The sequence below is a fragment of the Tomitella cavernea genome, from assembly GCF_016599145.1.
Taxonomy (GTDB): Bacteria; Actinomycetota; Actinomycetes; order Mycobacteriales; family Mycobacteriaceae; genus Tomitella; species Tomitella cavernae.
This window is the reverse complement of record NZ_JAENKO010000039.1, coordinates 1-43715: the sequence shown is the minus strand read 5'-3', so window position 1 is coordinate 43715 and position 43715 is coordinate 1. Positions and strand designations below refer to the sequence as shown.

44 protein-coding genes and 2 pseudogenes are annotated in these 43715 nt (G+C 70.3%); 28 read left to right on the top strand and 18 right to left on the bottom strand.

Going from position 1 to position 43715, the window contains the following annotated elements; genetic code table 11:
- Window positions 1-140: pseudogene (locus JJ683_RS19155) on the top strand (2,3-dihydroxybiphenyl 1,2-dioxygenase); the annotation flags it as partial.
- 106 nt (window positions 141-246) lie between these two features.
- On the opposite strand, the gene JJ683_RS13565 reads toward JJ683_RS19155, so the two are convergent.
- Entirely contained in the window at window positions 247-1032 is a 786-nt protein-coding gene (locus tag JJ683_RS13565) for an IclR family transcriptional regulator (RefSeq protein ID WP_200174873.1), read from the bottom strand.
- A 188-nt stretch (window positions 1033-1220) separates the two neighbouring features.
- Here JJ683_RS13565 and JJ683_RS13560 point away from each other — a divergent pair, with 188 nt between their 5' ends.
- Genes JJ683_RS13560 through JJ683_RS13545 form a run of 4 tightly spaced genes read left to right on the top strand, consistent with a single transcriptional unit; the run spans window position 1221 to window position 4173 of the window.
- Window positions 1221-2420 carry a 3-ketosteroid-9-alpha-monooxygenase, oxygenase component gene (locus tag JJ683_RS13560; protein ID WP_200174871.1) on the top strand — a complete coding sequence of 400 codons (1200 nt, stop codon included), beginning with the start codon at window positions 1221-1223 and terminating at the stop codon, window positions 2418-2420.
- 9 nt (window positions 2421-2429) lie between these two features.
- Window positions 2430-2696 carry a hypothetical protein gene (locus tag JJ683_RS13555; protein ID WP_200174869.1) on the top strand — a complete coding sequence of 89 codons (267 nt, stop codon included), beginning with the start codon at window positions 2430-2432 and terminating at the stop codon, window positions 2694-2696.
- Complete coding sequence (locus JJ683_RS13550) at window positions 2693-3229, top strand: flavin reductase family protein (protein ID WP_200174867.1); 537 nt, start codon at window positions 2693-2695, stop codon at window positions 3227-3229. Before JJ683_RS13555 ends, JJ683_RS13550 begins: the two co-directional genes overlap by 4 nt.
- A complete protein-coding gene (locus tag JJ683_RS13545) occupies window positions 3226-4173 on the top strand; it encodes an alpha/beta hydrolase (protein ID WP_200174865.1) in 948 nt (315 codons plus the stop codon). Before JJ683_RS13550 ends, JJ683_RS13545 begins: the two co-directional genes overlap by 4 nt.
- Window positions 4174-4234: 61 nt before the next feature.
- Here JJ683_RS13545 and JJ683_RS13540 read toward each other — a convergent pair whose 3' ends face one another.
- From JJ683_RS13540 to JJ683_RS13525, 4 genes are all read right to left on the bottom strand, one after another.
- Window positions 4235-5836: an AMP-binding protein gene (locus JJ683_RS13540; protein WP_200174863.1), complete on the bottom strand. Its 1602-nt coding sequence runs from the start codon at window positions 5834-5836 to the stop codon at window positions 4235-4237.
- A gap of 136 nt (window positions 5837-5972) precedes the next feature.
- Window positions 5973-6347: a RidA family protein gene (locus tag JJ683_RS13535; protein WP_200174861.1), complete on the bottom strand. Its 375-nt coding sequence runs from the start codon at window positions 6345-6347 to the stop codon at window positions 5973-5975.
- Window positions 6348-6396: 49 nt separating this feature from the next.
- Window positions 6397-7332, bottom strand: a complete 936-nt coding sequence (locus tag JJ683_RS13530) for an aldo/keto reductase (RefSeq protein WP_200174859.1) — start codon at window positions 7330-7332, stop codon at window positions 6397-6399.
- 49 nt (window positions 7333-7381) lie between these two features.
- Entirely contained in the window at window positions 7382-8203 is an 822-nt protein-coding gene (locus JJ683_RS13525) for an SDR family NAD(P)-dependent oxidoreductase (protein ID WP_200174858.1), read from the bottom strand.
- A 172-nt stretch (window positions 8204-8375) separates the two neighbouring features.
- Between JJ683_RS13525 and JJ683_RS13520 the strand changes: the two genes are divergently transcribed.
- The 5 genes from JJ683_RS13520 (at window position 8376) to JJ683_RS13500 (ending at window position 12890) form a co-directional block, all read left to right on the top strand.
- Window positions 8376-9191 (top strand): mycofactocin-coupled SDR family oxidoreductase, encoded by an 816-nt coding sequence (locus tag JJ683_RS13520; protein ID WP_200174878.1) that lies wholly within the window; start codon window positions 8376-8378, stop codon window positions 9189-9191.
- On the top strand, window positions 9191-10036 hold the full coding sequence (locus JJ683_RS13515) for a mycofactocin-coupled SDR family oxidoreductase (RefSeq protein WP_200174857.1): 846 nt from the start codon (window positions 9191-9193) through the stop codon (window positions 10034-10036). Before JJ683_RS13520 ends, JJ683_RS13515 begins: the two co-directional genes overlap by 1 nt.
- Window positions 10037-10162: 126 nt before the next feature.
- Window positions 10163-11074: an NAD-dependent epimerase/dehydratase family protein gene (locus tag JJ683_RS13510; RefSeq protein ID WP_200174856.1), complete on the top strand. Its 912-nt coding sequence runs from the start codon at window positions 10163-10165 to the stop codon at window positions 11072-11074.
- Window positions 11071-11877 (top strand): SDR family NAD(P)-dependent oxidoreductase, encoded by an 807-nt coding sequence (locus JJ683_RS13505; protein ID WP_200174855.1) that lies wholly within the window; start codon window positions 11071-11073, stop codon window positions 11875-11877. The genes JJ683_RS13510 and JJ683_RS13505 overlap by 4 nt, the downstream gene beginning before the upstream one ends.
- A gap of 152 nt (window positions 11878-12029) precedes the next feature.
- Window positions 12030-12890 carry an alpha/beta fold hydrolase gene (locus JJ683_RS13500; RefSeq protein ID WP_200174854.1) on the top strand — a complete coding sequence of 287 codons (861 nt, stop codon included), beginning with the start codon at window positions 12030-12032 and terminating at the stop codon, window positions 12888-12890.
- A gap of 228 nt (window positions 12891-13118) precedes the next feature.
- Here JJ683_RS13500 and JJ683_RS13495 read toward each other — a convergent pair whose 3' ends face one another.
- Window positions 13119-13616, bottom strand: coding sequence for a nuclear transport factor 2 family protein (locus JJ683_RS13495; protein WP_200174852.1), 498 nt, complete (start codon window positions 13614-13616; stop codon window positions 13119-13121).
- A 97-nt stretch (window positions 13617-13713) separates the two neighbouring features.
- On the opposite strand from JJ683_RS13495, the gene JJ683_RS19675 reads away from it, so the two are divergent.
- From JJ683_RS19675 to JJ683_RS19665, 4 genes are read left to right on the top strand one after another with little or no spacing between them, the layout of a single operon-like run.
- The gene (locus JJ683_RS19675; protein WP_307810925.1) at window positions 13714-14085 is read left to right on the top strand and encodes an FAD-dependent oxidoreductase; all 372 of its coding nucleotides are present in this window, start codon (window positions 13714-13716) and stop codon (window positions 14083-14085) included.
- Window positions 14040-14540, top strand: coding sequence for an FAD-binding protein (locus JJ683_RS19670; protein WP_307810923.1), 501 nt, complete (start codon window positions 14040-14042; stop codon window positions 14538-14540). The genes JJ683_RS19675 and JJ683_RS19670 overlap by 46 nt, the downstream gene beginning before the upstream one ends.
- Window positions 14537-14965: a nuclear transport factor 2 family protein gene (locus JJ683_RS13485; RefSeq protein WP_200174850.1), complete on the top strand. Its 429-nt coding sequence runs from the start codon at window positions 14537-14539 to the stop codon at window positions 14963-14965. The genes JJ683_RS19670 and JJ683_RS13485 overlap by 4 nt, the downstream gene beginning before the upstream one ends.
- A 58-nt stretch (window positions 14966-15023) precedes the next feature.
- Complete coding sequence (locus JJ683_RS19665) at window positions 15024-15953, top strand: nuclear transport factor 2 family protein (protein WP_307810922.1); 930 nt, start codon at window positions 15024-15026, stop codon at window positions 15951-15953.
- Here JJ683_RS19665 and JJ683_RS13475 read toward each other — a convergent pair.
- Both JJ683_RS13475 and JJ683_RS13470 read right to left on the bottom strand, forming a co-directional pair.
- Window positions 15929-16588, bottom strand: a complete 660-nt coding sequence (locus JJ683_RS13475) for a Dabb family protein (RefSeq protein ID WP_242474702.1) — start codon at window positions 16586-16588, stop codon at window positions 15929-15931. The genes JJ683_RS19665 and JJ683_RS13475 overlap by 25 nt on opposite strands.
- A complete protein-coding gene (locus JJ683_RS13470) occupies window positions 16585-16929 on the bottom strand; it encodes a hypothetical protein (protein WP_200174848.1) in 345 nt (114 codons plus the stop codon). The genes JJ683_RS13475 and JJ683_RS13470 overlap by 4 nt, the downstream gene beginning before the upstream one ends.
- A 140-nt stretch (window positions 16930-17069) precedes the next feature.
- Here JJ683_RS13470 and JJ683_RS13465 point away from each other — a divergent pair, with 140 nt between their 5' ends.
- Window positions 17070-17888 (top strand): mycofactocin-coupled SDR family oxidoreductase, encoded by an 819-nt coding sequence (locus tag JJ683_RS13465; protein ID WP_200174846.1) that lies wholly within the window; start codon window positions 17070-17072, stop codon window positions 17886-17888.
- 69 nt (window positions 17889-17957) lie between these two features.
- Here JJ683_RS13465 and JJ683_RS13460 read toward each other — a convergent pair whose 3' ends face one another.
- Window positions 17958-19661, bottom strand: a complete 1704-nt coding sequence (locus tag JJ683_RS13460) for a 3-ketosteroid-delta-1-dehydrogenase (protein WP_200174844.1) — start codon at window positions 19659-19661, stop codon at window positions 17958-17960.
- A gap of 169 nt (window positions 19662-19830) precedes the next feature.
- Here JJ683_RS13460 and JJ683_RS13455 point away from each other — a divergent pair, with 169 nt between their 5' ends.
- Window positions 19831-20499 (top strand): PadR family transcriptional regulator, encoded by a 669-nt coding sequence (locus tag JJ683_RS13455; protein WP_307810920.1) that lies wholly within the window; start codon window positions 19831-19833, stop codon window positions 20497-20499.
- Between the two features lie 138 nt (window positions 20500-20637).
- On the top strand, window positions 20638-21435 hold the full coding sequence (locus JJ683_RS13450) for an IclR family transcriptional regulator domain-containing protein (RefSeq protein WP_200174842.1): 798 nt from the start codon (window positions 20638-20640) through the stop codon (window positions 21433-21435).
- A gap of 13 nt (window positions 21436-21448) precedes the next feature.
- Here JJ683_RS13450 and JJ683_RS13445 read toward each other — a convergent pair whose 3' ends face one another.
- On the bottom strand, window positions 21449-22681 hold the full coding sequence (locus tag JJ683_RS13445; RefSeq protein WP_200174840.1) for a metal-dependent hydrolase family protein: 1233 nt from the start codon (window positions 22679-22681) through the stop codon (window positions 21449-21451).
- A 389-nt stretch (window positions 22682-23070) separates the two neighbouring features.
- Here JJ683_RS13445 and JJ683_RS13440 point away from each other — a divergent pair, with 389 nt between their 5' ends.
- A complete protein-coding gene (locus JJ683_RS13440; protein WP_200174839.1) occupies window positions 23071-24096 on the top strand; it encodes a linear amide C-N hydrolase in 1026 nt (341 codons plus the stop codon).
- Here JJ683_RS13440 and JJ683_RS13435 read toward each other — a convergent pair.
- A complete protein-coding gene (locus tag JJ683_RS13435) occupies window positions 24089-25735 on the bottom strand; it encodes a flavin-containing monooxygenase (RefSeq protein WP_200174838.1) in 1647 nt (548 codons plus the stop codon). The two genes, JJ683_RS13440 and JJ683_RS13435, sit on opposite strands and share 8 nt — an antisense overlap.
- A gap of 133 nt (window positions 25736-25868) precedes the next feature.
- On the opposite strand from JJ683_RS13435, the gene JJ683_RS13430 reads away from it, so the two are divergent.
- From JJ683_RS13430 to JJ683_RS13420, 3 genes are all read left to right on the top strand, one after another.
- Complete coding sequence (locus JJ683_RS13430) at window positions 25869-26387, top strand: LpqN/LpqT family lipoprotein (protein WP_200174837.1); 519 nt, start codon at window positions 25869-25871, stop codon at window positions 26385-26387.
- Window positions 26388-26544: 157 nt separating this feature from the next.
- Window positions 26545-26748 (top strand): helix-turn-helix domain-containing protein, encoded by a 204-nt coding sequence (locus JJ683_RS13425; RefSeq protein ID WP_242474705.1) that lies wholly within the window; start codon window positions 26545-26547, stop codon window positions 26746-26748.
- Entirely contained in the window at window positions 26748-27995 is a 1248-nt protein-coding gene (locus JJ683_RS13420) for a type II toxin-antitoxin system HipA family toxin (protein WP_200174835.1), read from the top strand. The genes JJ683_RS13425 and JJ683_RS13420 overlap by 1 nt, the downstream gene beginning before the upstream one ends.
- Here JJ683_RS13420 and JJ683_RS13415 read toward each other — a convergent pair.
- The gene (locus tag JJ683_RS13415; RefSeq protein WP_242474701.1) at window positions 27955-28704 is read right to left on the bottom strand and encodes an MFS transporter; all 750 of its coding nucleotides are present in this window, start codon (window positions 28702-28704) and stop codon (window positions 27955-27957) included. The genes JJ683_RS13420 and JJ683_RS13415 overlap by 41 nt on opposite strands.
- Before the next feature lie 345 nt (window positions 28705-29049).
- Between JJ683_RS13415 and JJ683_RS13410 the strand changes: the two genes are divergently transcribed.
- The 6 genes from JJ683_RS13410 to JJ683_RS13385 all read left to right on the top strand — a co-directional run bounded on the left by JJ683_RS13410 (window position 29050) and on the right by JJ683_RS13385 (window position 36839).
- Window positions 29050-32289: a proline dehydrogenase family protein gene (locus JJ683_RS13410; protein WP_200174833.1), complete on the top strand. Its 3240-nt coding sequence runs from the start codon at window positions 29050-29052 to the stop codon at window positions 32287-32289.
- Window positions 32286-32990 carry a DsbA family oxidoreductase gene (locus tag JJ683_RS13405; RefSeq protein ID WP_200174831.1) on the top strand — a complete coding sequence of 235 codons (705 nt, stop codon included), beginning with the start codon at window positions 32286-32288 and terminating at the stop codon, window positions 32988-32990. Before JJ683_RS13410 ends, JJ683_RS13405 begins: the two co-directional genes overlap by 4 nt.
- Window positions 32991-34193 (top strand): GNAT family N-acetyltransferase, encoded by a 1203-nt coding sequence (locus tag JJ683_RS13400; protein ID WP_200174829.1) that lies wholly within the window; start codon window positions 32991-32993, stop codon window positions 34191-34193.
- 167 nt (window positions 34194-34360) lie between these two features.
- Window positions 34361-34903, top strand: a complete 543-nt coding sequence (locus tag JJ683_RS13395; protein WP_200174826.1) for a dihydrofolate reductase family protein — start codon at window positions 34361-34363, stop codon at window positions 34901-34903.
- Between the two features lie 136 nt (window positions 34904-35039).
- Window positions 35040-36317, top strand: a complete 1278-nt coding sequence (locus JJ683_RS13390; RefSeq protein WP_200174824.1) for an HNH endonuclease signature motif containing protein — start codon at window positions 35040-35042, stop codon at window positions 36315-36317.
- Between the two features lie 9 nt (window positions 36318-36326).
- On the top strand, window positions 36327-36839 hold the full coding sequence (locus JJ683_RS13385) for a DnaB-like helicase N-terminal domain-containing protein (RefSeq protein WP_200174822.1): 513 nt from the start codon (window positions 36327-36329) through the stop codon (window positions 36837-36839).
- 12 nt (window positions 36840-36851) lie between these two features.
- Here the strand turns inward: JJ683_RS13385 and JJ683_RS13380 are convergent, their stop codons facing one another.
- The 6 genes from JJ683_RS13380 to JJ683_RS13355 all read right to left on the bottom strand — a co-directional run bounded on the left by JJ683_RS13380 (window position 36852) and on the right by JJ683_RS13355 (window position 43014).
- A complete protein-coding gene (locus JJ683_RS13380; RefSeq protein ID WP_200174820.1) occupies window positions 36852-37748 on the bottom strand; it encodes an oxidoreductase in 897 nt (298 codons plus the stop codon).
- Window positions 37749-37758: 10 nt separating this feature from the next.
- On the bottom strand, window positions 37759-39198 hold the full coding sequence (locus JJ683_RS13375) for an aldehyde dehydrogenase family protein (RefSeq protein ID WP_200174818.1): 1440 nt from the start codon (window positions 39196-39198) through the stop codon (window positions 37759-37761).
- 33 nt (window positions 39199-39231) lie between these two features.
- A complete protein-coding gene (locus tag JJ683_RS13370) occupies window positions 39232-39948 on the bottom strand; it encodes an MgtC/SapB family protein (RefSeq protein ID WP_200174816.1) in 717 nt (238 codons plus the stop codon).
- A gap of 27 nt (window positions 39949-39975) precedes the next feature.
- Window positions 39976-40470 carry a hemerythrin domain-containing protein gene (locus JJ683_RS13365; protein WP_200174813.1) on the bottom strand — a complete coding sequence of 165 codons (495 nt, stop codon included), beginning with the start codon at window positions 40468-40470 and terminating at the stop codon, window positions 39976-39978.
- Window positions 40471-40547: 77 nt separating this feature from the next.
- Window positions 40548-41162, bottom strand: a complete 615-nt coding sequence (locus tag JJ683_RS13360; protein ID WP_200174812.1) for a superoxide dismutase family protein — start codon at window positions 41160-41162, stop codon at window positions 40548-40550.
- 10 nt (window positions 41163-41172) lie between these two features.
- The gene (locus JJ683_RS13355; protein ID WP_200174811.1) at window positions 41173-43014 is read right to left on the bottom strand and encodes a CocE/NonD family hydrolase; all 1842 of its coding nucleotides are present in this window, start codon (window positions 43012-43014) and stop codon (window positions 41173-41175) included.
- A 197-nt stretch (window positions 43015-43211) separates the two neighbouring features.
- Here JJ683_RS13355 and JJ683_RS13350 point away from each other — a divergent pair.
- Window positions 43212-43560 (top strand): annotated as a pseudogene (locus tag JJ683_RS13350) (superoxide dismutase family protein); the annotation flags it as partial.
- Window positions 43561-43715 lie beyond the last annotated feature (155 nt).

Below are 43715 nucleotides of genomic sequence, written 5' to 3'. Positions count from 1 at the left end.
CGCCGGGCGGCTGGGACATCGAGTTCGGCTGCGAGGGGATGCTGGTCGACGAAACCTATTACACGGCCGAGGAGATCACGGCGGACAGCTACTGGGGCCACGACTGGTCCGGCTCCGAACCGCTGGCCGTGCTGGAGTGAGCGGCTCAGCAGCAGCTGACGGCATCAACGCCTGACGCCGGCAAAGCTCGGCAGTGCCGCCCGGGGGTCGACGCCCGGGCGGCACTGCCGTGCGCTGCAGCGGAGCTCAGACGCCCCCGCGGTTCTCCATCATCGGGTTGGGGCTGGCGTGGCGGGTGATGTCCGCGGCAGCCGCCAGCAAGGGGACCACCAGCCGCTGATCGATGCGCGCCACCGGCGCGCAGATCGAAATCGCGGCGGTGGTGGTGTGTCCGTCGCTGGTGTCGGCCATGCCCGCCAGAACCGGAGTGGCGACGCAGCCGACCCCGTTGAACGACTCGGCGCGGTCCACGGCGAAGCGGCGTTCGCGTACCTGCGCGATCTCCCCGTGCAACAGGTCGAGGTCGGTGATCGTGCGGGACGTCGACGGCGCCAGGTGACGGATCCCTGCGATGAACTCGTCCGTCTCGGAGGCCAGCAGCACCTTGCCCACCGCCGACTGGTGGGCGGGGCGGTGCATCCCGATCCGGGTGGGCACCGCGGCGCCGAACGCCCCGCCGCCGAGCTTGTCCCAGATCATCGCCTCGGTGCCGTCCAGGTAGGCCAGGTGCACCACGTATCCGGTGCGTGTGTGCAGCTCGCGGAGACGCGGGTAGGCGATCCGATGGAACCAGTGGTTGCGCAGGCCTTCCGTGCCCAGGGAGAACAACCGCACGCCCAGCTCGTAGTTGGAGCCGACGCGCAGCAGCCACCGCATGCGCACCATGCGGGTGAGCAGCCGGTGCGCGGACGAGCGGGGGATACCGGTGTGCTCGACGACTTCCGACAACGTCAGGTACCCGTGCTCCTGCACGGCCCCGAAAATCAGGTCGACACGATCGAGCGTGGAATCGCCGGACCTGCCCGTCGACATCCTTGTCTCCTCCGATCTGCCCGTTTCCCGCCGGCGCTGAGGCGCGCATCGCAGGCGCGTGTCCACCTTCCGCTGCGGCGCGGCGATGTGGACCGTGCGTTCCCTCTGTGTGGGAAGCGCCCCTGGCCGAGATCACATTCTGCGCGCATTGTGGTGCGCAGCATCTCACCTATGATCGGAGACTGGGAATGACGGTCATTGACACACCGAACCGGAGCAATGCGGGCGACGACGAGGTCCGCCTGATCGAGAAGGGATCCGCACCCACGCGGTTCGCGCGTGGCTGGCACTGCCTGGGCCTTGCGGAGTGGTTTCGCGACGGCAAGCCCCACTCTGTGGAGGCGTTCGGCGGCAAGCTCGTCGTCTGGCAGGACACCCAGGGCGAGCTCAACGTGCTCGACTCGTACTGCCGGCACATGGGCGGCGACCTGTCGCAGGGCACGATCAAGGGCGACGAGATCGCCTGCCCGTTCCACGACTGGCGCTGGGGCGGCGACGGCAAATGCAAGGAGATCCCCTACGCCAAGCGCGTGCCGATGCGGGCACGCACGCAGGCCTGGCCGACTCTCGAGCGCAACGGCCTGCTGTTCGTGTGGAACGACCCCGAGGGCGGCCTGCCCACCGAGGAGGAGACGATCCCCGAGCTCGAGGGCTGGGGCAGCGACGAGTGGACCGGCTGGTCCTGGAACAAGTTGCCGGTGGAGGGCTCCAACTGCCGTGAGATCGTCGACAACGTCGTGGATATGGCGCACTTCTACTACGTGCACTTCTCGTTCCCGCGGCACTTCCGCAACGTCTTCGAGGGACACATCGCCACGCAGTACATGACCTCGACGTCGCGCCAGGATGTGCAGTCGGGCACCAACTACAACGATCCGAACAGCTCGCTGCGCTCGGAGGCATCGTACTTCGGCCCGTCGTTCATGATCGACTGGCTGTGGAACGATGCCAACGGCATGACCATCGAGACGGTGCTCATCAACTGCCACTACCCTGTCTCGCCCACGTCGTTCGTGCTTCAGTACGGCGCCATGGTCAAGAAGCCGAAGGGCATGTCCGCCGAGGCTGCACAGGCGCTGGCCGAGCAGTTCGCCGAGGGCGTCAAGGTGGGCTTCGAGCAAGACGTCGAGATCTGGAAGAACAAGACCCGGATCGACAACCCGCTGCTCAGTGAGGAAGACGGGCCCGTCTACCAGTTGCGCCGCTGGTACGAGCAGTTCTACGTGGACCGCGCGGACGTGACCGAGGACATGAGCCGGCGCTTCGAGTTCGAGGTGGACACCACCAAGGCCAATGAGTACTGGGAGGCCGAGGTGGCGTACAACCTGGAACGGATGAAGGAGCAGGGCGTCGAGGCGGGCGCCCACGCGCCCAAGCTCGACGCATAGGCGGCCGCGATGCAACGGATCACCTGCAACCAGTGCGGTACCGCCGTGCTGGCCGAGAAATACAGCGCGCAGCACACAAGCATCCAGTGGCTCGATGACGCGGCGTCGACATGCCCGCGGCTGCAGATGGAGAACTCGGCGGCGCTGGGCGACGGCAAACGCGGCACCACCGACCGCGTCTGTCCGGCGCTGCATGCGACGATCGACCAGGCGGTGCGAGACCGGACACTCACCGTCACGCGCCGCGCGGAACCGGTACCGGGGAGGCTGACATGACCACGCTCGACACTGCAGATGAGCCGGTGGCGGCCGTCGACCCGGCGCGCCTGCGCAGCGTGCTGGGCAACTTCTGCACCGGAGTCACCGTCATCACCGCGCACGACGGTGACCGGCCGTACGGGTTCGCCTGCCAGTCGGTGACGTCGCTGTCGCTCGACCCGCCGTACATTTCGTTCTGCCCCGCGAAGTCGTCCACCAGCTGGCCGGCGATGCGCAGTGCGGGCCGCGTGTGCGTCAACGTGCTGGCGGGCGACCAGCAGGAGCTGTGCGGGAGGTTCGCGACCAGCGGGGGCGACAAGTTTTCCGGCGCCGTCTGGTCGCACGGTGGCAACGGTGCACCGGCCCTGCACGGCGTGCTCGCGCGGATCGAGGCGGAGCTGGCATTCGAGCATGCGGCCGGTGACCACACCATCGCGGTGTGCCACGTGACGGACCTTGTCGCCGAGCGTGACGTGCACCCGCTGCTGTTCTTCCGGGGCGGTTTCGGCAGCTTCGCCTCCGCCGACGAGTCCGTGCGCTTCGGCGCATGACGACGGCCAGACGCTCCGATCTGCACCCGGACGTCGAGCAGTTCCTCGCCATGCTGGAGGAAGGGTTTCCGGACGTCACCCAGTACTCGGGTGCGGAGCTGCGGGAGGCGATCTCCGCCCGGCGCGGCCCTCTGGAACGCATCCCGGACATGCGCACCGCGGAGGACGTGGCCATCGACGGACCGGGGGGCGGCCTGCCGCTGCGGGTGTATGTGCCGCACGGGGAAACGACGTCGCCGCGCCCGGTGATCGTGTTCGCGCACGGCGGCGGGTTCGTGTTCTGCGGCCTCGACACACACGACGAGTTCTGCCGCTCGATGGCGGCGGCGGTGGACGCCGTCGTCGTTTCGGTCGACTACCGGCTGGCGCCGGAGCACGAAGCACCGGCGGCGTTGGAGGACATGTACGCCGCCGTGCAGTGGGCTGGCGAGCACGCCGCCGAATACGGTGGCGATCCCGCGCGGATCGCCGTCGCCGGCGACAGCGCCGGCGGAAACCTCGCGGCCACGGTGTCCATCGCGGCGCGCGACCGGGGCGGGCCGCGGATCGCGGCGCAGATCCTGCTGTACGCGGTGATCGACGATGACTTCGACACCGAGAGCTACCGGCTCTATGGCGAGGGCTACTACAACAATGCGCGCGCCATGCGTTGGTACTGGGAGCAATACGCCCCCACCGCCGGACACCGGGACAGCGCCTACGTGGTGCCCACTCGGGCGGAAAGCCTGAAGGGGCTTCCGCGCGCTCTCGTCGTCACCGCAGAGCTCGACCCGCCGTGCACGTCCGGGGAGACCTACGCCCGTCGGCTGTCCGACGACGGTGTCGACGTCATCGCGCACCGGTTCGACGGGTTGTTCCACGGGTTCCTCACGTTCCCGCAGTTCTCGCTCACCGCGCCCGCGCGCGAGGAGCTGTGGGAGATGATCCGGAAGCTCGTGGGGTAGAAGCGCCGGCGACGCGGCTGTGCCCCGCGGTTCCGCGGAACCGCGGGGCACAGCCGTAGGTTCACACCTGCGCTTTCGCCCACTTGTAGTCGGCCTTGCCGGCGGGCGTTCTGCGGACCTCGTCGACGAAGACGACGGTGCGCGGGATCTTGTAGCCGGCCAACATGGTGCGGCAGTGCTGCTGGATCTCCTCCACTGTGGGCGCCGCGGATTCGGAGTACACCGAAACGACGGCGGCCACCCGCTGGCCCATCCGGTTGTCGGGCGCGGGGACCACCAGCGCATCGGCCAGGGCGGGGTGCGCGTGCAGCGCCGCCTCGACCTCCTCGGCGAAGACCTTCTCGCCGCCGGTGTTGATGCAGCCGGAACCGCGGCCGAGGAAGACGATGGTGCCGTCGGCCTCGATACGGCCCATGTCTCCGAGCACCGCCAGCCGCACGCCGTCGGCGCGGGTGGGGAAAGTGCGGGCCGTCTTGTCCTCGTCGCCGTAGTAGCCGAGCGGAACGTTGCCGACGCGGGCGATGTAGCCGACCTCGTCGGAGCCCGGCGCGATGTCGTCGAGGCTCTCGTCGACCAGGATCATGGCCGGCGACGGCGCCATGCGCAGGTTGCCGTCCTCGTCGACGGTGAACGCGCCGTCGTTTCCTGTCTCCGAGGCGCCGAAGTTGTCGCGCAGCAGCAGGTCCGGCTTCACCGCCAGCATCCTGTCGCGCACGCCCACCGACCAGACGGCGCCTCCGGAGGTGATGGAGAACAGCGAGCTCAGGTCGACGTCGCCCTTGCGCCGCTCCATCTCGTCCACCAGCGGCAGGCCCATGCCGTCGCCGACGATGAGGATGGTGGTGAGCCGCTCGGTTTCGATGGCGCTGACGATGGTCTTCGGGTCGAAGTCGCGCATGAGCACCACGCGAGCACCCAGCGTGAAGAATGTGAACAGCGAGTACAGCGCGGCCCCGTGCATCAGAGGCGCGGCGATGAGGAACGCCATCTCCGGGAACTCCTTGGCCGCCGCGGCCACCTCGGCGAGATCCTTCCGCTTGCCCGCGCCGTACGGGTTGCCGCCGGAGAGGGGTTTGTGGAAGAAATCGTCGTGACGCCACATGACGCCCTTGGGGTAACCGGTGGTGCCGCCCGTGTAGAGGATGTAGCGGTCGTCCCCGCTGCGCGTGATCGGTTCGAAGGTGGAGGGGAGCATGCGGGAGTCCGCGAAGTCGACCAGCTGTACGGACCGCGCATCGGCGGCGGCGCGCAGCTCGGCCCCCGTCTCGCCGATGACGATCACCGTGCGGATCGCGGGGCAGGCGCCCAGCAGCCCTGCGAGCGTGCGCTGGTGCTCCGGCAGCTCCACCACCACCGCCGACGAGTCGGAGTTGGTGAAGATGTACTCGAGCTCCGCCGGGGTGTACCGGTAGTTGACGTTGATGGGCACGGCGCGGATCTTGATCAGCCCGAGGATGTTCGCCGCGTGCTCGATGCTGTTCTTGAGGAACAGTGCGACGTGGTCACCGGCGCCGATTCCCGACTGCGAGAGCAGGTTCGCGGTGCGTCCCGCCTCGGCGTCGAGCTCCGCATACGTGAGGTGTACTCCCTCGTAGGTCAACGCGACACGTTCCGGGACGGACGCCGCGACCGACTCGAAGATATCGGCGAGGTTGAACTCCATCGGGGCATCCCTTTCTTCGGCGTCGAACGGCCATGTGCATCCAATCACACATTTGTCGTACGACTGTCGGTTCGGTGGGACGATCCCGCCCGTTGGTAAACGGGGGGGCGGGCTGGCCGTGCCGCAGCGGCGCCTGTCAGTCCTTCGGAATGCGCGCCGTCGCCTTGATCTCCACGAGGGTCTCGGGCGTGCCCAGCGCCGCGACGCCGATCGCCGTCCACGCCGGCCGGCCATCGCCCTGGAAATCGGCCTTCGCGGCCATGAACTCCGCCATGTGCTCCGGGTAGTGCGTGTGGAAGCTCGTCAGGTCCACGATGTCGCCAGGTGCGCACCCGTGCTCCGCCAGCACGCGGCGCAACGACGCGAACGCCAGGCGGTACTGCTCCGCAGGATCGGCGGGCGCCGCACCCGTCTCGTCAAGCCCCGTCTGTCCCGCGCAGAACACGAGATCGCCCGATTGCACGGCGTCGGAATACTTGTAGAGCTCGGTCCAATTCCCTTGTGCTGCCACAGCCGCTCCTTCTTCCCGCCCAGGCTCTTCCCGCCCAGGCTCTTCGCGCTCAGAGTTCCGTGGCCGCCGTCACCGCGTCGACAGCCTCGCCGGACAGCGTACGTGCGGCGGCTGCGGAACCCTGGCGTACCTGCTCGGCGGACGTGGCACCGGAGATCACCGACGGCACCCCATCCTGCGCCAGAAGCCAGCCCACGGCCAGCTCCAGCAGTGTGTGGCGGTGCTCGTCGGCGATGGCCCGCAGCCGGTCGACCGTCGCGAAGTTCTTCTCCGTCGCATCCTTGGCGAAGTAGGCGGACCCGGCCATACGCGAGCCCACAGGGAAAGGTTCGCCGGCCGAGTATTTTCCGGTCAGCAGGCCGGAGGCGAGCGGGAAGAAGGGGATCATGCCGAGGCCGAACCGGCGGCACGCGGGCACGATCTCGTCCTCGGCGCCGCGTTTGAGCAGGTTCCACTCGAACTGCGAGGCGATGAACCGGCCCGTCGTGCCGCGTGCCGCGAGGTGATCGGCGTCGGCGATCTGCCATCCGTTGACGTTGGAGTTCGCGATGTAGCGCACCTTGCCGTCGCGAACGAGGTGGTCGAGAGCCGCAAGGGTCTCCTCGATCGGCGTGTGCTTGTCAGGGTAATGCTGGTAGTACAGGTCGATGTGGTCGGTGCCGAGCCGACTCAGGCTCGCTTCGCACTCGCGGATGATGCCGCTGCGCGAGCCGGTGGCCTGGTCGGCCCCCGGCCTGCGGTGCGCGCCGAACTTCGTCGCGATGACGGCCTCGCCCCGTCGGGCACCGAGCGCGCTGCCCAGGTACGCCTCGGACAGGCCGTCGCCGTACATCGCCGCGGTGTCGAAGAACGTGACCCCCTCGTCCAGCGCCGCATGCACCACCTTTGCGGTGTCGTCTTCGTTCAGGCGTGCGCCGAAATTGTTGCAGCCCAGCCCCATCGTCGAGACTGTGAGCCCGCTGCGGCCCACCTGCCGATACTCCATGCCTCGAATCCTTCCACCTGCGGTCGATTACTGTGCCGGCCCGATGTTCTCACTCGAAGTCGGGCGGCAGAGCCTCCGTGAGCAACGTGGCGCGGCGCCCTGCGAGCCGTGCGTACACGTCGGGGTGCGTGCAGATCCAGAAGTCGCCGCGGTCGGCCCCCTCGAAGAAGATGCGCGCCGCCTCGTCGGCGGTCATGCCCTTCTCCCGCAGCTGCGTCCGCCAATGGTCGGCGGCCTCGTCGGCGTGTGCACTGGACGCGACGTCCTCGAAGATCCGGGTGGTCACATGTGCGGGCACGAATGCCGATACGCCGATCTGCGGAAACGTCTCAGCACATTCGAGGTACAGCGTCTCGGCCATCTGCTGGACGGCGTGCTTGGACACCCCGTACGACCCCATGCCGGCCAGCGTGCCGATGCCGCCCACCGATGTCGTCGTGACCACCCGTGAAGGCCGGGAATCCGCTCCCATCCGCGGCACGAAGGAGCGGATTCCGTGGAACGCCCCGTCGATGTTCACGGACATCACCCGGCGCCATTCGTCCACGGGCAGCTCCCACAGTCTGCCCAGCGACTCGACGCCTGCGTTGTTGATCAGCAGGGCGACCCGGTCGTGGCGCGCGTAAGCGGCGTCCGCCAGCGATTCCACCGAGCCGGGGTCGGCGACGTCCGTCGGCACCGTCAGGGCGTCGCCGCCCGCGTCGGTGATGACCCGCGCCACCGCCTCGATCCGCTCGGCGGAGACGTCGGCCAGTACCACCGGCATGCCGCGTGCGGCCGCGCGCCGGGCTATCGCCGCGCCGATTCCGCTGCCGGCGCCCGTGACGACCGCGGCGCCTGTCGCATCGCTCAGGCATTGTTCGCCGCCCATGCGCTCCCCTCACGTCCGCTACGGCATGGCCTGTCACCACGGACGATAGATCGCCGCACAGTCGGCTGGGCCGCTGTCTCCCAGCCCACGGGAGAACCCGGTTCCGTGCGGTGCCCCGATGATTAGCGTCGCGACACGACAAGTGCACCTCGAGTACCGGATGGGCAGGAATATGGGCCGCGGCACGGACAGACGGTTGGCAGGCAAGGTCGCGTTGGTGACCGGTGCGGGGGCGGGAATGGGGCTCGCATTCGCGGGCCGGCTCGCCGCGGAGGGTGCGGACATCATCGCCGTCGACCTCGACGCGGCCGGACTCGACGCGGCGGCGCGGAGCGTGCGCGAACACGGGCGCGGCGTGCTGGAGGTGCGTGCCGACGTGCGGGAGCAAGTGGCGCTCGACGAGGCCGTGCGCGGGGGTGTCGAGCAGTTCGGCGGCCTCGACATCGTCGTCGCCAACGCCGGGGCGAGCCGGAATCCGGGTCCCTCGTGGACCATCGACGAGGCGGAATGGAACCTGGCGGTCGAGGTCAACGTGACGGGAACGTGGCACACGGTGAAGTCGGCCGCACCGGCGTTGGCCGAGCGCGGCGGCGGATCGGTGATCCTCATCAGCTCCACGGCCGGAATCAAGTCGGTGCCCGGCGCATCCCAGTACAGCGCCGCCAAGCACGCAGTGATCGGTCTGATGCGCACCCTCGCCAACGAGCTCGGCGGGCACTCCATCCGCGTGAACGCGGTGCTGCCGGGGGCGGTCAACACCGCGATGACGAACAACACGCAGACGTTCGCCCGGCTGCGGCCCGACCTGGAGAACCCGGGTGCCGACGACGTGGCGGGCGTGCTGGCCGCCCGGCATCTGCTGCCGATCCCGTGGGCCGAGCCGGAGGACGTCGCCCATGCGGTGGCATTCCTGGCCTCCGACGAATCCCGGTGCATCACAGGTCAGCAGATCGTGGTGGACGCCGGACTGACGCAGAAGGTGGCGTGATGAGCGACGGGGATACCGGCAGGCTCGCGGGCACGGTCGCGCTGATCACCGGCGGTGCGCGGGGGATCGGGCGCGCGCAGGCGGTGCGTTTCGCGCAGGAGGGCGCCGACGTGATCGTCGTCGACCACTGCGCCCCCGTCGATCACTCGACGACGCCGGGCGCGTCGCCGGAGGATCTGCTGGAGACGGTGCGCCAGGTGGAGGCGCTCGGCCGGCGCATAGTGGCCCGACAGTCGGACGTGCGTGACCAGGCGGGGCTCGACGCCGCGGTGGCCGAGGGCGTCTCGGCGCTCGGCGGGCTCGACATCGTCTGCGCCGCCGCCGGGATCAGCTCGGCGGGGCCCGCGACGGAGCTCGACGAGGACGTCTGGCAGACGATGCTCGACGTCAACCTCACCGGCGTGTGGAAGACGTGCAAGGCGGCGATCCCGCACCTGCTCGACACCGGCCGGGGCGGGGCGATCGTGCTCGTCAGCTCCATCGCCGGCCTGCGCGGCCTCGTGAGCGTCGGCCACTACGCCGCCGCCAAGACGGGCGTCGTCGGACTGATGCGCTCGCTCGCCCAGGAACTGGCCGAGCACCGGATCCGTGTCAACACGGTGCATCCGGCGAACACGCGCACGACAATGATCCAGAACGAGGGCACCATGCGCTCGTTCTGCCCGGGCGAAGAGCACCCCACGCAGGAGCGGTTCGAGGCTGGGACGCAGTCGATGCACCTCCTCCCGGTGCCGATGCTCGAGCCGGTGGACATCGCCAACGCGAGCCTGTTCCTCGCCTCGGACGAGGCCCGGTACATCACCGGGGTCACGCTTCCCGTGGACGCGGGGCACTGCGTCAAGTGAGGGCGGACCGGGTTCCACGTCCCGCTTCCCACCTTGCGGATACCGAGGTGGTCAAGGAGGCCTACTTCGGGCGAGTGTGAAGGGAGACATCGATACGGTCCGCGCTTCGCGCGGAAAGGAGGCTTCGTGAAGGTTCTGGTCGTCGGGGGCACCGGCATGATCGGCACGCATTTCGCCACGCACCTGCGTGATCTTGGAGACGAGGTCACGCTGGCAGCCCGCAGCGAGCCCGCTGCAGGCTCGGTTGCAGCGCAGTTCCCGGTGATTCGCGGAGACTACACGCGCGACGACTTCGCGGAGACGGACCTCGCGCCCTTCGAGGGCGTCGTTTTCGCCGCGGGTAACGACCCGCGCCACCTGCCCAAAGGCGCCGATGCGGCGGAGTTCTGGGAGTCGACGCAGGTCGAATCGGTGCCCCGGTTCGCGGCGCTGGCCAAGAAGGCGGGCGTGCGCCGGTTCGTGCAGGTGGGCAGCTACTACCACCAGGTGTTGCCGGAGCTCGTCGAGTCGAACCCGTACGTGCGCGGCCGCGCGCTGGCGGATGAGCGCGCCCGGCAGCTGGCCGACACCGACTTCGCCGCGTGCACGCTGAACCCGCCGTCGATCCTCGGCGTCATCCCCGGGGCGCCGTTGAAGCGCATCGCACGGTTCGTGCAGTGGGCGGACGGCGAGATGCCGGACGTGCCGAACTTCGCGCCGGCCGGCGGCACCAATTACATGTCGGTGCGGTCGCTGTCCGAGGCGGCGGGCGGCGCGCTGCACCGTGGCGAACCCGGGAAGGCCTACCTGATCGGCGACGCGAACTGGAGTTTCCGCGAGTACTTCCAGGCGTTCTTCGACGCCGCGGGTTCGAGCGTTCGGCTCGAGGAGCGCGACGAGGCGCACCCGATGTTGCCGGATCCGTTCATCATCCAGGGCCGTGGCAACACGATCGCGTACCGGACCGATCCTGAGGAGACCGCGCTGCTGGGCTACCGGCAGGACGATGCGAAGCGCGCGGTCGAGGAGATGGTGGCCAAGGTCCGGGAGTCGGCGTGAGTGTGCTCGGACCCGGGCCGCTGCTGGAGGGGAAGACTGCGCTGATCACCGGTGCGGCCAAGGGGATCGGTGCGGCCGTCACAAGGCTTTTCGTTGAACACGGTGCGCAGGTCATCGCCGTGGACATCGATGGTGCAGCGCTCGGCGCCCTCGCCGTTGAGGTCCCGTCGGCGCGGATCGTGGAGGCAGACGCGACCGACCCTGCCACGGCCGCACAGTGCGCCGGATTCGAGGTGGACGTCCTCGTCAACAATGTGGGCCACTTCCTCCGTCCGGCGACGCCCTTCGCGGAGGCCGACCCGGATGAGTGGGCACGACTGGGCGTCGTCAACTTCGACCATGCGCTGCGCATGACCCACGCGGTGCTGCCGGGGATGGCCGCGCGCGGGCGCGGCGGCTCGATCGTCAACATGACGACGGTCGAGGCGCATCGCGGGATCCCCGGGCAGACGGTGTACGCGTCCTACAAGGCGGCGCTGCGGCACTTCACCCGCAGTCTCGCACTGGAGGTGGGCCGGGACGGCATCCGCGTCAATGCGATCGCGCCCGACCTCATAGAAACCCCGCAAGTGCCCTACGAACGCCTCGTCACCGAGGGGGACCGGGACAAATGGCCGCTGTGGGCGCCGTTGGGCGGGCCCGGCCGGCCGGACGATATCGCGGGGCCGGCCCTATTCCTCGCCTCCGACCTGGCCCGCTATGTCACCGGCACCACCGTGCACGTCGACGGCGGCAGCCACGCGGCAGGAGGCTGGTTCGCCCGTCCGGACGGCACCTGGGTGAACCGGCCGCTCAACCCGTGACCATGCGGCTCGGTCGCTATGCGTGCCGTCCGGCGGGAAGGTACGGCACGCAGGTATGAAATTGCGAAAGCGTGGACTGCTGCCCGACAGGATCTCCGGCGGGAAGCCTGGCGTGCACGATCATCAACTACAACAACGGAAGCGAGGCGGCCATGACGGTGCAGGTCGACCATGACGATTCGATGCGTGAGCTGGCAACGGAAAGCGGGGTGCTGCGGTACCACGAAATCGGCGACGGCCCGCCCCTGCTGTTGCTGCACGGCTCGGGCCCCGGGGTGTCCGGCTGGCAGAACTACCGCGGCGTGGTCGGCGAGCTCGCCGAGCACTTCCGTTGCTTGATCCTGGAGTTTCCCGGTTACGGCATTTCGGACACCGGCGAGGGGCACCCGATGCGGATGGCAGTCGAGTCTGTGGGCCGCTTCCTCGACGGCATGGGCCTCGGTGCCGTGGACGTGATCGGCAACTCGATGGGCGGCATCGTCGGCGCCACCGTGGCGGCCGATGAGCCGCATCGGATCCGGCGACTTGTCACGATCGGCGGCGTGGGTAAGGCTCTGACGAGTCACAGCCCGTCCGAGGGCATCAAGCTGCTCATGCAGTTCACCGAGGACCCCACCCGTGAGCGCCTGATCGCTTGGCTGCACTCGATGGTCTACAACCCGGCCACCGTCACCGAGGCGCTCATCGAAGAACGCTGGAAGCTTGCGGTGGAGCCGGAGACCCTCGAGGCGGCGCGGCGCATGTACACCATGAAGGCGTTCGCGGCCGCTGCGGCGGCCGCGAAGGCTGCGGGGGTCGTCCCGCTGTGGGCCCGCTTCGGTGATATCCAGGCCCCGACGCTCATCACCTGGGGGCGCGACGACCGGGTAAGCCCCGTCGACATGGCGCTGCTGCCGATGCGCGACATCCCGAACGCCGAACTGCATGTGCTGCCGAACTGCGGGCACTGGACCATGATCGAGGCGCGCGACGAGTGGCTGTCCGCCGTGCTCGCGTTCCTGACCCGGGACTAGCGGCACCGGCACGGGTGACGGGCCGGGCGGGAGGGGAGCGCCGGCCTGGCGCCGCTCGGTATGGAAATCGGTGCCGATCCGGCGGAATCCACCGAAATCCATACCGAGCGGGGAGCGCCCGAAGGGCACCCGTTCACCGGCGCACTGGCGACCCCGCACCGACCACTTGAAACAGCGCACACCGGGGTAGCGGCACGTGGTCGTCCGTCGCGGCCCGGCCCTGCCCGGTCAGTGGAAATCGGTGACCACGGCGTCGGCCAGCGGGCGGGTCACCGTCCACAGGATCCGCGACCGGCAGGCCGACATCTTCCATTCGCCGTCTTCGACCGCATACTCGTCGTCGTACTCGATCGCGCTCACCGATTCGGTCCCGGCCCGCCGGTCGACTTGACGGAACCGCAGTGTCCAATGGCCCGTGGCGGAGTCGGGCCCGGTGAGTCGGATGTCCGGGTGCAAACCGTGGTGCATGTCCAGCACCACGTAGGCATTGTCGACCTTCTCCAGGGCGATGGTCCGGTACACGGCGGCGATGCCGTCAGCGTCCTCGAACCGTCCGAGCGGCCCGTAGTCGATCACCGCGCCCCTCGCGATGAACGACGAGCGGAACCCCTCGGGGTCCTTGGCATCGCAGGCGCGCAGGTAGCGGTGCTTGAGTGCGACGATCGCGTCGCGAGCCTCGAGTTTCGCGACCCGTTCCTCGAGCGCCCGCAGGCGGTCCTCCGTCATGGCGTGTCCTTTCCGTGGTCTGCGGCGTCGGGTTCTTTCTCCCGTGCTGCGGGACGACCCTTGGCCGACAGAGTGCCCGAAGTGTGATTCTGTGGCCATGGCGAGTCCCGCGTCACAGTTCGCGCACAGTGTCAAACCCGTTCCGGCCGGGGAAATCCGGTCCTACGACTTCGAAACCGACGTGCTGGTCGTCGGCTTCGGCTGTGCGGGCGCCGCGGCGGCGCTGGAGGCGTCGGACGCGGGCGGCTCCGTCACGATCCTCGAACGCGCGAGCGGGCCAGGCGGCTCGTCGGCGCTCTCCGGCGGAGAGATCTACCTCGGCAGCGGCACCCCGGTGCAGGCGGCGTGCGGGTTCACCGACACGGCACGGGACATGGCGGAGTACTTCATCGGCGCGCTGGGCCCGGTGCTGCGGTGCGCAGGATGGCTACCGGACAGGTGGGCATCCAGACCATCCCCGGGTACATGACCCGCGGGATCGTGGTGAACGGGCACGGCCAGCGGTTCATCAATGAGGACGTCTATCCCGGGCTCGTCGGCATCGAGGCGCTGTACCGCCAGGGCATGGACGTGTGGGTGGTGCTCGACGAGGAGGCCTTCGAGGACGTGCCGGAGGCGGAACGCTGGGGGCTGCAGCCGCCGCACGTCGCGGAGACCGTCGCCGAGCTGGAGAAGGGGATGGGGTTGCCGGAGGGCGCCGCGGTGGGCGGCGACGGTGCCGCGGTGTTCACCCTGGGCGGGCTCGCGACCGACGACGAGGGGCGTGTGCGCGACCGCGACGGCGGGCCGATCGCCGGACCGTACGCGGCGGGACGGGCGTCGTCCGGTCTGCACGGGGGCGGCTACATCAGCGGCACCTCGCTGGGGCCCGGAACGTGCTTCGGCCGGCGCGCCGGGTGCGCGGCGGCGGGGGCTCAGCAGTGACCAGGGCATGCGACTCGGAACGGATCCGCTCGCTCATCGCCCGTATCGCGCATCTCGCCGACGATGGCACCGTGGAGGAGTACTGCGCGCAGTTCGCGACCGACGCGGTGTGGGAGATGCCGGAAGATCCGCGGACCTCGATGGTGGCCCGCACCGCGCGGGGGATCGACGAGATCGCCCGTGGTGCGCGGGAGCGGCGTGCGGCCGGGACGGTGGGCGCGGGCAGCCACACGCGGCACGTCGTCGACTGCAGCGACATCGAGGTCGCCGCAGACGGGGAATCGGCGACAGCGGTCTCGCTCTGGCGGTTCTACGCGCGCACCGACCAGGCGCCCCGCGTCGTCAACATGGGGCGCTACCTGGACGAGTTCAGCTGCGCCGGTGGCCGGTGGGTGCTGGCGCGGCGCGTGATCCGACTGGGATGATCCCGGCCGGCGGAAGGACGGACGCGCCGGGGCCCGGGACGGATTACGGTCGGTGACCATGATCACATCGAGTGTGGATGAGCGCGACATCTACCGCGGCATCGTCGGGTTCGCCCGCGCGATGGACGCCCGGGACTGGGCGGCCATCGAGCGGATCGCGACGCCGGACGCGACCGCAGACCTGGGCACCGGGCTGCTCGGCAGCCGGGCCGAGATGATCGCGCTGATGCGCAGCTTCCTCGACGACTGCGGGCCCACACAGCACCTCGTGTCCAACGTGCTCATCGACGTCGATGTCGAGGCCGGCGGCGACACCGCGCAAAGCCGCGCCTACGTCTCCGACCTGCATTTGGGTACCGGCGCGCTGGCCGGCCTGTCTTTCCAGACCCTCGGCGACTACCACGACGAGTGGGCCCGGGTCGACGGCGAATGGAGGATGACCCACCGGACCAAGACGATGCGCGGCACGCTCGGCACGCAGGCGGTGCTGGGGGCGGGGCCGGAAGGCTACGACGCGTCCGGGCCGGCCGCGGACGGGGGCGCTGCAGCCGGCGGATCCGCCGTAACCGAGATCACCAACCTGCTCTACCGCTACGCGGAGTGCATGGACTCCGGGCGGCTCGACGATGCCGCGGAGCTGTTCCGCCACGCGACGATCCGCGCCGGGAAGCGGGAGTTGGACGCCGCCGGGATCCTTGCCGTGTGGCGCGGCACCGTCCGGCTGCACGACGACGGGACCCCGAGGACCAAGCACGTGATCTCCAATCCGATCCTCGAGATCGACGAGCAGGAGGGCCGCGCCCGCGCCCGCTCGTACTACACGGTGCTGCAGGCGACGGCCGGGCTGCCGTTGCAGGTCATCGCCGCGGGCCGGTACCACGACGAGTTCGAGCGGAACGGCGGCGCGTGGCGCTTCAGCTCACGTGACTATTCGATGCTGGACCTGACCGGCGACATGCGCGATCACCTGCGGTCCGGCACATCCTGACCGGTCGCGCAGAATGCGTGGCAGACGCGGTCGCGGATGATCGATTCCGGGCATTCCGGGTCGAACCACCTGTCGACCACGGCCCAGTGCACGGGGTGGTCCAGGTACTGGCCGGTGACGTCCGCGGGCGACGCGAATGTCTGCTCCCACACGTGGGTCCACGGGGTGGTCCCGCACGCGGAGTCGACGCGGCTGAGGTTCCACGCACGGATCGACGGCATGTGCCTCGGCATCGCGAGCAGGTCATGTTCGAACCGTGCGGTGTCGGTCGCGGAGGTTCCGGGATCGACGCGCAGCAGCAGCGTGCGGTAGCAGGTGGCATCGGCGGTGCCGGTGAGGCTTCCGGACGTGCCCGCGCCGAACTCGGCGCCGTGGCAGCGGTCGACTCCCGGCCCGGCGAGCGCCGTGTCGATGGCGCCCCGCCCCGCAGCCCAGGCCGCACGGTCGGTATAGCGGAGCCGCACGATCAGGTCGCCGGCGGCGATCGACCCGGCCAAGGGCGCGCCGACCACGTGGGTCTCGGCGCCGGAATCAGCTGCGGCTCTGCGGAACTCTTCCGCCGCAGTACCGTCCGACCGCGCGCGGGGGTGCAGGTGGACGATGCGGATCACGTCGTACATCGTCGTTCTCGTCATACTTCGCACAGCCCGTCCACATCCGGCGCGGAGGCGGCCATCGACCGCGAGCGTTCCACGATCAACGGGGCGACGCCGTCCCACCAGCCCCGCAAGGCCGGGTCGCCGCGTCCGGCCCGTGTCATGTCCCACCAGCCGCCGACGCCGTCGAGCCGCCAGATGGCGGTGACGGTGTTGCCGTCGTCGTCGCGCCACATCGGCGGGCTCACCAGCAGGCTGTCGAGCGCCATGCCGCGTGCGCGGGCGCCGGGCGCGTACCCGTCCAGGTAGGCGGCGACGAACCGCTCGCCTGCGCCCGGTGCCGTCACCACCCGGTCGATCACGAAAACTGCAGTCCCCATGCGTGCATCGTGCCGCCGCTGTGCGGCGTCGGGAACGGCCCCGCCCGGGTGGCGGGAGGATGCGGTGTTCTGCACGGTACGGCGTGGAAAAGTGAGGTGGACGACATTTCCGGTGCATCCGAGAGGACAGGAGAACGACGATGAGCGGTAGCAGGCGGTTCGACGGGCAGGTCGCCTTCATCACGGGGGCCGCGCGCGGCCAGGGGCGCGCTGAGGCGGTCGCGCTCGCCTCCGAGGGTGCGAACATCATCGCGGTGGACGTGTGCGCGGAGTTCGAAACGACGTCTTACCCGGGCGCGACGAGGGACGACCTCGATGAGACGGTCCGTTTGGTCGAGCAGACGGGAGGCAAGATCGTCGCCTCCGTCGCCGACACCCGCGACTTCGACGGCCTCGCTGCGGCGCTCAAGGCCGGCACCGACGCGTTCGGGCGGCTCGACGCGGTGATCGCGAACGCGGGCATCTGCGTCGGCCGGATGTCCTGGGAGATCACGGCGGCCGAGTGGCAGGAGATGATCGACGTCAACCTCACCGGCACGTTCAACACCGCGAAGGCGGCGATCCCCTATCTGATCGAGCAGGGGGAGGGCGGCGCGATGGTGTTCACCAGCTCCGAATCGGGCCTCAAGGGCACGCCGTTTACCGCTCACTACACCGCGACGAAGTTCGGGAACGTGGGGCTGGCCAAGACGATGGCGAACGAACTGGGTGAGTACAAGATCCGTGTCAACACCGTGCACCCGGCGGGGGTGCGCACGGGTATGGACATGTCCGCCGACATGAACCCGCTGATGGACAAGTACGCGCACACGCTCTCGCCGATCTTCATGAACTCGCTGCCCTACGAGATCCTCGAGGCCGGGGACGTCGCCGCCGTCGTGGCGTGGCTGTGCTCGGATGAGGCCAAGTACATGACCGGCGTGCAGCTGCCGGTGGACTTCGGCAACTCCAACCGCTGACGGCCGTGCCGATACGAGCGCGGGGGCCGGACGGATCACGATCCGCCCGGCCCCCGTGCTCGTGGCGTGCTACTTCCCGGCCGCGTCGCGCGCCGCGATGTAGCCGTAGACGATGCCCTGGCCGATCGTCGCGCCCGCGCCCGGGTACGAGTGGCCGAACGCGTTGGCGGCGGTGTTGCCGATGGCGTAGAGCCCGTCGATGGTGGTGCCGTCCTCGCGCAGCGCCCGGCCCTTGTCGTCGGCGAGCACGCCACCGCAGGTGCCGAGGTCGCTCAGCGTCATCTTCACCGCGTAGAAGGGGCCATGGTCCAGGGGGCGCAGGTTGGGGTTGGGGGAGACCGTGGGGTCGCCGTAGTAGCGGTCGTAGGCGCTGCGGCCGCGACCGAAGTCCTCGTCGCTGCCGGCAGCGGCCGAGACGTTGTGGCGCTCGAACGCCTCGGTGAACGCCTCCCGCGGCAGGCCCACCGAATCGGCGAGTGCCCCGGGGCTCTCGGCCCGGTGCGCGGTGCCCGCCTTGTACCAGGACTCGGGGATCGCCATGCGGGGGAAGAGCATCCCGGCGAAGACGTAGCTGTTGCGATACTTCTGGTCGAAGATGATCCACATCGACTCGATGGGGTCGCCTTCGCGCTCGCGCTGCAGCACCGTCTGACCGAAGGACATGTAATCCTTGGCCTCGTTGGTGAACCGGCGACCGGTCTGGTCCACGATGAACGAGCCGGGGAGGGCGCGCTCGGCCAGCATCACCATGGGCGGGTTTCCGCTGCGGGCGGGCGCCACGGCCGGGAACCACCAGGCCTGGTCCATCAGCCCGATCCCCGCGCCTACGTCCTGCGCGGCGCGGATGGCGTCGCCCGTGTTGCCCTCGGCGCCCATCGACTCGTTGTCGCGCAGCCGCTCCGACTGGAACTTGTGGCGCATCGCCATGTCGTGGTCGAACCCGCCGGCGGCCAGCACCACGCCCCGGCGCGTGGTGACCGTGTACTCGGAACCGTCCTGCTCGACGACGGCACCGGTGATGCGGCCGTCCTCCTCGACGAGCTTCACCAGCGACGTCTCAGTCCACACGGGTATCCCTGCGCGCAGCACGCCGGCGAACAGGCCGGCGGCCAGCGCCTGGCCGCCGGCCATGTATTCACGCTTGAGCGCCTTGCCGCCCACTCCCTGCGACAGGCGCTTGAAGATGCGGGGGAACGCCTTGCCAGGCTTGCGCACCATCAGGTTCATCCACCGGTAGTCGACGCCGGTGATGGGCATCGGCAGCGCCGACTCCATCATGCCGGGGCGCAGCCGCGGGCGCTCATCGCGCAGCATTGAGGCGTCGAACGGCCGGCTCTCGCAGGTGCGACCCGCGGCGTTGCCGCCCGGCTGCTCGGGGTGGTAATCCGAGTAGCCTTTGGACCAGAACAGGTTGAGCGGAGTGGTCCGCTGCAGCATCTCGACCGCCGCCGTGCCGTGGTCGAGGAACGACTGGCCGCGCTCCGCGGGCGCAGTGCCGTCGACGACGGCGTGCACGTACTCTTCGGCGCGATCGAGGGAATCGCCCGCGCCTGCCTTGCGCAGGATCGGGTTGTCGGGCACCCAGAAGGCCCCGCCGGACCGGGCCGTGGACCCGCCCACGTACGGGGACTTCTCCACTACCAGCGTCGAGAGGCCCTCCTCGTGCGCCGTCAAGGCGGCGGCCATGCCGGTGCCGGAGCCGATCACCAGCAGATCGACGGTGATGTCCTTCGCGGGGACAGGGGGAAGGGCGGCGCGTGCTGATGTTGCCATGAAGTCCTCTTTCGGCGCCGGCGCTTCTCGGCGGCGCGGTGACAGTGTGCACAGGTATGTGGGCGTCACGGTAGACCCGCACACCGGAAGCCGACATCGGAGCTCCCATGTGGCGGCATAGCGCCGTCGTCGGCCCCGGATATCGGGTACGTGCTGCTAGCGTTCACCCGTGTCCGCCTCTGCCGATGTGCCGTCCGAGTCTTCCGAAGAAGCGCTGCTGTCGATGCCGGCGACGGCCTGGGCGGTGCTCGGGACGTTGTCCTTCGGCGAGGGGCTCTCCGGCTACGATATCAAGACCTGGGCGGACTGGTCGCTCAACTACTTCTACTGGTCGCCGTCGTTCAGTCAGGTGTATTCCGAGCTCAAGCGCCTCGAGAAGCACGGTTTCGTCGAGTCGGGCGACGGCGGCGGCGGGGCACGGAACCGTCGGGTGTACTCGATCACTCCGGCGGGTCTTGCAGCGTTGCGGCGGTGGGCTCGCGAGTCCGAGGTGGACCGACCGGTGTTGAAGCACCCGACGATGCTGCACTTGTGGCTGGGGCATCTGAGCGACCCGGCGCAACTCAAGGAGATGGTGCGCGAGCACATCGCGCAGATGACCGCACTGCGCGATGGGGCGGCCGAACGGGCGCAGAACGCGCGGCGGGAGCCGTCGTGGGCATACACGCGGATCGTCATGGAGTGGTCGCGTCGGCACTACGACAGCGAGATCGCATTGGCGCAGGAGCTCCTCGGGCAGATCGACGTCGCCGGCGCCCGCTTCGATTCGGCCGCCAAGCAGGAGGGCACCGGCCTGCCGATCCCGCTCGATCCGGGGCGCTGGAAGAGCAGGGACTGAGCGGACTGTCGCCGCGCCGCATGTGAGGTGGGCTACACATCGACCGAGTTTTATATTACTGTTAGGCATATACCGATCAGGAATATCGCTTGCGGATGTCGGTGGACCGCGAGCCGCCGTCGAGACTCGGGAGATGCGATGACAGACCTCAGGACAGATGTGTCCTTGCAGGATCGTCCGGAGGTTGCCCGCCCGGGCGGCGGTGCCCGGCGCGGCGACACCCCCACGGCGCTGCTCGAGCGCGTCTCGGTGGTCCTCGACGTGTTCGAGGGAGGCGAGGCGGCGTCCGGGCTCACCTTGGCCGACGTCGTGCGCCGCAGCGAGCTGCCGCGCTCGTCGGTGCATCGCATGCTGGAGCAGCTGGTGCGCATGCGGTGGATGCACCGCTCCGGCCGCCGCTACCGCCTGGGACTCCGCCTGCTGGAGCTCGGTGCGCTCGCCGTCAACCAGGACGAGCTGCACGCCACCGCGCTGCCGGTGATGTACGAGCTGCACGCGGCCACCCGGCTTGTCGTGCATCTGGGGATGATCGAGGGGCCGGGCGGGGACGACATCCTCTACCTCGACAAGATCGGCGGCCGGCTGGTGCAGGCGGTGCCCACGCAGGTCGGCGGGCGACGGCCGGCCGTCGGCACCGCCCTCGGCGCGGTGCTGCTGGCCGGGCGCGGGGACCCGCGCATGGACCCCGCCGCGGATGCGCGGATCGTGCGGGAAGGGGTCGCGCGCGTCGCGTCGTCGGCGCCGCACGGCTACAGCTGCGTGGCCGCGCCGATCGGGCGCATCGGCGAGGCGACCGCGGCGCTCTCGCTGTGCGCCCCCAACCGGCATGCCCGCCTGGATCCGCGGGTGATCTCGCCGCTGCGCATCGCCGCCGGAACGATCTCGCGCGCACTGGGCGGCGTGACCGCCCCGAATCACGCCCGTATGAGTGCGTAGCGCGCGGCGCGATTCACACCATGAACCCGCCGCGGTTGCTCTTGGCCTTGCCCTCCTTGAGTACCAGCAGGATGTTCTCGTTGTCGCCGACCAGGTCGGCGTCGATGCTCGGGTCGCCCTTCACCACGACGACGTCGGCGGTCTTGCCGGCCTCGAGGGTGCCGAGCGTGCCGTCGACGCCGCACAGTTCGGCCGACGTGCGGGTGCCGGCGACGATCGCCTGCATCGGGGTCATGCCGCCGTGCTTCACCAGCAGCCCGATCTCCTGCAGGTTGGTGCCGTGGTCCGGCACCAGACCCGCGTCTGTGCCGACGGCGATCTTGATGCCCGCCTCCACTGAGGCGCGGATCGAGGCCTGCGCGATCTCGTGCCACTTGGTGCTCTTGGCGACGGCCTGAGGCGTGGCGGTATCCGGGTGGAGGGTCTCCAGCAGCGTCGGCACCAGGAACTGGCCGCGCTCGACCATCTCCTTGCGCAGCTCGTCCGTCAGCGCGTAGCCGTGCTCGATGCTGCGCACCCCGGCCTTGACCGCGGCGGTGATGCCCGCCAGCCCGATCGCGTGCGCGGCCACCGGACGGCCGCCGTAGTTGGCGGCCTCCTCGACCAGCGCGGCGACGAGCTCCTCGCGGGCACCCAGCCAGTCCGGGTCGTCGCTGGGTGAGCTGACGCCGCCGCTGGAGGCGACCTTGATGACGTCGACGCCCTCGCGCAGCAGCTCGCGCGCCCGCAGGCGCGCCTCGTCGGGGGTGTCGACGAGGCTGCCGCCGATGATCCCGGTGCCGTCGACGCCGGACGGCGCGTGGAAATCCGCGTGTCCGCCGGTCTGGCTGAGCATCCTGTCCGCCACGAGCAGACGCGGGCCCTCGATCAGCCCGTGCGCCACGGCGTCCCGCACGCCGACATCCACGCCCATGAGGTCGCGCACGGTGGTGACGCCGGCCTCCACCGTGGCCTTGAGGCGGTCGATGAGCTGGAAGTAGCGGTACGACGGCGGCACCATGGCCGCCATGATCGGCGATCCCTTGGTGCCCGGCAGCGACATGTGCACGTGGACGTCGAAGAATCCCGGGCAGACGGTGTTGCCCTGCAGGTCCACCGTCACCGGGGCGTGGTCGTCCCCGACCGCCGGAGCCCCCGACGAGGGGCCCGCATAGGCGATCGTGCCGTCGGCGATCTGCACCGTGGCGTCGGGCACGGGCTCGCCGCCGTTGCCGTCGATGAGGCGAGCGTTGTGCAGAACGATCATCTGGACCCCTTTTCCCTGTCTGATTGTCTTGTGCGAGTGATCCGGGTGTGCTGCGGCAGTGCTCGTGGCTCGAATGAATCCACACTCCGCCGCGGGTGGGTGAGTGTCCGAGAATGTGCGGGAGATGCTGTCCGTGCACGTTCTCGATGCCAGGTGAAAATCCCCCTTCGGCATGCTGCCTGGCGGCGGATGCGAGCCCGGTGACCCGGCGTTGAGGCACACGCTAACACCGGCGGCGCAGGTCGTGGCAGTTCTCGGGGAATCCGGCATGATCGGTCGGGCAGGCCGCGGAAACCGGGACGCGGTTGCCGAAGGCGGCTTAGGATCCGGGCGGATGGCGACGACGTCGTTGTCGAGGATGTCCATCGACCGGTATTGGTGGGGAGCGTATGTGCACGCGTGTCATGTGGTCTGAGGCGAACGGCGCCGTGGTCGTCGGTCGCAATATGGACTTCCATAAGGATTTGATGACGAATCTGTGGAAATTGCCACGCGGAGTGCACCGCGACGACGGCGTCGAGGGACGTCTGCAGTGGACTGCGAAGTACGGGAGCGTGATCGCTGCTGCGTTCGACATGATCTCCGTGGACGGCCTCAACGAGGCGGGCCTTGCGGGACACGTGCTGTGGCTGGCGGAATCCGATTACGGTATTCGGGATGAATTCCGCACGCAATTGTCGCAGGCGATCTGGCTGCAGTATTTCCTCGATAATTTCGCCACCGTGGCCGACGCGGTCGCCTGGGTGGAGGGCAACGACGTCCAAGTGGTGCAGATGCCGGATCCGACGGGCGGTAGGCCTCCCGCTATCCATGTGGCGCTCGACGATGAGACCGGCGATTCCGCGATCATCGAGTATGTGGAAGGCCATCCGCGGATCTACCACAGTCCTGAATACCGAGTGATGACCAATTCTCCCACATACGAGCGTCAGCTGGAACTGGTACAGCGATTCGCTGGCCTCGGCGGTGACGCGCCGCTGCCGGGGTCGACGGACGCGCAGGACCGCTTCGCGCGGGCGACCTACTACGTAGGGCGTCTCGACCGTCCGAAGGATCAGCTGGAGTCGATCGCCGCGATGTTCAGCGTGATCCGCAATGCTGCGCAGCCATTCCGCATTCCGGATCCCGGCAAACCGGATGCGTCGCAAACGATCTGGCAGACCGTCACCGACCTGACGAACCGTCGGTACGTCTACGAATCGACCACCCGGCCGAACATCGTGTGGACCGACCTGGACGAGCTCGACTTCTCCGCGGGGAGCCCGCAGCTCAAACTCGACCTGATGGGGGAGCTGGCGGTGCAGGGCGGGCTCGCCGGAAACGTCAGCGGGCGTTTCGAGGACAAGGGGCCTATGACCTTCCTGTCCTTCGCGCTGCTGGAGAAGATGGGCGAATCCGCCGCGCCGCTCACCTGAGCTGGAACCCCTTGTAGCCGGCGTCGGTGAGTTCGGCCAGCTCCTCGCGGTACTTGCCGAACCCGGCGCTGTAGAGCATGAACACCCGTGGCTTGCCGGGGATGTTGGCGCCCATGTACCAGGAGTTCGCGCGGGGGAACAGCGTCTGCGCGGCCAGCTGTCCGCACCGCTGCATCCACGCCTGCTCGGCTTCCGCGTCCGGTTCGATCGATTCCAGGCCACGGCTGCGTAGATGCTCGATGGTGCCGGCGATCCAGTCGACGTGGTCCTCGGAGGTGAGCACCATGTTGGCGAGCACTCCCGGGCTGCCGGGTCCGTTGACGGTGAACAGGTTCGGGAATCCTGCCACCTGCAGTCCCAGGTAGCTCTGCACCCCGTCGGCCCACGCGTCGTGGATGGTACGGCCGCCGCGGCCGCGGACGTCGATGCGGTCCATGGCGCCGGTGACCGCGTCGAATCCGGTGGCGAAGACGAGTAAGTCCAGGTCGTGCGCGGTGGTTCGGCCGTCGACGTCCGCGGTGTCGATGCCGGACGGGGTGATGCGCTCGATCGGCGTGCGGCGCAGGTTCACCAGGTCGACGTTGTCGCGGTTGTAGGACTGGAAGTAGCCGGAGTCGGTGACGATGCGTTTGGTGCCGATGGGATGGTCGGTGGGGATCAGGTCGTCGGCCACCGCCTGGTCGTCGACGACGGCGCGGATCTTGCGCTCGGCGAAGTCGCGGGCCAGCGCGTTGGCGTCCTCGTTGCGCATCTGGTCGGGGAAAGCCTTGGAGAACAGCACGCCCCCGAGCATCCAGTAGTGCTCGTAGACGCGTTCGCGCTCGGCGTCGTCGACCTCGAGCGTGTTCTTGTCGTGGGGGACGAACGGCGAGCCGCCGCCGCTGAGCCGGGACTTGCGGCGGCGTTCCGCGTAGCGGGCCTTCTGCGCACGCCGCTCGTCGTCGTCGGTGGGCCGGTTTGCGGCGGGGATCGAATAGTTGGGCGTGCGCTGGAAGACGGTCACGTGTGCGGCCTCGCGCGCCACCTCGGGGACCAGCTGGATGCCGGACGAGCCGGTGCCGATGACGCCGACGCGCCGGCCGGTGAGGTCGACGCTCCCGTGGGGCCAGGCGGCGGTGTGCAGAACGGCGCCGGCGAAGCTCGTGCGCCCGGGGATGTCCGGGTAGTTGACGGCGGACAGCGAGCCGCTGGCGAACACGCAGAACCGGCAGGTCATGGTCGTGCCGGCGTCGGTGGTGACCGTCCACAGGTTGGCGGCCTCGTCGTAGTGGGCCGCGGTGACGCGGGTGTTGAATGCGATGCTGCGCCGCAGGTCGAAGCGGTCGGCCACGTGGTGCAGGTAGCGCAGGATCTCCGGCTGGGTGGCGTAGCGCTCGGACCAGTCCCACTCCTGCTGCAGCTCGTCGGAGAAGGAATAGGAGTAGTCGACGCTTTCGACGTCGCAGCGCGCCCCGGGGTAGCGGTTGTGGTGCCAGGTGCCGCCCACGTCGGACCCTGCCTCGAAGGCCTGCACGGTCAGTCCGTCGCCCCGCAGCCGGTGGACCGCGTACATGCCCGCGACCCCGGCGCCGACGATCACGACGTCCACGTCGGTGTCACCGCCCGTGGCGGCAGGGCTGGAAGCTTCCGGTCCGGTCATGATGGTTCCTCGCATTCGAGACGTACGCCACAGTCAATATGCCTAAACGGTATATTAGTGCCGTGCGGCGTGGAACGGTTCCTCCCGCCACGCGGCACGCACGTCGCGTGGCGGCGCATGGACAATGGTGGGCATGAGCGACAACGGAACGCCCACGATTCAGCAATTTCTCGAGGAGGCGGGCATCGGGTTCCGTCCCGTCGACCTGTCCCTGCCGGCGGCCGCGGTGCCGGCGCCCGAGGGGTGGACGGTGCTCGGGCCGGAGGTGCTGCCCGGCGCACGTCAGGTGCTTGCAGCGGTGGATCGTTCGCGCGACGGCTGGTCGCCGAACGCGGTGCTGGTCGACAACACGCTGGTCGGGTCCGTGGATGCCGCCGGGTTCATGGAGTGCGCGGTGGGCGACGCGCGCCGGATGCCGGGGTGGAGCGAGGCGATCGCGCGGGTCGAGCCGGTGGCGGCGGGCACGCGGGCACTCATCCGCGGCACCTATGAGGCCGACGGCCGCACAGTATGCGTCACCACCGTCTATCTGCTCACCGAACGCGAGGCGGGACAGCATCTGGCGCAGCTCACCGCGACCATCGAGGCGGCCGCCGTCGACATGCTCGACGGGGTGGACGAGATGGTGGCGGGCCTGCGCGTGGAGGACTGACCCCGTACGCGTCGCTATGCCTGGAAGCGTGAGCATAGGGAGGTCCTTTCGTCCACGCGTCGCGTGCGGCATCAGTTATGCTTGAGTTCCCGAGCATAGGAAGACGATGGCTGGACCGCGCGTCAGCAGACCGTGTCGGAGCGCCGCAGTGCCTGAGATGCGACGCATCGGTGAGGAGTTCGCCGCCCGTCGCCGCATCGTCGGCCTCACCCAGCAGACGCTCGCGGACCTGGCAGGGGTGTCGCGGTCCGGTGTGCAGTCGATCGAGTACGGGCTCGGCACGGTCAAGTTCGCAACCGTGGTGGAGGTGGCGCAGGTGCTCGGGCTGACGATGCTTCCCGCAGGGACCACGAGGCGGTGATGAGCAGCGCCGCGATTCCGGCCGCCGCGTTGCGGCACGTCGACAGTGCGGACGTGTATGCGGGCGATTCCGCAGTGGCGACATTGCATCGCGACGGCGATGATGTCGTCTTCGATTACCTGGCGTTGGGCGCGTCGCCGGAACTGCTCGGTGCCGCGGCGGTGCGTTCCGCCTCTGTGGCGTGGACGCTTCCCGCCGACCACCCTGCTCCCGTCGTCGCCTCCGCGGGCGCTGTGCCCCCGTTCTTCGCAGGTCTGTTGCCGGAAGGCGTGCGCCTGGGCGTGGTCACGTCGTCGACCAAGACGTCACCGGACGACCACTTCACGCTTCTGCTGGCTGTCGGTGCGGACACGGTGGGCGACGTACGCGTAGTACCGGCGGGCACGCGTCCGCCGCAGCGCCCGCCCATGTTCGATCCCAAGCGTGATACGGACTTCCGCGCAGTCTTCGACCTTCTTACGGGCGCCGTCGAGAACGATCCGGTTGCACTGGCCGGCGTGCAGCCGAAGGTGAGCAGCGCGATGTGGTCGGTTCCGGCGCAGACGACCTCCGGCACCGCGATCCTCAAACTCACGCCGCCCGCGGGGTATCCGAGGCTTGCCGAGAACGAGCACTTCTTCATGGCGATGGCCGCGGACTGCGGGCTGGCAGTGCCGCGCACACGGCTAATCCATGACCGTGACGGGCGCAGCGCTGTCCTGGTCGAGCGTTTCGACCGGCGCGGCGGCGAACGCATCCCGCAGGAGGACGCCTGCCAGGTTTCGGGGGTCTACCCGTCGTCCAAGTACCGGATGCAGGGGGACGAAGCGATCGCGCGGCTGGCCGCGACGTGCGCCCTCGGCGGCGGGTCGCACGCTGCGGCTGCACTGGACCTGCTGCGCCAGTTCGCATTCTCGTGGTTGATCGGGAACGGGGACCTGCACGGCAAGAACCTCTCGATCCACGCGCCGGACGGGATCTGGCGCCCCACGCCCGCGTACGACCTGGTGTGCACGCAGCCGTACCTGGGCTGGCGCGATCCGATGGCTTTGCCGCTGCAGGGGCGGGCGAACAAGCTGCGTCGGGCCGACTTCGTCGTCGCGGGGGAACGCCTGGGAATCAGGCGGAAGGCGACAGAGCGCATGCTCGACCGACTCGCAGTGTCGGCGGAACCGTGGCCGGAGCTCTGCGGACGGATCGGCTTCGACCAGCGCCGGACAGACCTGCTCACCGCTCTGCTGCGCGAGCGGATCGCGTCGCTGCGGTAACGCCGCGCCGGGCGGGCCCGCCGGCCGCGAGGAACGCCGCCGCGATCACCGCGCAGCCCAGCACCGTCAGCGCCATCGGCATCGGCCCGCCGCCGAGCCCGACGAGCGGCGAGACGACGGCGCCGACGGCGAACTGCAGCGCCCCCAGCACGGCCGATCCGGTGCCGGCGCGGTCACGCACCCGGTCCAGCGCCAGCGCTGTCGCATTGCCGAAGACGAACCCGGTCGAGCACGCGAGCAGGAACATGGCGGCCAGCAGCGGCCAGTGGGCGTCGCGGCCGACCGCCGCGATCACCGTCAGGAGCGCCGACGCGGCGCACGTCGCCCCGATGCCCGCGGTGAGCAGCGCGCGCGGGTGGAACCGGCCGACCAGGCGCGAGTTCGCCGCGTTGGCCGCCGTCAACCGCACGGCGTTGCAGGCGAACACCACCGCGTAGACCGTCGACGAATACCCCATGGACTCCTGCACCACGAACGACGACGCCGAGATGTACCCGAACAGCGCCCCGTAGGTCATGGCGAACGCCACGGTGTAGCAGACGTAGACCCGGGTGGTGAGCACCGCGACGGCGACGCCGATCGGCGGGGCGAGGATCGGGGCGACCGCGACGATCACCGTCAGCAGGCTGTAGGTGCGCGCCGCCTGCCTGCCCTCGGCGAGGTCGGAGACGACGGCGCGGGCAACGACCATCCCGACGCCGCTGGACACGCCCTGCACCAGGCGCGCGGCGACGAGGACCGCGGCCGAGCCCGTCCGACAGCGGCCCCACCATCAGCTGCCCGAACGCCAACCCCACCATGAGTGAGCTGGATCGTCGCCGCCGATACGCCGAGCTCGTCCGCCACCTGCGGCAGGGACGGCAGGTACATGTCGGTGGCCAGCGGCCCGACGGCCGACCTCGCGCCCAGGGTGAAGAGCAGGGGTGTGCGGATCGGACTCGGGGGCATGCCTTCGGAGTCTTGCTGTGCGCTACCGCCGAACCAAGGGGTTGTTCTACGGGGCGGACACTCCGCTGCACGTCCATACTGGGGGTGACGGCTGAGGGAGCGGCGTATGACGCACGCGGACGAGACGATCGGACTGGCCCGGCGCTGGGCGGAGGAGGCTGCGCGCGCCCGCCCGGACCCCGCGGCCGCCCGGCTCGCCGCCATGCTGGCGGACACCGACGGGCTGCGGTACGCGGTCCGCTTCATCGATGAGGTGATCCGGCCCGAGGACGAGGCCACCGCGGCGCACGCGTTCGCCGGTCTCGCGCGCCGCCCGCCCGCGTTCCTGCCGATGCGGTTGCGCGCCGCCACGCGGCTGGGCGGTCGCCTCGGACCGGGGATGCCGCGCTTGGCGGTTCCGGTGGTCCGGCGCGTGCTGCGTGCGATGGTGGCGCATCTCGTCGTCGATGCGACGGACCGGCGGCTGGGCCCGGAGATCGCGCGGATCCGCCGCAGCGGTTTCGACCTGAACCTCAACCTGCTCGGCGAGGAAGTGCTCGGCGCGCGCGAGGCGGACCGGCGGCGGGCGGGCATCGCCAGGCTGCTCGCACGGGGCGACGTCGACTACGTCTCGGTGAAGGTGTCCGCCGCCGTCGCGCCGCATGCACCGTGGGCGTTCGACGAGGAGGTCGGCACCGTCGTCGACCGGCTGACACCGCTGTTCCTGCAGGCGGGGCGGTCGCCGGCACGCAAGTTCATCAACCTCGACATGGAGGGGTACCGGGACCTGGACCTCACCGTCGCGGTGTTCACCCGGCTGCTGGACGATCCGCGACTGTCCGGCCTCGAGGCGGGGATCGCGCTGCAGGCCTACCTCCCGGACTCGCGGGACGCCTTGGCCCGCATCCACGAATGGGCGGCGCGGCGGCGGTCGGCCGGCGGCGCGCCGGTGAAGGTGCGCCTGGTCAAGGGCGCGAACCTGGCGATGGAGAAGGTCGAGGCAGAGCTGCGCGGGTGGCCGCAGGCGCCCTGGCGGACCAAACTGGAGACCGACGCGCACTACAAGCGGCTGCTCGACGACGCGCTGCGGCCCGAGCATGCGGACGCGGTGCGCGTCGGCGTGGCCGGGCACAACCTGTTCGACGTCGCGCACGCCTGGCTGCTGGCGGGGGAGCGCGGCGTGCGCGGCGCGGTGGACGTCGAAATGCTGCTGGGCATGGCCCCCGGACAGGCCCAGGCGGTGCGTCGGGACATAGGCCGACTGCTGCTGTACATGCCGGTGGTGCATCCGGGGGAGTTCGACGTGGCGATCTCCTACCTGGTGCGCCGGCTGGAGGAGGGTGCGAGCCCGGACAACATCATGCCGTCTGTCGGCCGCCTGACGGACGACGCGGTGTTCGCCCGCGAACGCGACAGGTTCCTCGCCTCGCTGGCGGCGGCGGCCGACCCCGTGCCGCACACGCGGCGCACGCAGGACCGCGAGTCGGGGCGCGCGCCGGAAGCGCCGGCCGGGTTCGCCAACGCGCCGGACACGGACCCGGCGATCGCCGCCAACCGCCGGTGGATGCGCGGGATCCTCGCGCGCGTACCGACGTCCGACCTCGGGGTGCGCGGCGTCGCCGAACACACGGTTTCCGACTCGGAGGCCCTCGACGCGCTGCTCGAAGCCGGCGAGGGCGCCGGGCGCGCATGGGGTGGGCGTCCGGCGGCCGAACGCGCCGCGCTGCTCCGCGGGGCAGCCGACGCGCTCGAGGCCGCACGCGCCCGGCTCATCGAGGTGATGGCGGCGGAGGCGGGCAAGACCCCGGCCGAGGCCGACCCGGAGGTGTCGGAGGCGGTCGACTTCGCGCGCTACTACGCCGACCGGTGCGACGAGCTCGACGCAACGCCGGGGGCGCGGTTTCACCCGGTGCCGCTGACGGTGGTGGCGCCGCCGTGGAACTTCCCCGTCGCGATCCCCGCCGGCGGCGCGCTGGCGGCCCTGGCGGCCGGTTCGGCGGTGATTCTCAAGCCTGCCCCGCAGACGCCCCGCTGCGGGGAGGTGCTCGCCGCAGCGGTGCGGGATGCGGGGATCCCGCGGGACGTGCTCCAGGTGGTGCACGTCGACGAGGACACGCTGGGACCCTTGCTGGTGACGGACCCGCGCGTGCGCCGGGTGATCCTCACCGGCGCCTACGAGACGGCGGCGCTGCTGCGGAAGCTGCGCCCGGACCTGCCGCTGCTGGCGGAGACGAGCGGCAAGAACGCCATCGTCGTCACGCCGTCGGCCGACATGGACCTGGCCGTGCGTGACGTCGTCCACTCGGCGTTCTCGCATGCCGGCCAGAAGTGTTCGGCGGCGTCGATCGTGATCCTGGTCGGCGCGGCGGCGCGGTCGCGCCGCTTCCGCGCGCAGCTGGTCGACGCGGTCCAGTCGCTGCGCGTGGGCCCTCCCGAGGGGCCGGAGACGCAGGTGGGGCCGCTGATCACGCCCGCCGGTGGCAAGCTGCTGGACGCCCTGACGACACTGGACGCCGGCGAGACATGGCTGGTGCGCCCCCGCAGGCTCGACGAGGAGGGCAGGCTGTGGAGCCCGGGCGTCAAGGAGGGCGTGCTGCCCGGGTCGACAGCGCACCGCGTCGAGTTCTTCGGCCCGGTGCTCGCGGTGATGACGACGCCCACGCTGGACGCGGCCGTCCGTATCCAGAACGGCGTCGACTACGGGCTCACTGCCGGCCTGCATTCGCTGGACCGCGGCGAGATCGCGCAATGGCTGGGCAGCGCGCAGGCGGGCAACCTGTACGTCAACCGGGGCATCACCGGGGCGATCGTGCGGCGGCAGCCGTTCGGCGGGTGGAAGAGCTCGACCGTCGGGCCGGGTTGCAAGACCGGCGGCCCGAACTATCTGCAGGCGCTGGGGGATTGGGAGCGCGCCCCCGGCGCCGGCCGGTGGCGGGCGGCCGGCGGCGACGTTTCCGGCCTGGCCTGCGAACGCAATGTGCTGCGCTATCTGCCCGTGCCGGTCCATGTTCGCCTGGCGGAGGGGGCGCCGGAGCGTTGCCTCGACCGGGTGCTGGAGGCGGCGCGCCGGGCCGGAGCAGACGTGACGGTGTCGGCAGGACGTTTCGAGACCGACGCCGCGTGGCTCGACGCGGTGGCGCGGCGCCGCCCGGCGCGCATCCGGCTCATCGGCGGTGATCCGCAGGCGCTGGCGCGGGCCCTCGACGGCGACCCGGCCGTCGCCGTGCACAGCCGCCCGGTCACCGGATCGGACCGGCTGGAGATGCTGCCGTTCCTGCGGGAACAGTCGGTGAGCATGACCGCGCACCGTTTCGGGACCCTCGACGCGGGAACACGCGGGCCAGGCTCGCCGTTGCCACTGGTGTGACCTCTGCGCAGACCGACCATACGACCCCCGTCGCCGATGATCGCTTCGTCGAGCTCGAAGTCTGGACCGACGTGGCGTGCCCGTGGTGCTACATCGGCGCCACCCGGTTGACGGCCGCGCTCGACGCGTTCGACCGCGGCGACCGGGTACGCGTCACCTGGCGGGCCTACGAGTTGGCGCCCGATAGAGAGGCGCGGGCGGGTCGGCGTGAGGTGGACGCGCTCGTCGAATCGAAGGGCATGAGCGCCGAACAGGTGCAGCACATGTTCGGTCAGGTTTCCCAGGTGGCGGCGGGCGATGGTCTGCACCTGGACTTCGACCGCACCATCGCCGCCAACACGTTCGACGCGCACCGGCTGGTGCACCTGGCGGGGGCCGGCACCGTGCAGGGCGGGCGCGTGCTGCGGGCGCTGTATCGTGCGCACTTCACCGACGGGGTGGCCGTGGACGACGTGGACGCGCTCGTGGCGATCGCGGAGGCGCAGGGACTCGACGCGGAGGCGGTGCGCACCGGGCTTACGGATCCGGATTCCGCTGCGGCGGTGTCGGTCCGCGAGGACGAGCTGCTCGCCGCGCGGTTCGGCATCACCGGCGTGCCGTTCTTCATCGCCGACCGCAAGTACGCCGTGTCGGGCGCCCAGCCCGTCGACGTGATCACGGAGCTGCTGCGGACGGCGTTCGACGGGACGGAGGACGACTGAATGGCCGGCGTGGCGATCAGGACGCTCACCACAGCAGACGAACTCGCGGCATCGGACGCCGTCTTCCATACGGCCATGGTGGGGCTGCCGGCGCCCGCGGCGGACGAGGACGTCGCGGCGGTGCGTGAGCCGGGCCGCACGTTCGGCGCGTACGTCGGGGACGGGATCCTGGTGGGCGCGACGGACTCCACATCGGGCACGATGACCGTCCCGGGCGGGGCCCGTGTGGCGCACGCGGCGGTCACCCATGTAGGGGTGCTGCCCACCCACACCCGGCGCGGCGTGCTCACGGCTCTCATGCGCCGCCAGCTGGAGGACTGCCGCACACGCGGCGAGACGGTGGCGTCGCTGCGCGCATCGGAGGCGGTGATCTACGGGCGCTACGGCTACGGCATCGCCAGCGTCACCCACACGGTGTCGCTGGACCTGCGGGACGCCGAGCTGCGCACCACGGCCGGCTCCGAAGCGCCGCCGGTGCGCCTGGTGGATCCGGACGGCTCGTGGGAACTGTTGCAGCGCATCGTCGACGGTAATCCGTCAGGCCGGGCAGGAACGATCGGCCGCAGCGCGCTGTGGTGGCAGGGGCGGCGAGCCAGGACGCAGCCCGCGCCGCACTACGTCGCGGTGTGCGGGGATGACGGCTTCGTCTGCTATCGGCCGCTGGACCCGGCGGCGTGGTTCACGAGCCGAGACCGCACGATCGTGGTCACCGACCTGCACGCGGGCACCCCGGGCGCCTACCGTGCGTTGATCGGGTACCTCCTGCGCCTGGACCTGGTGCACACCGTGCGGTTCCCGTGGCTGCCCGCGGACGATCCGCTGCCGTGGATGCTCACCGACCACCGCGCCGCGCGGGTGACAGGGGTGGCCGACGAGACGTGGCTGCGCCTGGTGGACGTCCCCGGCGCGCTCGCCGCCCGCACGTACAACCCTGGCGCCGCGGTGACGGTGCGCATCGACGACGGCCTGCTGCCGGAGAACTCCGGCTGCTACCGAATCGGCTCGGACGGCGCCGCGCGTGCCGACGGCGCACCGGACGCGCAGGTGGACGTCGCCGACCTGGGCGCTGCCTATCTGGGCGGCGCCCGGTGGCATCAGCTCCGCGACGCCGGCCGGTTGCGTGAACGCTCCGAGGGTGCGGCGGACCGGCTCGACGCGCTGTTCGCCACGGCCCGGGCGCCGTTCGCGGGCGTGATGTTCTAGTAGTAGACGACGCTGCCGAGTGTGACGAGCAGCGCGATCAGCCAGTCGGGCATTTCGGGCTTGCGGATCATCGTCCAACTCCTCTGTGCGGCGGTCCATGCGTGTAGACAATGCAGTAGTGGAATCGGCCGCCGCGGCCGCAGCGTGACGGATCGGAGGTCAGGGCAATGAGCCGCACTCGGTACTACACCGCGTCGAGCCTGGACGGGTACATCGCGACCGACGACCATTCGCTGGCGTGGCTGCTCAGCCGGGACATCGAGGACGACGGCCCGATGAACCACGGCGATTTCATGTCGGGCATCGGTGCCGTCGCGATGGGGGCGTCCAGCTTCAACTGGATCCGCGGCCAGCTGGGACAGGACCAGTGGCCGTATGCGGTGCCGTGCTGGATCTTCACCCACGGTTCCGCTGAACCGCCTGAGCCCGGTGCGCTGCCCGACGCCGACCTGCGCTTCGTCCGGGGCGACGTGACCGCGGTGCACTCCGAGATGGTCACGGCCGCGGGCGGGGCGGACATCTGGATCGTCGGCGGCGGGGACTTGGCCGGACAGTTCGCCGATGCCGGACTCCTCGACGAGGTCAATGTGCAGATCGCGCCCGTGACGCTCGGATCGGGCGCGCCGTTGCTGCCGCGGCACCTGGAGCTGCGGCTGGCGGAGGTGGGCCGCAACGGCGAATTCGCCTGCCTGCGGTTCGACGTGGCCTGAGACGGTTCCGCGGAACCGTGCTGCGGCCGGCCGCGTCGAATCCGTCGGTGTCGCCGCCTACTGTGGGCACGGTTGTTCGATCGCGGTCGACGGAACCGGGCGCATGCCGGCGCGGGTTGCGGGTGAGGGGGAGGCAATGTCGGGGGATTCCACGACGCAGTTCGAGGGGGAGCGGAACATCGCCGATGACGACTCCGACATCAAGGAGGTGGAGCGTGAGCTGTGCACGCTTGCGGCGCACATCGCCGCCGCCACGGCCCGGTTCCTGATCCTTCTGTCGCAGTTCGACCGCCGCGGCGGCTGGAATTGCATCGGCGTCCTGTCGTGTGCCCACTGGCTGTCCTGGCGCTGCGGCATCAACCTCCGAACGGCGCGCGACCAGGTTCGCGTGGCCCGCCGTCTCGAGGCGCTTCCGCTCACCCGCGCGGCCTTCGTGGGCGGAACTCTCTCGTACTCCAAGGTGCGGGCGATCACGCGGGTGGCGACGCCGGAAACCGAGGCGGACCTGGTGGAATCCGCACGCGGTGCCACCGCTTCTCAGCTGGAGAGGCTGGTCCGTGGGCTGCGGTCGGTGCCCGTTCCGCAGCCGGACAAGGACGTACGGCCGCCCGAACACCGGCTGAGCCACCGGTGGGATTCCGAGACCGGTGACCTCGTGGTTTCCGGGCGGCTCAGCGCGGCGGACGGCAAAGTCCTGCTCGCCGCGCTCACCCGCGCGGAGTTCGAACGCAGGCGCACTTGCGGCGACGAGCCCGATCTCACCGGCCCGCCGCCCGCCGACGCCGCACCCGCCGTGGTGGCGATGGCGGAGACGATGCTCGCAGTGGCGGACGCCCCCGCCGACGCGCCGGCCTCGGAGGTATCGTTCGTCGTCGATCACACGGGGGCGCACGTGGAGGACGGCCCGGCACTCGGTGACGCTGCGGCGGCGACCGTGATCTGCTCGGCGAGCGGACGCAGGATCGACGCCGAGGGCGGCCGTATCCTGCGGTTCGGCCGGCGCCGCCGCTTGCCGTCGTCTGCGCAGCTGCGCGCGCTGCACCTGAGGGACGGTGGTTGCCGGCACCCTGCCTGCGGGCGCACCCGATTCCTGCACGCCCATCACGTGCGCCCGTGGAGCCACGGCGGCGCCACCGACCTGGACAACCTGATCCTGCTTTGCGGCACCTGCCACCGGAGCCTGCATGAGGGTGCCTTCGGGATCGACGCTCTCGGCGGCCAACGGTTCGTGTTCCGCGCGGGCGCAATCGTCGACGCGGCACCCGCCATGACGGGCGACCCCGACGCGATCAGGAATCCGTCCGTGGATGCCGGGTCGCTCACCCCCGACTGGGACGGGAAGCCGTTGGACCTGCACTACGCGGTCTCGGTGCTGGCGGAGGCGTGGGAACGCGACCGCCGGCGGGCCGCCTAGGCCGGCGACGTGATCGACGATGCACCAGAGCTGGACGCGGAGGCGATGTTCCTGTGCGCGGCACTGTGGGCGCGGGACGCCGAGCGCATCGCCACGGTGGCGGAACTCGTGCTTCCGGACGACTTCGAAAGGCCGTCCCACACGCTCATCTACGCGACGTGGCGTGACCAGGCGCGGACCGGCCGTCCCCACGACGCTGCCAGCATCGCCTCCCGCCTCACCGACGTCGGCGAACTGCGCGCGCCGCGTACCGTGCATTCCGCCCTGCGCGGCATCACCACGCTCGGGGCGGAGCCGGTGGCGCTGGGCTGGTATGCGATCGACGTCGCCAGCGCGGCGTATCGACGGTCGTTCCGGCACGTGGCCGAGTCCGTGGCGCACGCGGTAGCCGCAGCGCCCACCGACGAGCTCTTCCCGATCCTCGTGCAGCATGGCACCCGGCAGCGGAAGGAATCCCGGCGGCTCGCCGAGCTGCGGCGGCGGCTCGGCGCGGACCCGGCGGACGGCTCCGCGGAACCGTGAGCGACTCGCCGTTCAGCCGAGTCCGGCGGAGAAGCCCACGCCCGTCAGCTCCGCGGATGCCTCCCACAGTCGGCGGGCCAGGTCCGGGTCGGAGGCCTCCGCGCTGCGCCCCGCGAGCGCGGGCCCGCCGCGGGCGCCGAGCATCCTGTCCGGCCCGAGGAAACTCCCGCCGGGAAGATCCTGGCTGGCGGCGTAGAGGGTGGGCAGCGCTCCCGCCTCGGCGCTCTGCGCGATGGTCGCGTTGCCGATGCGCCCCAGCAGGTCTCCGATGGGGTTCGCAGTCCGCGTCTGCAGGTTGGTGGAGGCGTAGCCGGGGTGCGCGGAAAGCGAGCGGACTGGGGAGCCGGCCTTGCGCAGTCGGCGTTCCAGGTCCAAGGAGAACAGCAGATTCGCCAGCTTCGACTGGCCGTACGCGCGGACGCGGTCGTAGCGGCGGCGCCGCCAGTTGAGATCTTCCAGGTCGATCGTGCCCATGCGGTGCGCCAGCGATGCCACCGTCACCACGCGGTCGGTGATGCGCGGCAGCAACAGATTCGTCAGAGCGAAGTGGCCCAGGTGGTTGACGCCGATCTGCGTTTCGAATCCGTCGGCCGTCCGGCCCTCGGGCACGTGCATGATGCCGGCGTTGTTGACCAGCAGGTCGATCGGGCTGTCGCCCCAGTCTTCCGTGAAACGGCGCACCGAGGCGAGGTCGGCCAGGTCGAGCGCGCGCACGTCGGTCTCGCCGGCTATGCCCGCCGCGGCCTGCCGTCCCCGGTCGGTGTCGCGGACCGCCAGCACGACCGTGGCCCCGGCTCCCGCCAGGTGCCGGGCCGTGATCAGCCCGAGCCCGCTGGTGGCGCCGGTGACGACGGCGGTGCGGCCGGTGAACGACGGGAGGTTCGCTGCGGTCCAGGAGCTGTGCGGCATGCCGCCGACGTTACCCGCCGAGCCGCTTGGCGACCGCCTTCCGCTGCTGGTCCGCGTAGCGTGCGATGCCCTTCGCCAGGCGCCGGGAGTGCGGGGTGGCGATGATGGACGCGAGTGAGAGCGGGGTGGGCTGCGCGGCGATCGGGCGGAGGTGCGAGAACGTGTCGAATCCGAACTTGCCGTGGTAATTGCCCATCCCGGACCGCCCCACACCGCCGAACGGCAGGTGGTGCATCGCGTTGACGAGGCCGAAGTCGTTGCGGTTGACACTGCCGGAGCGGGTGCGCGCGAAGAACCGGCGGAACGCCGCGTCGTCGTCGCCGTACCAGTAGGCGCCCAGCGGGCTGGGCCGCGGCGCCAGGTAGTCGATGACCTCGTCCACCGCGCCGTAGGTGTGCACCGCCAGAACGGGGCCGAAGATTTCCTCGCGGCTGATCTCCATCGCGTCGGTGACACCGGTGACGACGGTGGGCGCGATCTGTCGGCGCACAGGATCCGCCGGTTCCTCGTCGGCGCTGCGCACCGTCGCACCCTTCGCCCGCGCGTCGTCGAGAAGTCCCATGATGCGCTGGTACGCGTCGTCGTCGATGAGCGACACGTACTGCTCGTTGCCGGAGACGACGGGATAGCGCTTGCGCCAGCCGTCGAGGAGGGCCTCGACGAAGGCGTCCGCCGACTCCTCGGGGACGAAGGCGTAGTCGGGGGACAGGCAGGTTTGACCGCTGTTGACCATCCGGGCGGCGCCGATCCTGTCGGCCGCCCGGCGCACGTCGGCGGTGCGGGCGACGACGGCGGGGTTCTTCCCGCCCAACTCGAGGGTGACGGGCGTGAGGTTGTCGGCGGCGGCCCGCTGGATTCTGCGGCCCGTCTCGGTGGAGCCGGTGAAGAACAGGTGGTCGAACGGCAGCGCGGCGAACTGCGCACCGGAGGCGACCTCCTTGGTGACCACCACGAGTTCCTCCGGCGCGAAGTACTGCGGGGCCAGCTCGGCGAGCACCGCGCTCATGCGGGGCAGGGCGGACGATGGGCGCAGCATGACCCGGTTGCCGGCGGCGAGCGCGGCGGCCGCCGGCTGCATGAGCAGCTGCAGCGGGAAGTTCCACGGCGCGATCACGCCCACCACGCCCAGTGGCACTGCGTGCGTCTCCATGGTGACGCCGAACAGGCGGGCCAGCGGCTGTGGCCGTTGCGGGCGCATCCACGAGGCCAGGTTCTTCTGCAGGTAGGTCATCTCGCCCAGGCCGGAGACGACGTCGGCGATGAGTGACAACGATTCGGGGCGGGTGCCGTAGTCGTCGCGGATGGCGGCGGTGAGCCTGTCGCCGCCGTCGAGGAGCATTGCCTTGAGCCGGTCGATCCGGTCGATGCGGGCCTGCGCCGTGGCGGGTCCGTCAGCGAGGAAGGCGGTGCGCTGGCTGTCGAACAGTTCCTGAAGTCGCTCGGTGGTCACCTGTCCAGGCTATGTCAGACGGGTGTGCCGCCGTCAGTCCAGTTCGTCTTCCGACGTCAACCGCATGCCGGTGACGCCGTCGATGCCGCCGAGCCGCGCGAGCAACTCGTCCGGCTTCCCGCCGCCGCGCAGGCTGAGCGCCACGGACACGTGCCCGTCCTCCTCCTCGCGCGGCGCGACCCGGATGACGCGCCATCGCGCGTCGGTGGCCGCCGCGAGCAGCTCCCGCAGGGTGCCGCCGCCGGTGCGGTAGTCCACGTCGATGTCGACGAGCGTGTCCGCGCCCGGCAGGCGCCGCGTGATCACCGGGTAGCCGAAGGCGATGACGAAATGCAGCGCCGTAACGACGACGGCGAGCAGCCACAGCCCGGCCCCGGCGGCCATCCCGATGCCCGTGGTCTCCCACACCGCTGCGGCCGTGGTGAGCCCCCGGACGGCCCCGCGTCGGGTGATGATCAGGCCGGCGCCGATGAATCCGACGCCGGAAAGGATCTGCGCGGCCACGCGTGACGGGTCCAGCGATACGCCGTCGCCGAGCACGTCGAAGAACCCGTACTTGCTGATCTGCACCATCAGGGCTGCGGCGGTGCCGACGATCGCCTGCGTCTTGAGCCCCGCGCTCTTGCCGCGGAGCCTGCGCTCCAGGCCGATCAGCGAGGCGAGGACGAACGCCAGGATCAGCTCGCCGATCTGCAGCAGACCCTGGCCCTCAGCGTTGCCGAGTCCTGCGGCGACCTCCGATACTCCCATCGTGTTCACAGTAGGCCACGAGCGGTGTCACCCCCAGGGCGACGAGGTGGGGGGTCCGGCCGCGGCGCGCTCGCACACCCAGCCGTCGGGACGCTCGCCGTCCTCCAAGAAGGCCAGGTACTGCTCGGCGGCGGAGTCGGAGAGGATGCCGCGCAGCTCCGGGTAGAGGATCGGCTCCTCTTTGGCGTTGTGGGCGTCCAGGCGTGTGAGTAGATCCCGGCACAGTGCCGCGGTAGACGAGTCGGGTGCCGGATTGACGGTGAGCGCGGCTTCGACCTGATCGAGGACCTGCCACATCTCGCCGTGCTCCCGCAGCATGACGAATACAGGGGCCATCATTCCGGCGTCGCGCAGCGGCGGGAAAAGGTAGACCTCCTCGAGGTAGATGTGCCGTCGCAGCTCTTCGAACGCCGCCTCGAGGCGTTCGCGGCCGTCGGCGTCGCCGTTCAGGTACGCGTAGATCCCCTCGTCGATCTCGTGGTGCTCCGCCTCCATGGCCTCCGCGAGCGTCGTGTCGGTCATGCCGGGCCTCCGTCCGTGCCGATGTCCACCCTCGCATTAATCATAGGACGAACGTTCCGTAAAAGCGGCGGCCGGCGTCAGAAATCCACGTCCAGGCAGGCCAGCCGCGCGCCGGCGTCGCCCGCGTCGTGCGAGCCGGTGGACGTGAGGTGGTCGAGGATTACCAGCGAGCGGGCTTCCCCGGGGCGGAACGTCCAGCCCAGCGTGCGGGTGCCGTAGGCGGTCCCTGCGGAGGTGGTGGTGAAGTCCAGCCACAGCTCGTTCGACGTGTTGGCGTACGCCGGATCGGTCGACGGGTTCCCCGGCGAGGCGGCGGGGTCCGGGCGGTTCTGATAGCGGGCTCCGGCGGACCCGGGTTGCTTGCCGCATGGTTCCGTGGTGGCGTGCACGCCGTACTCGGTGGCAGGTTGCAGCCCGGTGACGTTGAGGGTCACCACGGTCTGCGAGCCGTGCACGGACTCGGTGACCGTGGCCGTCGAATTCGGCGGGACCTTCGCGGGGTCGTAGGTGACGGCGTTGGAGGCGATCTCCGGCACGAGGAAGACGCCCGTGGTGACGTGGGAGGCGGGCGGCGCGGCGTCGGCGGGCGGGGGCGCGGCGGCATCGGACCCGCACGCGGCGGTCGCGGCCGCCGCGGCGATTGCGACGACCACGGCGGCGCACTTCGCAGGTGCCGCACGACGCGTGTCCATACGTCCAGACCTACTCCGTGAACACGTTCGGGGCCACCGACGACAGGACGGGCAGCGAGAGCCCCTGGCCTGCACTGCTTTGCGGGATCGTCACTCGGTGGGCCGTGATGCCGCCGCGGTAGTTGACATCGCCGCCCGCGACGACCAGGCGGAGCCGGTGGCCGGTGTCGATGCGGTGCACGAGCGTGCGCATGTCCACGGTGACGGGCTCCGACGGGTCGAGCACCCGCACCGGCGAGACGAGGCCGTCGATGAGCTCCGCGGTACCGTCGGGCGCCACGTCGTAGAGCTTGGCGAACACCACCGCGGAATCCGCGACGCTGCCGTCGAGCGTGCGCTCGGTGGCCATGGTCAAGCGGAGCGTGGGGCCGCCGACGATGTCGACGGGGGCCTGTGCCGGAGCCGTCGTCCACGCGGCGGCGCTGCCGGGGAGCTCCGCCGCCGGCACATCCATCGCCGGTGCCACCGCAGGTGCGGAGACCTCGGTGGGCAGCCCGCCCGGCAGCGTGTACAGCGACTGGGCTCCTTCCGTCACCGCCCCGGCGTCGGCGGGGACCAGCTTCCCGTCGCCGGACAGTGCGAGGGTGCGGGGGGCGCCGACATCCACGGTGGGCGATTCCGCGTACGCGGGGGCGGCATTGCCCGTGTATTCGATCCAGGGGCGGAAGTACGCGAACTCGGGCCCGGTGGGGGTGGGCGCGTCTTTGAGGTAATGGTCGAGCCAGTCGGTGCGGCGCTGCACCATGTACTGGGTCTGCGGGTCCCACGCCTCGCCGGCGCCCGGATTCTCGCCGGGGACCGTCCCGCCGCTGGAATGTCCGAACCGCTGCCACACCAGCTTGACCTCGGTGCCCTGGGCCTGGAGTGCGCGATAGGTGGCGGTGGCCTCGCGCAGGTCGAACAGCGTGTCCTGCTCGCCCTGCAGCAGGAGTGTCGGGACGGTGACGTCGGGGAGGTAGGAGGACACCGAGGTGGCGCGGAAGGTGTCGATGACGTGCTGATCGACGGTGCCGGTGGTGACGCCCTCGGCCAGGCCCTGGCACACCTCCGGCATGAAGTTGGGGCAGCCGGCCAGCCGGGACGGGTCCTCCCGGTAACTCCGGTACTGGACCGGGGTGAGGAATCCGGCCGCGGCGAGCGCCGCCGTCCAAGTGAGCTTGCTGACGCCGGGGACCGGGCCGCCCACCCCCGCCCCCTGGTCGAGGGTGTTCGGCACCAGCGAGTACGACAGGTCGTTCCACGTGATCGACGGTGTGATCGTGTCCAGCCGCGCGTCCACGGCGGCGACGGCGAACTGGATCTGCCCGCCGTATGATCCGCCGATCATGCCCACGCGCGGATCGTGGTCGCGGGCCGTGCCACGGTGGTCCACGGCGTCGCGCGCGACGTAGTCCGGTGCGGCGGCGGGGCGGGTGTGGGCGGCGTCGGCGAAGGCGATCCCGTCGCGTCCCCCGAGGAAGCCGATCAGCTGGGACCCTGCCCGGCCGTCCTGTGCGCGGCTGTCCATGCCGATGCGGCACCCGGAGCCGCCGAAGCCGAGACCCGAGTACGCCAGCACCGCGTACCCGCGGCCGGAGAAGTACTCGGCGGCTGTGGTCAAGTCGTCCTTGGAGCCGCCGAATCCGTTGGTGGCGAGGATCGCGGGCACCGGCGCGTCGGCCGTCGCACCCGCGGGGCGGTACAGATCCCCGACGATGTCGCATTGCTGTTCGCCCGGCCCCACTGTCACGGCGAAGTGCAAAGTGGTGACGTCGGCCGCCTGCGGCGCCGCGCGGGCGACGGCTGGTGCCACGGTGAGCATCGCGGCGAGAGCGGCGGCCACCGGAACCGTTCGTGCGGACAGCCTGCGCATTGAACCACCCCTCCCCGGGCGCGCATGGCCCGGATGCGACGTGATCGTACGGCGGCCGTGTCTTCGTGCGGGCGGAATTCCACTGGATCGGTCCGCGTGCCCCGTTTTGATCCGCCGCGCGCCGGGATATACAAGGGCATGTTCGTTCGATCAGACAATCCGCTCGCCCGACGAATCACCGTCACCGCCGGAGCGGGGGCTTGCAGCCGGGTCGCGACTTCGGCGCCCACGCCCACACGAAGCCGTGCGGGCCGGAACCGTCGGACTCGGGGCCGCACTATCAGAACGTGCAGGACCCGGCGGCCACCGCTGATTCGCCGTCCACGGACCCCGCCTACGCCAACCCGCAGAACGAGGTGTGGCTCGACTTCACCACCGACGGCAGCGGCGTCGGCTACGGCCGATTGGGAGTTCCGCGACGGCGGGGCACAGTCCCTGGTGCTGCATGCGAAGCGCACCGCGACCGGGCCGGGCGAGGCCGGATCGCCGGGTGACCGGCTGGCCTGCATGGACGTGGGCCTCTCGCCGGGCGTTCACCAGGACTGACGATTAGGTCACTTGTCCAGTAATTCGCCGAGGTGCCTCACGTAAAAGTGAGCGCGAAGCGGTGGCCGGTGCCTCACGCAGTGTGAGCGCGTGGGAGGCTTGCGCTACTTCGCCTGGGCCAATCGGTTGATTGACGGTTGTAATGCTTCCAAGTC

Coding starts and splice junctions, on each gene's coding strand:
- JJ683_RS13565 (WP_200174873.1), bottom strand. CDS start 1,032: ATGTCGACGGGCAGGTCCGGCGATTCCACGCTCGATCGTGTCGACCTG.
- JJ683_RS13560 (WP_200174871.1), top strand. CDS start 1,221: ATGACGGTCATTGACACACCGAACCGGAGCAATGCGGGCGACGACGAG.
- JJ683_RS13555 (WP_200174869.1), top strand. CDS start 2,430: ATGCAACGGATCACCTGCAACCAGTGCGGTACCGCCGTGCTGGCCGAG.
- JJ683_RS13550 (WP_200174867.1), top strand. CDS start 2,693: ATGACCACGCTCGACACTGCAGATGAGCCGGTGGCGGCCGTCGACCCG.
- JJ683_RS13545 (WP_200174865.1), top strand. CDS start 3,226: ATGACGACGGCCAGACGCTCCGATCTGCACCCGGACGTCGAGCAGTTC.
- JJ683_RS13540 (WP_200174863.1), bottom strand. CDS start 5,836: ATGGAGTTCAACCTCGCCGATATCTTCGAGTCGGTCGCGGCGTCCGTC.
- JJ683_RS13530 (WP_200174859.1), bottom strand. CDS start 7,332: ATGGAGTATCGGCAGGTGGGCCGCAGCGGGCTCACAGTCTCGACGATG.
- JJ683_RS13525 (WP_200174858.1), bottom strand. CDS start 8,203: ATGGGCGGCGAACAATGCCTGAGCGATGCGACAGGCGCCGCGGTCGTC.
- JJ683_RS13520 (WP_200174878.1), top strand. CDS start 8,376: ATGGGCCGCGGCACGGACAGACGGTTGGCAGGCAAGGTCGCGTTGGTG.
- JJ683_RS13515 (WP_200174857.1), top strand. CDS start 9,191: ATGAGCGACGGGGATACCGGCAGGCTCGCGGGCACGGTCGCGCTGATC.
- JJ683_RS13500 (WP_200174854.1), top strand. CDS start 12,030: ATGACGGTGCAGGTCGACCATGACGATTCGATGCGTGAGCTGGCAACG.
- JJ683_RS13495 (WP_200174852.1), bottom strand. CDS start 13,616: ATGACGGAGGACCGCCTGCGGGCGCTCGAGGAACGGGTCGCGAAACTC.
- JJ683_RS19675 (WP_307810925.1), top strand. CDS start 13,714: ATGGCGAGTCCCGCGTCACAGTTCGCGCACAGTGTCAAACCCGTTCCG.
- JJ683_RS19670 (WP_307810923.1), top strand. CDS start 14,040: ATGGCTACCGGACAGGTGGGCATCCAGACCATCCCCGGGTACATGACC.
- JJ683_RS19665 (WP_307810922.1), top strand. CDS start 15,024: ATGATCACATCGAGTGTGGATGAGCGCGACATCTACCGCGGCATCGTC.
- JJ683_RS13475 (WP_242474702.1), bottom strand. CDS start 16,588: ATGACGAGAACGACGATGTACGACGTGATCCGCATCGTCCACCTGCAC.
- JJ683_RS13470 (WP_200174848.1), bottom strand. CDS start 16,929: ATGGGGACTGCAGTTTTCGTGATCGACCGGGTGGTGACGGCACCGGGC.
- JJ683_RS13465 (WP_200174846.1), top strand. CDS start 17,070: ATGAGCGGTAGCAGGCGGTTCGACGGGCAGGTCGCCTTCATCACGGGG.
- JJ683_RS13460 (WP_200174844.1), bottom strand. CDS start 19,661: ATGGCAACATCAGCACGCGCCGCCCTTCCCCCTGTCCCCGCGAAGGAC.
- JJ683_RS13450 (WP_200174842.1), top strand. CDS start 20,638: ATGACAGACCTCAGGACAGATGTGTCCTTGCAGGATCGTCCGGAGGTT.
- JJ683_RS13445 (WP_200174840.1), bottom strand. CDS start 22,681: ATGATCGTTCTGCACAACGCTCGCCTCATCGACGGCAACGGCGGCGAG.
- JJ683_RS13440 (WP_200174839.1), top strand. CDS start 23,071: ATGTGCACGCGTGTCATGTGGTCTGAGGCGAACGGCGCCGTGGTCGTC.
- JJ683_RS13435 (WP_200174838.1), bottom strand. CDS start 25,735: ATGACCGGACCGGAAGCTTCCAGCCCTGCCGCCACGGGCGGTGACACC.
- JJ683_RS13430 (WP_200174837.1), top strand. CDS start 25,869: ATGAGCGACAACGGAACGCCCACGATTCAGCAATTTCTCGAGGAGGCG.
- JJ683_RS13425 (WP_242474705.1), top strand. CDS start 26,545: ATGCGACGCATCGGTGAGGAGTTCGCCGCCCGTCGCCGCATCGTCGGC.
- JJ683_RS13420 (WP_200174835.1), top strand. CDS start 26,748: ATGAGCAGCGCCGCGATTCCGGCCGCCGCGTTGCGGCACGTCGACAGT.
- JJ683_RS13410 (WP_200174833.1), top strand. CDS start 29,050: ATGACGCACGCGGACGAGACGATCGGACTGGCCCGGCGCTGGGCGGAG.
- JJ683_RS13400 (WP_200174829.1), top strand. CDS start 32,991: ATGGCCGGCGTGGCGATCAGGACGCTCACCACAGCAGACGAACTCGCG.
- JJ683_RS13395 (WP_200174826.1), top strand. CDS start 34,361: ATGAGCCGCACTCGGTACTACACCGCGTCGAGCCTGGACGGGTACATC.
- JJ683_RS13390 (WP_200174824.1), top strand. CDS start 35,040: ATGTCGGGGGATTCCACGACGCAGTTCGAGGGGGAGCGGAACATCGCC.
- JJ683_RS13380 (WP_200174820.1), bottom strand. CDS start 37,748: ATGCCGCACAGCTCCTGGACCGCAGCGAACCTCCCGTCGTTCACCGGC.
- JJ683_RS13370 (WP_200174816.1), bottom strand. CDS start 39,948: ATGGGAGTATCGGAGGTCGCCGCAGGACTCGGCAACGCTGAGGGCCAG.
- JJ683_RS13365 (WP_200174813.1), bottom strand. CDS start 40,470: ATGACCGACACGACGCTCGCGGAGGCCATGGAGGCGGAGCACCACGAG.
- JJ683_RS13360 (WP_200174812.1), bottom strand. CDS start 41,162: ATGGACACGCGTCGTGCGGCACCTGCGAAGTGCGCCGCCGTGGTCGTC.
- JJ683_RS13355 (WP_200174811.1), bottom strand. CDS start 43,014: ATGCGCAGGCTGTCCGCACGAACGGTTCCGGTGGCCGCCGCTCTCGCC.